Origin of the sequence: Tunturiibacter lichenicola (assembly GCF_051013355.1) — a bacterium.
In the GTDB taxonomy this organism is placed as follows: Bacteria; Acidobacteriota; Terriglobia; order Terriglobales; family Acidobacteriaceae; genus Edaphobacter; species Edaphobacter lichenicola_F.
Genome location: NZ_CP132944.1, coordinates 3743860 through 3800567 on the forward strand (window position 1 = coordinate 3743860; position 56708 = coordinate 3800567).

The 56708-nt window shown below is 56.7% G+C and carries 54 protein-coding genes (2 of these 54 only partly in view); 40 read left to right on the top strand and 14 right to left on the bottom strand.

What is annotated here, in order from left to right; all coding sequences use genetic code 11:
* The 3 genes from RBB82_RS15745 to RBB82_RS15755 all read left to right on the top strand — a co-directional run.
* Positions 1-2845: the 3' portion of a translocation/assembly module TamB domain-containing protein gene (locus RBB82_RS15745; protein ID WP_433971701.1), read on the top strand. Its footprint begins 1553 nt before the window's first position; only the last 2845 of its 4398 coding nucleotides appear in the window; its start codon lies off the left edge, out of view; it ends in the stop codon at positions 2843-2845.
* A gap of 97 nt (positions 2846-2942) precedes the next feature.
* Positions 2943-3749 carry a BON domain-containing protein gene (locus RBB82_RS15750; RefSeq protein ID WP_433971702.1) on the top strand — a complete coding sequence of 269 codons (807 nt, stop codon included), beginning with the start codon at positions 2943-2945 and terminating at the stop codon, positions 3747-3749.
* A 66-nt stretch (positions 3750-3815) separates the two neighbouring features.
* Positions 3816-4682 (top strand): UbiA-like polyprenyltransferase, encoded by an 867-nt coding sequence (locus RBB82_RS15755; RefSeq protein WP_433971703.1) that lies wholly within the window; start codon positions 3816-3818, stop codon positions 4680-4682.
* 41 nt (positions 4683-4723) lie between these two features.
* Here the strand turns inward: RBB82_RS15755 and RBB82_RS15760 are convergent, their stop codons facing one another.
* Both RBB82_RS15760 and RBB82_RS15765 read right to left on the bottom strand, forming a co-directional pair.
* The gene (locus RBB82_RS15760; protein WP_433971704.1) at positions 4724-5059 is read right to left on the bottom strand and encodes a CsbD family protein; all 336 of its coding nucleotides are present in this window, start codon (positions 5057-5059) and stop codon (positions 4724-4726) included.
* 55 nt (positions 5060-5114) lie between these two features.
* On the bottom strand, positions 5115-5264 hold the full coding sequence (locus tag RBB82_RS15765; RefSeq protein WP_183978096.1) for a lmo0937 family membrane protein: 150 nt from the start codon (positions 5262-5264) through the stop codon (positions 5115-5117).
* 160 nt (positions 5265-5424) lie between these two features.
* On the opposite strand from RBB82_RS15765, the gene pheA reads away from it, so the two are divergent.
* The 5 genes from pheA (at position 5425) to RBB82_RS15790 (ending at position 12726) form a co-directional block, all read left to right on the top strand.
* Positions 5425-6255 carry a prephenate dehydratase gene (gene pheA / locus RBB82_RS15770; RefSeq protein WP_433971705.1) on the top strand — a complete coding sequence of 277 codons (831 nt, stop codon included), beginning with the start codon at positions 5425-5427 and terminating at the stop codon, positions 6253-6255.
* Positions 6256-6579: 324 nt separating this feature from the next.
* A complete protein-coding gene (lon, locus tag RBB82_RS15775) occupies positions 6580-9030 on the top strand; it encodes an endopeptidase La (RefSeq protein WP_433971706.1) in 2451 nt (816 codons plus the stop codon).
* 257 nt (positions 9031-9287) lie between these two features.
* The gene (locus RBB82_RS15780; protein WP_433971707.1) at positions 9288-9839 is read left to right on the top strand and encodes a DUF488 domain-containing protein; all 552 of its coding nucleotides are present in this window, start codon (positions 9288-9290) and stop codon (positions 9837-9839) included.
* Between the two features lie 98 nt (positions 9840-9937).
* Positions 9938-10345, top strand: a complete 408-nt coding sequence (locus tag RBB82_RS15785) for a hypothetical protein (RefSeq protein WP_433971708.1) — start codon at positions 9938-9940, stop codon at positions 10343-10345.
* A gap of 101 nt (positions 10346-10446) precedes the next feature.
* The gene (locus RBB82_RS15790) at positions 10447-12726 is read left to right on the top strand and encodes a TonB-dependent receptor (RefSeq protein WP_433971709.1); all 2280 of its coding nucleotides are present in this window, start codon (positions 10447-10449) and stop codon (positions 12724-12726) included.
* A 39-nt stretch (positions 12727-12765) separates the two neighbouring features.
* On the opposite strand, the gene RBB82_RS15795 is transcribed toward RBB82_RS15790, so the two are convergent.
* Positions 12766-13746: a hypothetical protein gene (locus RBB82_RS15795; protein ID WP_433971710.1), complete on the bottom strand. Its 981-nt coding sequence runs from the start codon at positions 13744-13746 to the stop codon at positions 12766-12768.
* Positions 13747-13857: 111 nt separating this feature from the next.
* On the opposite strand from RBB82_RS15795, the gene moaD reads away from it, so the two are divergent.
* From moaD to RBB82_RS15815, 4 genes are all read left to right on the top strand, one after another.
* The gene (gene moaD / locus RBB82_RS15800) at positions 13858-14106 is read left to right on the top strand and encodes a molybdopterin converting factor subunit 1 (RefSeq protein WP_433971711.1); all 249 of its coding nucleotides are present in this window, start codon (positions 13858-13860) and stop codon (positions 14104-14106) included.
* Between the two features lie 5 nt (positions 14107-14111).
* The gene (locus RBB82_RS15805) at positions 14112-14744 is read left to right on the top strand and encodes a molybdenum cofactor biosynthesis protein MoaE (protein ID WP_433971712.1); all 633 of its coding nucleotides are present in this window, start codon (positions 14112-14114) and stop codon (positions 14742-14744) included.
* A complete protein-coding gene (locus tag RBB82_RS15810) occupies positions 14741-15721 on the top strand; it encodes a VWA domain-containing protein (RefSeq protein ID WP_433971713.1) in 981 nt (326 codons plus the stop codon). The genes RBB82_RS15805 and RBB82_RS15810 overlap by 4 nt, the downstream gene beginning before the upstream one ends.
* Before the next feature lie 73 nt (positions 15722-15794).
* A complete protein-coding gene (locus RBB82_RS15815; RefSeq protein ID WP_433971714.1) occupies positions 15795-16682 on the top strand; it encodes a hypothetical protein in 888 nt (295 codons plus the stop codon).
* A gap of 2 nt (positions 16683-16684) precedes the next feature.
* On the opposite strand, the gene RBB82_RS15820 is transcribed toward RBB82_RS15815, so the two are convergent.
* Positions 16685-16960 (bottom strand): DUF4242 domain-containing protein, encoded by a 276-nt coding sequence (locus RBB82_RS15820; protein WP_433971715.1) that lies wholly within the window; start codon positions 16958-16960, stop codon positions 16685-16687.
* Between the two features lie 112 nt (positions 16961-17072).
* On the opposite strand from RBB82_RS15820, the gene RBB82_RS15825 reads away from it, so the two are divergent.
* The 3 genes from RBB82_RS15825 to RBB82_RS15835 all read left to right on the top strand — a co-directional run bounded on the left by RBB82_RS15825 (position 17073) and on the right by RBB82_RS15835 (position 18791).
* Positions 17073-17954, top strand: coding sequence for an inositol monophosphatase family protein (locus RBB82_RS15825; RefSeq protein ID WP_433971716.1), 882 nt, complete (start codon positions 17073-17075; stop codon positions 17952-17954).
* Position 17955: 1 nt separating this feature from the next.
* Positions 17956-18393 carry an NUDIX domain-containing protein gene (locus RBB82_RS15830; RefSeq protein ID WP_433971717.1) on the top strand — a complete coding sequence of 146 codons (438 nt, stop codon included), beginning with the start codon at positions 17956-17958 and terminating at the stop codon, positions 18391-18393.
* Between the two features lie 137 nt (positions 18394-18530).
* Positions 18531-18791, top strand: coding sequence for a 4Fe-4S dicluster domain-containing protein (locus tag RBB82_RS15835; protein ID WP_158943206.1), 261 nt, complete (start codon positions 18531-18533; stop codon positions 18789-18791).
* Positions 18792-18868: 77 nt separating this feature from the next.
* Here RBB82_RS15835 and RBB82_RS15840 read toward each other — a convergent pair whose 3' ends face one another.
* Positions 18869-19228, bottom strand: a complete 360-nt coding sequence (locus RBB82_RS15840; protein ID WP_433971718.1) for a hypothetical protein — start codon at positions 19226-19228, stop codon at positions 18869-18871.
* A 171-nt stretch (positions 19229-19399) separates the two neighbouring features.
* Between RBB82_RS15840 and recO the strand changes: the two genes are divergently transcribed.
* Positions 19400-20137 carry a DNA repair protein RecO gene (gene recO, locus RBB82_RS15845; RefSeq protein ID WP_433971719.1) on the top strand — a complete coding sequence of 246 codons (738 nt, stop codon included), beginning with the start codon at positions 19400-19402 and terminating at the stop codon, positions 20135-20137.
* A 257-nt stretch (positions 20138-20394) separates the two neighbouring features.
* Complete coding sequence (locus tag RBB82_RS15850; protein ID WP_433971720.1) at positions 20395-21468, top strand: hypothetical protein; 1074 nt, start codon at positions 20395-20397, stop codon at positions 21466-21468.
* Positions 21469-21559: 91 nt separating this feature from the next.
* Here RBB82_RS15850 and RBB82_RS15855 read toward each other — a convergent pair whose 3' ends face one another.
* Positions 21560-21916 carry a hypothetical protein gene (locus RBB82_RS15855; RefSeq protein WP_433971721.1) on the bottom strand — a complete coding sequence of 119 codons (357 nt, stop codon included), beginning with the start codon at positions 21914-21916 and terminating at the stop codon, positions 21560-21562.
* A gap of 55 nt (positions 21917-21971) precedes the next feature.
* Entirely contained in the window at positions 21972-22745 is a 774-nt protein-coding gene (locus RBB82_RS15860; protein WP_433971722.1) for an SDR family oxidoreductase, read from the bottom strand.
* A 99-nt stretch (positions 22746-22844) separates the two neighbouring features.
* Here RBB82_RS15860 and RBB82_RS15865 point away from each other — a divergent pair, with 99 nt between their 5' ends.
* The 4 genes from RBB82_RS15865 to glyS all read left to right on the top strand — a co-directional run bounded on the left by RBB82_RS15865 (position 22845) and on the right by glyS (position 27812).
* Positions 22845-23285, top strand: coding sequence for a winged helix-turn-helix transcriptional regulator (locus tag RBB82_RS15865; protein WP_433971723.1), 441 nt, complete (start codon positions 22845-22847; stop codon positions 23283-23285).
* A 220-nt stretch (positions 23286-23505) separates the two neighbouring features.
* Positions 23506-24519, top strand: a complete 1014-nt coding sequence (locus tag RBB82_RS15870) for a hypothetical protein (protein WP_433971724.1) — start codon at positions 23506-23508, stop codon at positions 24517-24519.
* A gap of 112 nt (positions 24520-24631) precedes the next feature.
* Positions 24632-25612, top strand: a complete 981-nt coding sequence (locus RBB82_RS15875; protein WP_433971725.1) for a glycine--tRNA ligase subunit alpha — start codon at positions 24632-24634, stop codon at positions 25610-25612.
* Positions 25613-25697: 85 nt separating this feature from the next.
* Entirely contained in the window at positions 25698-27812 is a 2115-nt protein-coding gene (gene glyS / locus RBB82_RS15880) for a glycine--tRNA ligase subunit beta (protein ID WP_433971726.1), read from the top strand.
* A gap of 326 nt (positions 27813-28138) precedes the next feature.
* Here glyS and RBB82_RS15885 read toward each other — a convergent pair whose 3' ends face one another.
* The 3 genes from RBB82_RS15885 to RBB82_RS15895 form a co-directional block, all read right to left on the bottom strand.
* Positions 28139-28375, bottom strand: a complete 237-nt coding sequence (locus tag RBB82_RS15885; protein ID WP_433971727.1) for a hypothetical protein — start codon at positions 28373-28375, stop codon at positions 28139-28141.
* A gap of 164 nt (positions 28376-28539) precedes the next feature.
* Positions 28540-29232, bottom strand: a complete 693-nt coding sequence (locus RBB82_RS15890) for a GNAT family N-acetyltransferase (protein WP_433971728.1) — start codon at positions 29230-29232, stop codon at positions 28540-28542.
* Positions 29233-29320: 88 nt separating this feature from the next.
* Positions 29321-29545 carry a hypothetical protein gene (locus RBB82_RS15895; RefSeq protein WP_433971729.1) on the bottom strand — a complete coding sequence of 75 codons (225 nt, stop codon included), beginning with the start codon at positions 29543-29545 and terminating at the stop codon, positions 29321-29323.
* A 418-nt stretch (positions 29546-29963) separates the two neighbouring features.
* On the opposite strand from RBB82_RS15895, the gene opgC reads away from it, so the two are divergent.
* On the top strand, positions 29964-31145 hold the full coding sequence (gene opgC / locus RBB82_RS15900; RefSeq protein WP_433971730.1) for an OpgC domain-containing protein: 1182 nt from the start codon (positions 29964-29966) through the stop codon (positions 31143-31145).
* Here the strand turns inward: opgC and RBB82_RS15905 are convergent.
* Positions 31138-31842: a hypothetical protein gene (locus RBB82_RS15905; protein ID WP_433971731.1), complete on the bottom strand. Its 705-nt coding sequence runs from the start codon at positions 31840-31842 to the stop codon at positions 31138-31140. The genes opgC and RBB82_RS15905 overlap by 8 nt on opposite strands.
* Positions 31843-31960: 118 nt before the next feature.
* Between RBB82_RS15905 and RBB82_RS15910 the strand changes: the two genes are divergently transcribed.
* The 10 genes from RBB82_RS15910 to RBB82_RS15955 all read left to right on the top strand — a co-directional run bounded on the left by RBB82_RS15910 (position 31961) and on the right by RBB82_RS15955 (position 43645).
* A complete protein-coding gene (locus tag RBB82_RS15910) occupies positions 31961-34540 on the top strand; it encodes an LptA/OstA family protein (protein WP_433971732.1) in 2580 nt (859 codons plus the stop codon).
* A complete protein-coding gene (gene lptB / locus RBB82_RS15915; RefSeq protein ID WP_433971733.1) occupies positions 34537-35265 on the top strand; it encodes an LPS export ABC transporter ATP-binding protein in 729 nt (242 codons plus the stop codon). Before RBB82_RS15910 ends, lptB begins: the two co-directional genes overlap by 4 nt.
* Positions 35266-35496: 231 nt before the next feature.
* A complete protein-coding gene (locus RBB82_RS15920) occupies positions 35497-37236 on the top strand; it encodes an RNA polymerase factor sigma-54 (RefSeq protein ID WP_433971734.1) in 1740 nt (579 codons plus the stop codon).
* A gap of 46 nt (positions 37237-37282) precedes the next feature.
* Positions 37283-37906 carry a ribosome hibernation-promoting factor, HPF/YfiA family gene (gene hpf / locus RBB82_RS15925; RefSeq protein WP_433971735.1) on the top strand — a complete coding sequence of 208 codons (624 nt, stop codon included), beginning with the start codon at positions 37283-37285 and terminating at the stop codon, positions 37904-37906.
* A gap of 23 nt (positions 37907-37929) precedes the next feature.
* Entirely contained in the window at positions 37930-38874 is a 945-nt protein-coding gene (gene rapZ, locus RBB82_RS15930) for an RNase adapter RapZ (RefSeq protein ID WP_433971736.1), read from the top strand.
* An 82-nt stretch (positions 38875-38956) separates the two neighbouring features.
* Complete coding sequence (locus RBB82_RS15935) at positions 38957-40831, top strand: ABC transporter ATP-binding protein (protein ID WP_433971737.1); 1875 nt, start codon at positions 38957-38959, stop codon at positions 40829-40831.
* The gene (locus RBB82_RS15940) at positions 40828-41730 is read left to right on the top strand and encodes a YicC/YloC family endoribonuclease (protein ID WP_433971738.1); all 903 of its coding nucleotides are present in this window, start codon (positions 40828-40830) and stop codon (positions 41728-41730) included. The genes RBB82_RS15935 and RBB82_RS15940 overlap by 4 nt, the downstream gene beginning before the upstream one ends.
* Before the next feature lie 58 nt (positions 41731-41788).
* Positions 41789-42448: a guanylate kinase gene (gmk, locus tag RBB82_RS15945; protein WP_433971739.1), complete on the top strand. Its 660-nt coding sequence runs from the start codon at positions 41789-41791 to the stop codon at positions 42446-42448.
* A 78-nt stretch (positions 42449-42526) separates the two neighbouring features.
* Complete coding sequence (rpoZ, locus tag RBB82_RS15950) at positions 42527-42739, top strand: DNA-directed RNA polymerase subunit omega (protein WP_433971740.1); 213 nt, start codon at positions 42527-42529, stop codon at positions 42737-42739.
* 18 nt (positions 42740-42757) lie between these two features.
* Positions 42758-43645, top strand: a complete 888-nt coding sequence (locus RBB82_RS15955) for a uracil-DNA glycosylase (protein WP_433971741.1) — start codon at positions 42758-42760, stop codon at positions 43643-43645.
* Positions 43646-44159: 514 nt separating this feature from the next.
* On the opposite strand, the gene RBB82_RS15960 is transcribed toward RBB82_RS15955, so the two are convergent.
* The gene (locus tag RBB82_RS15960; RefSeq protein ID WP_433971742.1) at positions 44160-44831 is read right to left on the bottom strand and encodes a ribonuclease T2 family protein; all 672 of its coding nucleotides are present in this window, start codon (positions 44829-44831) and stop codon (positions 44160-44162) included.
* A 433-nt stretch (positions 44832-45264) separates the two neighbouring features.
* On the opposite strand from RBB82_RS15960, the gene RBB82_RS15965 reads away from it, so the two are divergent.
* Positions 45265-46341 carry a cobalamin-independent methionine synthase II family protein gene (locus RBB82_RS15965; RefSeq protein WP_433971743.1) on the top strand — a complete coding sequence of 359 codons (1077 nt, stop codon included), beginning with the start codon at positions 45265-45267 and terminating at the stop codon, positions 46339-46341.
* 9 nt (positions 46342-46350) lie between these two features.
* Here RBB82_RS15965 and RBB82_RS15970 read toward each other — a convergent pair whose 3' ends face one another.
* Positions 46351-47994 carry a phospholipase C gene (locus RBB82_RS15970; protein WP_433971744.1) on the bottom strand — a complete coding sequence of 548 codons (1644 nt, stop codon included), beginning with the start codon at positions 47992-47994 and terminating at the stop codon, positions 46351-46353.
* 194 nt (positions 47995-48188) lie between these two features.
* Here RBB82_RS15970 and RBB82_RS15975 point away from each other — a divergent pair, with 194 nt between their 5' ends.
* The 3 genes from RBB82_RS15975 to priA are packed head-to-tail and all read left to right on the top strand — an operon-like array spanning position 48189 to position 52816.
* Positions 48189-49250: an NAD(P)-dependent alcohol dehydrogenase gene (locus RBB82_RS15975; protein WP_433971745.1), complete on the top strand. Its 1062-nt coding sequence runs from the start codon at positions 48189-48191 to the stop codon at positions 49248-49250.
* Positions 49251-49257: 7 nt separating this feature from the next.
* Positions 49258-50265, top strand: coding sequence for an AraC family transcriptional regulator (locus tag RBB82_RS15980; RefSeq protein ID WP_433971746.1), 1008 nt, complete (start codon positions 49258-49260; stop codon positions 50263-50265).
* Between the two features lie 58 nt (positions 50266-50323).
* On the top strand, positions 50324-52816 hold the full coding sequence (gene priA / locus RBB82_RS15985; RefSeq protein ID WP_433971747.1) for a replication restart helicase PriA: 2493 nt from the start codon (positions 50324-50326) through the stop codon (positions 52814-52816).
* A gap of 84 nt (positions 52817-52900) precedes the next feature.
* Here the strand turns inward: priA and RBB82_RS15990 are convergent, their stop codons facing one another.
* On the bottom strand, positions 52901-53170 hold the full coding sequence (locus RBB82_RS15990) for an HU family DNA-binding protein (protein ID WP_158943184.1): 270 nt from the start codon (positions 53168-53170) through the stop codon (positions 52901-52903).
* 248 nt (positions 53171-53418) lie between these two features.
* On the opposite strand from RBB82_RS15990, the gene dcd reads away from it, so the two are divergent.
* The 4 genes from dcd to RBB82_RS16010 all read left to right on the top strand — a co-directional run.
* On the top strand, positions 53419-53973 hold the full coding sequence (gene dcd / locus RBB82_RS15995) for a dCTP deaminase (RefSeq protein ID WP_433971748.1): 555 nt from the start codon (positions 53419-53421) through the stop codon (positions 53971-53973).
* Between the two features lie 76 nt (positions 53974-54049).
* Positions 54050-54721 carry a LuxR C-terminal-related transcriptional regulator gene (locus RBB82_RS16000; RefSeq protein WP_433971749.1) on the top strand — a complete coding sequence of 224 codons (672 nt, stop codon included), beginning with the start codon at positions 54050-54052 and terminating at the stop codon, positions 54719-54721.
* A 384-nt stretch (positions 54722-55105) separates the two neighbouring features.
* Positions 55106-55804, top strand: a complete 699-nt coding sequence (locus RBB82_RS16005; RefSeq protein WP_433975394.1) for a lipid-binding SYLF domain-containing protein — start codon at positions 55106-55108, stop codon at positions 55802-55804.
* A gap of 93 nt (positions 55805-55897) precedes the next feature.
* On the top strand, positions 55898-56708 hold the 5' portion of the coding sequence (locus RBB82_RS16010; RefSeq protein WP_433971750.1) for a lysophospholipid acyltransferase family protein. The gene runs 134 nt beyond the window's last position; only the first 811 of its 945 coding nucleotides appear in the window; it begins with the start codon at positions 55898-55900; its stop codon lies beyond the right edge, outside the window.

Consider the following 56708-nt stretch of genomic DNA (forward strand, 5'->3'; position numbering starts at 1 on the left):
GGGCGGCCCGGCGAAGTATGTCGCGGATACCGTGGAGGTGGATGGGAACCTGACGTTTGCACCGACGGGCGTGAAGCGACGCGGCGCGTTGAATGATGTGCCGGTGACCGGGCAGACGCAGGCGCACTACTCGGGGCGTAATGAGACGGTGCGAATACAGCGGGTTTCGCTGCAGATGCCGGAGACGAACTTTGAGGCGTCGGGGATATTGGGCGTGAACGAGGGTGATCCGCTGACGGATCTGAAGGTCGATATGACGGTACGTGATCTCTCGGAGTACAACCAGCTGCTGACGACACTCGATCTTGAGGGCAATGGGAAGAGAGGTACGGCAGCGATACCCGTCGTTTTGCATGGTGCGATGCAGTTCAACGGGACAGCGAAGGGGCAGATCGCCGATCTCGATGTGAAAGGACATCTGCAGGCGACGAATGCGGAGTTCAAGCTGGGGACGACGGATGTTCTGATGGATTCGGTCGTGACTGATGCGGAGTATTCGCCGAATAGTGGAGTGGTTGTGGCGAGTTCGACGATCAAACGTGGAACTGCGGTCCTGAATTTGGTTGGCAAGATTGCGCCACGGAAGGTGGTGTCGCGGCGCGGCGTTACGACGTACTTGTGGGATGACGGGATGGCTCTGGATGCCACGGCGCAGGTGTCCGACGCACAGATCGTTGACGTGATGCAGATCGCAGGACAGCAGGGGAAGGTTCCACTGACGGGAATGATTGCACTGAATGGCCACGCGGTTGGAACGTTACGGAGTTTGAGTGGTGGTGGCCATCTTTCGTTGATGAATGGTGTTGCTTACGGCGAACCATATGAGTCTGCCGTGGCGGACGTGACAGTGCAAGGGAAGGATTTGGAAGCGAACAACGTTGTGCTCAAGATGCATGGAATGCAGGTTGCCGGTAACGGTGGGTACGACATGGGAACGGACCGTCTGCATGCTCATATTGCTGGACATGACATTTTGCTGTCGAAGTTTTCGACGGTGCAGAAGGCGAAGTCTGAGGTGGATGGTACGTTGAGCTTCGTTGCAGACGCGAGTGGAACGATGACGCAGCCAGGGCTGAAGGCAGATTTGAAGCTTGCAGGCGTGACGTATCGCGGGCAGGGAATTGGCGAGGCTGCTGTCGAGGCGCATAGTCAGGGTGATGTGGTGTACTTCTCTGCGAACTCGACGCTGGTCGGGGCGAAGCTGGATGCCTCGGGACAGACGCGGCTGACCGGGGGCTACGATACGCAAGCGAAGCTTACGGTGGCGGGGCTGAATATTGGCAAGCCGCTGGCAATGTTTGGTCCGGCAAGTATGAAGGCGGAGTCGATGATCAACGGGACGGCTACGGTGAGCGGCCCGCTGAAGACGCCAAAGGCTCTGAGTGGAGAGGCTGAGTTCAGCCAGGTGGATGTGAAGCTGCAAGGGGTTGAGTTGAAGGCAGCTGAGCCGCTGCGGGTGGGGCTGCGCGATGGTTTAGCAACGCTCGAACAGGTTCACATTACCGGGCAAGATACCGACATGAGAGCGAGCGGTACGGGGGAGCTGTTTGGGGGCACCGATCCGAAGGGTGGCAAGTTGGATGTGAAGGCGGTCGGAAGTGTCAGCATGGCGTTGCTTCACACGTTCGACGACGACATTATCTCCACGGGGAAGGTTGAATTTACGGTTGCCGCGGGTGGGCATGTGATGAATCCCGAACTGACGGGGAAGGTTCAGTTCGACAATGTGAATATTGCGATCGATGGTGTGCCGAACGGGTTGAGCAATATGAATGGGACGCTGGTGTTCAACGACGATCGACTACAGGTTCAGAGTCTAACCGCAACTACGGGCGGAGGGACGTTGAAGATCGGTGGGTCAATTCGCTATCGGAATGGGGTGTACGCCGATCTGACTGCGACAGGCGACGTGGTGCGTGTGCGGCTGTATGGATTAAGCGCGACGGCGAATGCAAATCTGAAGTTGCAGGGGGGGACGGAGAGCGCGTTGTTGAGCGGCACAATTTTGATAACTCGGTTTGGGATCGGCGCCGACGTAGACTTCGCGGCGTTTGGCTCGGCGGGTGGGGTGAGTGCGCCACCTGATCCGAATTCGCCCGCGAACAAGATTCGGCTGGATGTGCATGTGACAAGCGCTCCGCAGCTCGATTTTCAGAACTCGTATGCAAAGCTGGCGGGTACGGTCAATCTGCAGATTCGTGGGACGGCCGCTGTGCCTTCTGTGCTTGGGCGGATCGAGATTAACGAAGGTAGTGCAACCTTTGCAGGCACCAAGTACCAGCTGCAGCGGGGGGACATTTACTTTACCAACCCGGTGCGAATCGACCCGATCATCGATCTGGATGCGACGGCGCAGGTGGAGAACTATGACATTACGATTGGGCTGCATGGGACGGCGACAAATCTGAAGCCGACGTATCGATCGGAGCCTCCGCTGAGTGAATCTGATGTGTTTGCGCTGCTCGCTCTGGGTAGGACGCAGGAGGAGGCGCAACTCTATCAAGAACGACAGGCGCAACAAGGGACCGACCCAACGACGAGTGCGTTGCTGGGCGGCGCTTTGAACGCCACTGTGAGCAATCGTGTTGAGAAATTGTTTGGGGTTGGCAGTGTGAAGATCGATCCGGCGTTCGTAGGAACGCTGGGTGGTTCGTCGGCCAGGATTACTGTGCAGCAGCAGCTGTCACGGCAGATTACAGCTACGTTTGCGACAAACGTGAACACGTCGGCGCAGCAGTTGATTCAGGTGCAGTATGACTTGAACCACGATAATTCGATTGTGGTCGGGCGCGATGAATCGGGTGTTTTCAGTATTGTTTATAAGCTTCGAAAACGATATCGCTAGGCGGGCGGGGCGAAAATTGCATCGTACGGAGTGCGACCTGCAGCGGCGATTCCACAAGTGTGTGGATCTGGCTGCCGGAACTTCTGGAGGAAAGACAATGAGTTGGACGAAGTATGTTGGACGTAAGGTTTTGATGGGGTTTGCCGGCGTGTTGATGATGGGTGGAGTCGCGAGTGGAGTCGCCCAGACCGCTGCCGCGAACGTTGCCAATGGGCCAAACGATGCGCAGATTCAGGCGGAGGTAATGAAGGCGCTGGATAACAAGAGATTCAAAGATGTTAAAAGTTCGGTGCAGAGCGGCGTTGTGACGTTGTCGGGAACGGTTGACCTGTATAGCGCAAAGGTGGATGCAGATGACCGGACGCATCATCGCAAGAATGTGAAGGGCGTTGAGAATCTGATTGAGGTCGCGGGGCCGACGGTCGACGATACAACGCTGCGTGACAAGCTAGCGGAGAAGCTGGCATACGATCGCGTGGGCTATGGGACGACGGCTTTTAATGCGTTTACGATTGGCGTGGAAAACGGTGTTGTGACGTTAGGTGGGACGGCGTACGGGCCGACGGATAAGGACTCTGCGATCAGTCTGGTCGAGAACTATATGGGAGTGAAGGATGTGATCGACAACATCGAGGTCGCGCCGGCGTCTCCGATGGACGAACGGATTCGGTTGGCAGAGGCGCGAGCGATCTACGGTGCGACTCAGCTAAACAGATACGCCATTGATCCCGCGAAGCCTATTCGAATCACGGTGGTGAATGGGAATGTGACACTGTCGGGCGTCGTGGATTCGCAGGCCGACAAAGATGTAGCGAATATAAAGGCCAATACAGTTTCGGGAGTATTCAAGGTAGTGAATAACCTGGAAGTGGCTGGCGGTTCGCCAGAGAAATCAGACAAATAGGTCGGTTTCGGCAGTTTGAGCCGCGTCGGCACTGTCGGCGCGGCTCAATTCTTTTACGATAGAGAGATGGCATCACTTTGGAAGAGTACGGTTGTAACGCTGGAGATGATCAAGTGGGAGCACTCGGTGTTTGCGTTGCCGTTTGCGTTGACGGGAGCGGTACTGGCTGCGGGCGGGTGGCCGACGCTGCGGGTACTCGGTTGGATCATCGTATGTATGGTCGCGGCTCGGTCTGCGGCGATGGCGTTCAATCGGTTGGCTGACGCGCAGTTGGATGCGGCAAATCCAAGGACGGCGATGCGGGCTCTCCCTGCCGGTAGTTTGAGTATGGGGTTTGTCGGCGGATTTGTTGTCGTGTCCATTGCTCTTTTTGTAGTGGGTGCGGCGATGTTGAACCGGCTGACTCTGGAGTTGGCGCCTGTAGCGTTGCTGGTGGTTCTGGCGTACAGCTACATGAAACGGGTGACGCGGTGGTCGCACATTGTGCTGGGACTGGCGTTGGGAATTGCGCCTTCGGCTGCGTGGATCGCGGTGAGGGGATCACTCGACGCGAGAATCGTAGTTCTGACGGCTGCGGTGATGCTGTGGGTCGGTGGATTTGATGTGTTGTATGCGTGCCAGGACTTCGAGCATGATCGCCAGGCGGGACTAAACAGCGTGCCCCAGGCTTTTGGGCTGAAAGCAGCGTTCTGGATTGCGCGTGGCATGCACCTGGGTATGTTGCTGCTGCTTTGCTGGTTGATGAAATTGTTTGGTCTGGGCGCGGTTGCTATGGTGGGCTTGGGTCTTGTCGCGAGTCTGCTGCTCTATGAGCACTCGATCATTTCGCCGAAGGATTTGAGGCGAATGAATGCGGCATTCTTCACGTTGAACGGAGTGATTTCAGTCGTGTTCTTCGGATTTGTCGCTGCGGATGTTTTGATGAGGAGATAGAAAGGCCCGCGTTTGCGGGCCTTTAGTGAGGCATCGTGCGATTAGCTGCGATGTTCACGCTTCAGGTTGTCTAACTTCTCATTGACTGAGTTCTTGACGTTTTGAGCTGCATCAGCGATCTTTTCGCGCATGTTGTGAGCTGAATTTTCTGCGCGATGTTTAAGGTCGTCACCTTCAACAACAGCTCGACTGTGACTGTCGTCGTTGACAACGGCTGCGGTGTCTTTCGCATTACCCCAGGTTTCTTTAGCGGCACCTTTGACTTGATCGGCTACGCCAGAGTTAGCAAGTTTTTGGTTGCCAACTGCTTCGCCTACGCTCTGTTTAATCTTTCCGGCTACCTGGTCGAATTTTCCTTCAATCTTTTCGCTGTTCATGATTTGCTCCTTACTTCGATGAATTGGGAGGGCTGCTTATGAGGTACAGGGTCTGCTAAAGCGCTCGTCTACCAGACATCAGGTTGAAGATGAGCACGATGATGGCAAGGACAAGAAGGATGTGAATCCATCCGCCGAGGGTGTAACTGCTGACGAGTCCTACGACCCAGAGGATGAAAAGAATAATGGTGATTGTCCAAAGCATTTCGTTCTCCTAGACGATTGCCGGTTTTAGCATCTCCGGTTCGCAGTAATGGTATTCAGAAGCTCAGGCCCTTCATGTGGTAAGTTGCGGGGCGTCGCAGGCGGGTTGCCGCGGCGAAGAATAAAATGTGAATTCATAAAGAAATCGACGGGGTATCGGATTGAAGATAGCAATTCAAGGTGAGCTTGGCTCAAACAGCCATATGGCGACTGTCGAGATGCTGGGCAACCATGAGGATGTGGAGATCATCGCTTGTGCGTTATCCGGGCAGGTGCTGGCGAAGGTCGTGTCAGGTGAAGTCGATGGAGCGGTTCTTCCGATCGAGAACAGCCTGCATGGATCGGTGGCGGAACACTATGATCTGCTGCTTGAGATGCCGGTCCGGATCGAGCGAGAGAGCCTGATGCGGATTCGACATAACCTGATTGCGATGCCGGGAGTGAAGCTGGAGCACGTGCGGCGAGTGATGTCGCATCCGGTGGCTTTGTCGCAGTGTCGTCGATTTTTGGCGGCGCATCCTGAGCTTGAGGTTGTGTCGTTTTACGATACGGCTGGAAGTGTGAAGCACCTGATGCAGGAGAGTTTACGAGATGCTGCCGGAGTCGCTCCGGAACTGGCGGCCAGAGAATATGGCGCGGAGATCCTTGTCCGTGGGGTGGAGGATCATGCGGAAAACTTCACCCGATTTCATCTGGTGCGAAGAGAGGGTAACGCCCTCGATGAGCCGCTTGCAGCGGAGGCAAACAAGATGACCTTGGCGTTTGCTATCGAGCACCGGCCGGGAACCTTGGCGGGAGCGCTGCAAAGACTGGCGGAGGTTGGAGTCGATTTGACCAAGATTGAGTCGCGGCCGGTTCCTGGTAGTCCGTGGGAGTATGTGTTTTATGTCGATGTGCGGTTTGATTCCGCCGCGAAGGCTGCCGCTACTCTTGCTGCTTTGCATGAGCATTGTCGGATGGTGAAGGTGTTGGGGCGTTATAAGGCTGCGTAGAACTGGATTATGTTGGAGCTGGTAGGTAGCATTCGGGCAAATAGAGGCGTAGGATGCCGAATACTGTTGGCGTTCGCCCCGCCTGAAAGAGACCTTTTCTGCCGGGTCCGGGGGCTTCTTTGGATTGGGCCCTGCTTAGGCTTACTGCGTTTTCGGCTTAGCGAGGTTGCTTTTAGGCTGCAATTCGATATTCCACTGATGAATATGGGCTTATGGCCGATGACGGGGAAGATGAAACACGTTTTCGACTAAGAGGAGCCGGATTTGCGACCAGATGAAGACTTGCTGCATCGAATAGTGGATAATCTGATAGAGGTACACTCAATGCCAAGCGACTTTGTAAGTGTAATTCAGCCGACAGCAGCAAAAACCAGCGAGGGGTCCAGCGATGAAGTGACCGGGAAACGTCCTGTTCCCGTGTTGCCGGTGCGGGATACTGTTTTATTTCCTCATGCAGTACTGCCCCTGACCGTGGGGCGCGAGAGCTCGATCCAGTTGATTCAGTCGCTGGGCGAGGAGAAGACCATTTTGGTGGTGGCGCAGCGGGATGCACGGCAGGATTCGCCCGTGGCGGCTGATCTGTTTGCCACCGGCACGCGAGCGACGGTGCATAAGGTCGTCAAGATGCCGAACCAAAGCCTTTTTGTCTTTACAGAGGGCAATGAGCGGGTGCATCTGGGTGAGTTTGCGCAGCTGACGCCGTTTATGACGGCAGAGTATGAGGCAATTCCGGATGTCGAGCCACAGCAGACGCCGGAGGCTGAGGCGCTGCAGCGCAACGTCGTGAGCCAGTTTCAGCAGATCGTGACGTCGTCTCCTACTCTGAGCGATGATCTGCAGACGATTGCGATCAACATTGATGAGCCCGGGCGGCTGGCGGACTTTATTGCGTCGTCGCTGCCATTTCTGACGACGACCGACAAGCAGGAGCTGTTGGAGACGCCGGATGTTTCGGCTCGGCTGGAGCGCATCAACAAGCATCTTGCGAAGGAGCTTGAGGTGCAGCAGTTGCGCAACAAGATCCAGACTGAGGTGCAGGATTCGGTGCAGTCGTCGCAACGGGACTACTACCTTCGTGAGCAGTTGAAGGCAATTCAGAAGGAGCTGGGCGATCAGGACGACACCCAGAAGGACATCGCTGAGCTGAAGGAGAAGATTGAAAACGCAGGGATGCCGGAGGAGACGAAGAAGGACGCGCTGAAGGAGCTCGGGCGTTTGAGCCGGATGAATCCTGCGGCTGCGGACTACTCGTTGACCAGAAACTACGTGGAGTGGCTGGCGGTGTTGCCGTGGTCGAAGACCTCTTCGGGAGAGGTAGACATTCTGAAGGCTAAGGGAATCCTCGATGAGGATCATTACGGGCTGAAGAAGGTGAAAGACCGCATTCTGGATTACCTTTCGGTACGGCGTTTGAAGCCGGATATGAAGGGGCCGATCCTTTGCTTCGTTGGGCCTCCGGGCGTGGGTAAGACTTCGCTGGGGCGTTCGATTGCAAAGGCGCTGGATCGTAAGTTCTCGAGGATCTCGCTGGGCGGTATGCATGATGAGGCGGAGATTCGTGGACATCGGCGGACTTATATTGGCGCGCTGCCGGGTCAGATTATTCAGCACCTGAAGCGGGTCGAAGTGAAGGACCCTGTGTTCATGCTCGATGAGATCGATAAGCTGGGACGCGACTTTAGAGGAGATCCTGCGAGCGCGTTGCTTGAGACGCTGGATCCGGAGCAGAACAATACGTTCCGCGACAACTATCTCGATCAGCCGTTTGATTTGAGCAAAGTGCTGTTTATCTGCACGGCGAACCAGTTGGACACGATTCCCGGGCCACTGCTCGATCGTATGGAGATCATTGAACTGACTGGTTACACGGAAGAGGAGAAGGTGAACATCGCCATCAAATACCTTATTCCGCGGCAGATCAAAGAGAACGGGATAACGGAAGCGAACATCGAGTTTCCGAAGGAGAGCGTGCATCTGATTGCGCGACACTACACGCGGGAGGCGGGTGTTCGTAAGCTCGAGCAGCAGATTGGAACGGTGTGCCGCAAGGTTGCGCGCAAGATTGCGGAGGGCGCAACGGAGAAGGTTGTGATTACTCCGGAGATCGTCCATGAGTTCCTTGGTGGCATCAAGGTGCGCGTGGATACAGAGATTGCTGAGCGAACCAAGCGAGCCGGCGTTGCTGTCGGACTTGCGTGGACACCGGCGGGCGGCGATGTGTTGTTCATCGAAGCGAACCGGATGAAGGGTAAGGGCGGCTTCACGATCACTGGTCAGATCGGTGATGTGATGAAGGAGAGCATGCAGGCGGCGTTGACCTGGGTGCGCTCGAATGCCGCGTCGTTAGGGCTCGATGAGGACTTTACCAAGGATACGGACCTGCATATTCATGTGCCTGCAGGTGCGATTCCGAAGGATGGTCCATCGGCTGGTGTGACGATGGCGACTGCGTTGGTGAGTCTGTTGACGGACACTCCTGTGCATCCGCTGACGGCGATGACGGGTGAGATAACGTTGAGCGGCAATGTGTTGCCGGTTGGCGGAATCAAGGAGAAGTTCCTTGCGGCGAAGCGGGCCGGCGTGCGGGATGTGATTCTGCCGACGGACTGCAAACAGCAGGTGGATGAGGACTTAACGCCGGATCAGACGGCGGGCGTGACGATTCATTACGCTACCCGGATTGAGGATGTGCTGTCGGTTGCTCTTCCGAAGACGCAGCGGGAGAAGGCGCAGGATGAAGTGGTTCGTGAAGAGGTACTTCACGCGACTGTGTAAGACCTGCTGTCGGCGAGATAAAAATAGGGCGGTTCGGCGGTTGCCGGGCCGCCTTTTTTCTTTCTTTTTTCGTTTTTTTCTGGCGTGGTGGAGTGGCGATTTTACTGGGGGTTTTGCAGAAAAGCGGTGTTTTTGTGTGGTGTTTTGGTGGCGAAAACGTGGTGAATTGCATGGTAGATCTGGTGCATTGCAGACCACTTTTTGAGCGTCTAAAAAAGTGACACGTTTTTGAACTTTATTTTTGGCTGGTGACGGCGATGATGACGATTGGGCACTCGACTCTGGAGATTGAGGCGTTTGTGCGGGCGCTTCGGGAGAACGAGTGCTCGACTTTGGTCGATGTGAGGCGATATCCGGGATCGAAGAGGTATCCGCAGTTTGGGCAGGAGCGGTTGTTTGCTTCGGTGGTGAGTGCGGGGATACGTCCGGTGTGGCGGGTGGGGTTGGGCGGGCGCAGGGCAGCTCGGAAGGACAGCGTGAATACCGGATGGAGGAATGAGAGCTTTCGAGGGTATGCGGATTACATGCAGACGCCGGAGTTTAGTGCAGAGGTCGACTGGTTGATGGGGTTGCCGGAGCTGGATGCGACGGTGGTGATGTGTGCGGAGGCGGTGCCGTGGCGGTGTCACCGGTCGCTGATTGGTGATGCGGCGCTGGCGAGGGGTGAGGTGGTGGAAGATATCTTTGTGACGGCGGGTGGTGGGAGTTCGCGACGGGTGCATGAGATGACGGAGTTTGCGCGGGTGGACGGCGAGAGGGTTTGGTACCCCAGGGAATCGCATCCTGAAGCGACGTTGTTTGCAGAGTGAGTTGGGCAGATGCGCTGAACGTTCTGCGGTTTTACGGCAGTTCAATTTGCTGAGGTTTAGCTGCGCGTATCTTGTTGCACGATCGCTGTGACAAATTTGTGACAAAGCTTCGCTACAATAGCGGGGTGCGACGTCTTCTCAGCATCGTGTTGCTTTTCATCTTCAGCTTCCCGCTGATTTCGCCCGTCCTGGCCCTTACGGGTGGATCCGATGCGAATCTGCCGGCCTGCTGCAGACGCGGCGGCGCACATCACTGCATGCTGAAGATGCGGACTGCAGAGTCCACTGGATCGGAAGTGAGCCTCTCGGCTATTCCACCGCGGTGCCCGGCGTTTCCGGCGGCGGTTGCGCCGATCAAACATGGTGACCTGTCGTTCCATGCGGCATCGCTCATCTTCGCAGAGATCGTAAACCACCCCTCCGCTCGAACACAGACCGAGGCCCGCGCCCGCGTGGCTCTCGATCGTTCCCGTCAAAAGCGTGGTCCTCCCGTAGATCTTCTCTAGCCGAACGGCATTCGACTCTTCTCCGACTTCTGAAGCGAGATGGGTCGTACGCCTTCCTTCTATTGAAGTTCCAGCCCTGTCAGCTCTCTGACGAGGAAACCATGCGCAAGCTTGTACTACTTTGTCTCTGGTCCCTTCTTCTGGGTACCACTGCGGCCTATGCCACTATCTTCGGCCAGCTTCACGGAGTCGTTCACGACCCGCAACATCGTCCTATCGCCGGCGCTCGCGTCGTGCTGCAGGCTTCTACCTCTGCCTACACGCAAAGTACCGTCACCAATCAGGACGGATCTTTCACGCTTTCCTCGATCCCGCTGGGGGATTACGTTATTACCGTCTCGCAGTCTGGCTTCGCGAGCAGGAAAGAGACTCTTACGCTGGCTTCGGACACAGCGCCTGCGTTGCACTTTGAGCTGCAGGTTGGCACGGTGCAACAGTCTGTCTCGGTGGAGAATCCCGCTTATACGGCCAACGTCAATACTGTCACTCCTACTACGCTGGTCGATCGCGAGACGATTGCCCTGACGCCTGGTTCAGACCGCACCAACTCGCTTTCGATGATTACCGACTACACTCCCGGCGCCTATATCACCCACGACATGCTGCATATGCGCGGGGGACACCAGGTGAGTTGGCTGATTGATGGCGTGGAAGTGCCCAATACAAATATCGCGAGCAATCTGGCTGCACAGATCAGCCCAAAGGATATCGACTACATCGAGATTCAGCGTGGCAGCTATACGTCTGATATCGGCGACCGTACGTATGGGGTGTTCAATGTTGTGCCTCGTACTGGGTTCGAGCGGAATCGCCAGGCTGAGCTTATCGTCACGGCTGGTAATTTTTTCCAGACTGACGATCAGCTTAACTTTGGGGACCATACGGAGAAGTTCGCCTACTACGCCAGCCTGAATGGGAATCGCAGCGACTATGGACTTGCACCGCCGGTCGGTGAGGTTCTTCATGACGCTACGAACGGCTATGGTGGGTTTGCGTCCTTGATCTACAACGGAAGCGCGAAGGATCAGTTTCGGCTGATGACTCAACTGCGCAACGATTATTTTCAGATTCCGTATGATCCGGATCCGAACAGCTTCGGGAATCAGCAGTTCGATTCGAGTGGGTTACGTGATGGCCAGCATGAGAGCGATGCGATTGTGGCCTTCACGTGGCTCCGTACTTTCAATCCATCTACTGTGCTACAGGTGTCGCCATTCTACCACTACAACAAGGCCAACTATGAGTCGAACCCTAACGACACACCTGTAGCTACTACTGCGGATCGCTCTTCGACCTATGGTGGCGCGCAAGCTTCCATCACGACTGCGATTGCGCGTAATACGATTCAGGCTGGTCTGTACTCCTTCGGCCAACACGATAACTATCTCTTTGGCGCGATCTTCAACGACGACAGTGGCAATGCGAACTTCACTAAGCCCGACTCGGCGAGCGGTGGTGTGATCGAGGAGTACATCTCCGACAACTTCAAAGCCACTTCGTGGCTTACACTTATCGCGGGTTTGCGCGAGACGCGCTTCCAGGGCGAGTTTAGTGAGAATGCAACTGACCCACGGTTCGGCGTCGCGGTCCGCGTTCCGAAGTTGAACTGGGTGTTTCGTGCGTTTTATGGGCGTTATTATCAGCCTCCTCCGCTGCTGACTGCGGCGGGGCCGATTGTGCAGTTTGCAAATGACAACAACACCGACTTTGCTCCGCTTCACGGAGAGCGTGATGAAGAGCACCAGTTCGGAGTTCAGATTCCGCTTCGCGGCTGGGTGCTCGACGTCGATACGTTCAAGACTCGGGTTAATAACTTTCTTGACCACTCGAACGTCGGCAACTCCAGCATCTATTTTCCGGTGACGGTCGATGGTGCGCTGATTCGTGCGTGGGAGCTTAGTCTTCGCTCGCCGCGTCTGTGGCACTTTGGGCAGGCGCATCTTGCTTACTCGAACCAAATCGCGGAGCAGAGGGGAGCGATTACTGGTGGCCTGATCTGCGTGCCGATTACTTCGCCTGAGTGTGATGTTGACCCCGGCTACACGCCTGTCGACCACGATCAGCGCAATACTTTGAATGTGGGTTTCAATGCGACACTACCGTGGCAAGTGACTGCATCCACCAATGTCTACTACGGTTCTGGGTTTACGAATGGTAATCCTGATCCCGCGACGCCTTACCCGAATGCCTATCTGCCGCAGCATACGAGCGTCGATCTTTCGGTTGGCAAGAGCTTTGGTGAAAAGCTGACGGCCTCTGTGACCGCGACTAACTTGGCGAACTATCGCGTGCTGCTCGATAACAGCCTTACGTTTGGCGGGTTCCACTTCAATGATCCGCGCCAGATTTATGGCGAAGTGAAGTATCGATTCAAGTATTAGATTGCGACAAAAAGGGGGAAGGTGCTGGCGCCGATTGAGTTAATCGAGTTGCAGATCTTCGCCGGGAGCAGAGTTCAAATATTTGATTACTGCGCTTAGCAGGTTGGTTCGACGGAGTGCGGCTTGTGTGATCCATTCGATGTGCTGCCGGTTGGTTTCGGCGACGATTGTGGAGCCGATCAGTAAGTCTTCACTCTGATTTGCTCCGAGGGTTCGCGCAAGGTGGATGTATTGTGCGCGGGCCTCTTTGTCTTCGATGGTTAGAAAGCCGCGATGAATGCCCTCTGCTACGCATCGGTTTAACATCTGCTCGGCGGCTTGTTGCGCGGGGCGTAGATCCCACGGCTGCATGCAGGCTTTGCCTTCGACCTGCTCCGGTCTGCTGGTGATTTCGAGCGCGGCGCTGAGGTCGGGTTTGAGGAACTCGAAGGGTGTGAGGATGGGATCGATCTTGAGGATCCAACGAAGGACTCTGACGTCTTCGATGCGGATGATTCTTGGCCAGACGGCGTCCCACTTCCAAGTGCCTTCGGGTGACATGAGGAGGTCGCGCTCTTCGGTGGAGAGTGTCTGCCAGAGCTCGGGGCGGCGGGCGAGATCGAGGGTGCGGCGGCGACAGTCGCCTTGACGGCGCGGATCGATTTTGCCCATGCGGTGCAGATTTTCGTTGTCGGCGCGGGCGACCACGACGGCTTTGCAGAGGAGGATGTTTGCGAGGCGGATGCGATGCTCGCGGAGGTCGTTGATCTCGAGCGCTGATGGGGAGGAGAGGGAGAGGATGCTCTCTTTGTCGCGCGCGTTTTTTTTGTTGATGAGGATGGCGAGACCGATTGCCGCTGCGACGACTGCCATCAGGCAGATTGTGCCCCAGAGGCCGAGGTAGGTGAAGGTCCAGAGCAGATAGGCGATGTAGGACAGGAGAGCGAAGGCACCGAGCAGATTGCTCAAAGCACGTTTGTCTCGCGTGGCACGGCGAACTGCCAGCGATAGATTTCGCCAGAAGAGTTCGGAGTGGTTCATTGGATGGGCAATTTTAGCCTATTTTTTTGTGGCTGTCGAACGAATAAAGCTGTGATTGCTGCGAAATCTGGTGCGATGGCTGTTGGGACGGTCGTCAGATATGCTCTTTGAATGCGTGTTCGTGTGCTGTACTTTGGTGTGCTGCGGGAGAGGCTGGGGGGCGACCAGGAGTTTCTTGAACTAATAGATTCGGCTACCGTTGCGGGCGTTTTGAACGTCTACAAGGAGCGCGTGCCGGGGTTTGCCTGGGATTCGATCGCTGTAGCGGTGAACCAGGAGTATGCGCGGGCGGAGGTTGCGTTGCGCGATGGCGATGAAGTGGCGCTGCTGCCGCCGGTGAGTGGCGGGATTGAGGGCTAGGAACGATGCGGATTGAGATTACAGATGATGTGATTCCGGCGGAGGAGATTGTGCTGGAGAGCAAGGCGGGCGCCGATGGAGCGGTGTGCGTCTTCGACGGGATTGTTCGGGATAATACGCGGGGGCGGAAGACGCTTTACCTCGACTATGAGGCTTATCGGGAGATGGCGCTCGGGAAGATGCGGGCGCTTGCGGAGGAGTCGCTGGAGAAGTTCGGAGTCCGGGATGTGGCGTTGGTGCATCGGCTGGGACGGCTGCATGTGGGGGAGACGAGTGTGCTGATTGTGGTGGCTTCGGCGCATCGCGGGGCGGCGTTCGATGCTTGTCGATGGCTGATTGATACGTTGAAGACGACGGTGCCGATATGGAAGAAAGAGCAGTTTGAGGATGGGGCAATTTGGGCGGATGGAGAGCCGTTCCCGAGCGAGATTGGTCTGGCGAAAGATGCTGAGGCTAAGGCGCAATCGGCGGACGGGGAGCCATTTTCTCAAGCCGCCGGTTTAGTGGGTGGGCGCGGGGAGGAGAGTGGTCGTCCTTCGGACGAGGCTCACATTTCGGAATCGAGATATGGGGCACCCGGTGATGAGCCGGCGGGGCAGCAGGTCAGCGGAGTTGTGCGTGATGGGGGAGTGCGGTGAAGTTGCTTGTTGGGGCTCTGGCTGGATTGTTGATGGTGCATGGGGAGTTGCTTTCGCAGGCGCCGATAGTGAGGAGGCCACCACCGCAGGCTGGGGCACAGGCTCCGCAGAGCAACGAAGATCAGGTGCCGACGATCAAGGTTGAGACGCGGCTGGTGAATGTGGCGTTGAACGTGGTCGATGCGAAGGGTTCGCCGGTGGGTGGGTTGGGGCGGGATGACTTTGAGATTCTGGAGGATGGGAAGCCGCAGAAGATTGCTGTGTTTGAGAAGGAGTCGTCGACGCCGCTGTCGATTGTGTTGGCGATCGATGCCAGCGAGAGCGTGATGACGAGTGAACGGCTGGAGAAGGAGGCGGCGAAGCACTTCGTGAATGCGCTGCTGAGGGAGCAGGACGAGCTTGATTTGATGGAGTTCTCTGAGGTGGTGCGTGAGGTTGTGCCGTTTACAAATCAGAAGAAGCGGATTGAGAGCGGGTTGAGTGAGATTCATACGGGAGCGGCGACGGCGTTGTATGACGCGATCTATCTGGCGTCGCAGAAGCTGGATGGGACGTCGTTGGCGAATGGGCGACGGCGGGTGGTGGTGCTGATTACCGACGGTGGAGATACGGTGAAGGGGGCGCGGTATACGCAGGCGCTCGAACAGGCGCAGAGGGCGGGTGCGATGGTGTACTCGATCATCATTGTGCCGATCTATGCCGATGCGGGGCGGAATACCGGTGGGGAGCATGCTCTGATTCAGTTGGCCAACGATACCGGGGGGAAGTACTACTACGTTGTGGATCCTAAGGATCTGGAGCCGGCGTTTGCGCATGTGTCGGACGATCTGAGGACGCAGTATTTGTTGGGGTACTATGCGCCGAACCGAGGGGCGGATACTTCATTTCGGTCGATTAAAGTGCGGATGTTGGATACCGAGCTGCAAGGCAAGTATCAACTGCAGTATCGGAAGGGGTATTACGCGGATGCGCATTAGGAACAGTGTGCTTGTACGTGTGGTTGGGTGTTTGATTGCACTATTGACGGTGCCAGTTGCTCATGCGGCTGAGATGAGAGATTTTGCCGGGACTTGGGCGAGGCGGTTAGGAGCGCGCAACATATTCGTGCTGCGTTTGGTGCAGGATGGCGAGAGTATGAGCGGAAGTTGGGAGCGTCCGGCAAAGTTTTCAAATAACGGTTATGGGTTTGCAAATATCCGCGGGGGCGTGCGGAAGGACAAGGTGTCTCACCTTCGGATGGTTGATGGGGCTTTGCACTTTACCGTTCAGAACGCCAACGACCCGAAGGACGTGGACGCATATGTGATGCGGGTGGATGGGGCTCGGGCAATGGTGATGTTTGACGATCTTCCTGCGGACGATGCAGAGGAGCCTGATGTGTTTGAACGAGTCAAAGTTGGAGCGACGGTGGCGCTGGATTGGGAGCCCAACCGGCTTTATACCGCACACGACTCCGATGTCTCGAACGCGGAGATGGAGGCGATCTATAAAGAGGATCAACGCGTTCGGTCGGTAGAGAATATCGATTGGGCGATGGTGAACAAGACTGATGCAGAGCGCCAAGAGCAGACACGCAGGCTGCTGGCCATCGGTTCGCTGCACACTGGTAAAGACTTCGAAGAGGCTGCGTTTGTGTTCCAGCACGCAGATACTGCTAACGATTATCTGCTGGCTCATACCCTGGCGATTGTGGCTGTGTCGAAGGGAGATGCGACCGCCGTCTTCATCGCTGCGGCTACCCTGGATCGGTATCTCTGGAAGGTGGGTCAAAAGCAAGTGTTTGGGACGCAGTACTCTGGCGATGCGAAACATGAATTCACGCAGGAGCCCTACGATCGTGAGTTAGTGTCGGATGCGCTGCGTGAGCAACTAGGAGTAGCTTCGCAGGCCTCGCAACTGATGCAACTGAAAGCATATCAATCACAATCGCAAAAATGAGATCAGGCGTCGGCGTAGTTGCGATCGACGACGGAGTGGATTTGGGTGATTACGTTGGCGGGGAAGCCGCCCTCGAAGGCGTGGCGGCGGATGACCTCTTCGTCGGGCGCGATGTAGATGCAGTAGATCTTGTCGGAGGTGACGAAGGAGGTGAGCCACTGAACTTCGGTGTCGATGCCTCGGAGGGTGCGGCATGAGCTTTCGGAGATGGCGGTGAGTTGCTCGGGTGTGAAGTTGCCAGCGCCGGGGATATCGCGTTCGATCAGAAATTTAGGCATTGACTGACCTCAAAGGATGAGTTTGACGAGCGGAGTTTCGAGCGGGCTTGGTGGTCGCAGGATACTCTGAAGGAACGATAGCATTGGACGAGTGTTGAAGGGGAGGTTTGGGATGGGGATGGTGAAGAAGTTCGACTTTGCGCATGTGGCCGAAGGGATTGCACGGCAGGCTGGGGCGTTGCTGCGTGAGTTCTATGCGAAGGGTGTGGCGACTGAGTATAAGGGTGACGTCGATCTGGTGACGGAAGCCGATCGCGCGAGTGAGAAGTTGATTGTGGAGAAGCTGAAGGCTGCGTTTCCGTCGCATGGGGTGTATGGCGAAGAGGGGACGCGGAGTGGGTTGGAGAGCGAGTATCGGTGGTATGTCGATCCGCTAGATGGAACGACGAACTTTGCACATGGATTTCCGGCGTTTTGCGTGGTGTTGGGATTGGAGAAGCGCGCGCCTGGGTTGGCTGCGGATCAGGACGGAGAGATGGTCGCCGGGGTGATCTACGATCCGCTGCGGGATGAGATGTTTTCGGTGGAGCGAGGGAAGGGTGCGTGGCTGAATCAGACGAAGATCGCGGTGTCGAAGATTGCTACGGTGCAGGAGTCGCTGACGGCGACGGGGTTTCCGAGCAGGAAGCGGCATGAGAACCCGAATGTGCATTTTTATAACGAAATTACACTGCGGTCGCATGGGGTGAGGCGGGCGGGGAGTGCGGCGTTGGATATGGCTTATGTGGCTTGTGGGAGGTTGGATGGGTTCTGGGAGTTCAATCTGAATCCGTGGGATACTTCGGCGGGATATTTGTTGGTCGAAGAGGCTGGCGGGACGGTGACTCACTTTGACGGCGGGAAGTTTACGCTGGATAGCCGTGAGACTTTGGCTACAAATGGATTGATTGAGAAGGAGATTGTGCACCTGTTTACGGAGATGTTTGCTGGGCGGGGGCTGGGGGAGATTCCTACGCCGGCGGAGTTTGCGGCGAAACGGTTGGCGGCGAAGTAGAGTGCGGAAGAGGCGGACGGCGCGGGTGATGCTGTTCGATGAGACGGGCGCGATTTTGCTGATTCGTTTTGTGGTGCCGCGAGACGATGGTGAGTTTGTTTTTTGGGCTTTGCCGGGTGGGGAGATCGAAGTTGACGAGACAGAGGTTGAGGCTGCCGCGCGTGAGGTGAAGGAGGAGCTTGGGCTGGAGTTGATGGTGACCGGGCCGGTCTATTGCGACAGCAACCAGTTTTTGCATCAGGGCGAGATGCAGGACAATGTTGATTTTCTCTTCAAGGCGAAGTGTGCGCGTGATGCTCCTCAACTGATGGGAGTTACGGCCGATGAAAAGGAGATCATGAAAGAGATTCGGTGGTGGAGCGAGAGGGAGATCGAGCAGTCGCAGGAGAGGATCTTTCCCGTGAACCTGGCGGAGCGCATAAGAGAGCAGATTGGCTGAAATGCGTGGAATAAGGCCTGAATGGGTCGTATTTGCAGTGGGTGAGGAGTTGCGGTTGAGAGCGGTTGTGCTGCTAGAATCGAAGTACGTGCTCAATTTTGCGCAGCGACTTTAGATGTATAAGGGAGATTTTTGAGATGGCTTATGTGATTGCGGAACCGTGCATCGGGACGAAGGATTCGGCTTGCGTAGATGCCTGCCCGGTGGATTGTATCCATCCGAAGAAGGATGAGAACGGGTATAGCGATGCCGTGCAGTTGTTTATCGATCCGGTCGAGTGCATCGACTGCGGCGCGTGTGTGCCGGTTTGTCCGGTTTCGGCGATCTATGCCGGTGACGACCTGCCGGAGAAGTGGGCGGAGTATCAGACGAAGAATGCGGCTCACTTCGGGCGGTAGGTTTTTTGATCTTCAATAAAATGCGCAGCCTGTGGGCTGCGCATTTTTATTTTTCGTGTGGCTTCGCCGCTGTGTTTTTATTTTGTGATGGTGTCGATGACAAGGCCGTGCGAGCCATTTCTTACGTAGTCCTTGCCTGTGACCGTGACGTGTTCGCCTGCGAAGGGAAGTAGCTTCGGATTTTGAGAGGCCGAGGGCGTGTTGCTGTCGATCGGCATGAAGATGGTTCCGTCATCCTGCAAGATGACGAGAGGCGAGCCGTTCTTGGCACAGCCTTTTGCGCAGGCTACTCCGATGGGCTTGTCGAGATTTTTGGTGTAGGCGCATGCCGAGTCGATGACCCAGCCTTTTACCGTCACTGTCGCGCCACGGTCTTCGGCCGTAGCCAGCAATGATGCCGTCAATATGGCTCCAGCTAAGAGTGCATGTATCTTCATCACGTTCCTCCAGAGTTAGGTAGTTCGTTGAGAGCTGTCGGCTTGCCGGGGCAATCTTACATGTTTTCTTATTGGAGCGCACTGCGAAAGAGCCGGATGATTCTGCGTCTTCAACGCTGGGTGGGAAGATGTGCCTGCATCGACTGGAGCAGAAGGGATAGTCTGAGAGGGATGATTGAGCGTCAGGGTGAGGCGATTGTTTTGCGCGTGTGGCCGTTCCAGGAGGCGGACCTGCTGGTGAGCCTGTTTACGCGGGAGCAGGGACGCATCAAGGGAGTGGCTCGTCATGCGATGCGGTCGCGGCGCAGGTTTGGCGGGGCGCTGGAGCCGATGACCTATGTGAAGGCGAGTTATGCCGAGAGGCCGAAGCAGGAGTTGATGCGGCTGGATGCGTTTGAGATTTTGAGTTCGCCGCTGTCGCGGCCGATTGACTATGCGCGGACGGCGGCGCTGCAGTTGGTGGCGGAGGTGGTGGAGGAGGCGCTGCCGGAGCTGGCCCCCGAGGATGCTGTTTTTCGGCTGGTGTTGGCGGTGCTGGAGGAGATACAGGTGGGACGGGTGTGGTTGCCGGTGACGTACTTTGCGCTTTGGATGAATCGGCTGATGGGGTGGATGCCGGAGCTGGGGCACTGCGTGGTGTGTGGGCTCGATCTGCGCGGAGGGACGGTGTGGTATTCGGCGACGAGCGATGGCGTGACGTGTTGGGATGACCGGAGGCCGGGGAGTGTGGCGCTGTCGGCTGCGTCGGTGGGGGAGGCGGTAAGGATCTTTCGCGGGAGTGTTGGGGAGTTGGCGAAGGAGGAATGGCCGAAGACGCGTGCGGCGGATCTGCGGAGGTTTGCAGTGGAGATGCTGGAGCGGCATCTGGAGCGGCGATTGGCGAGTGCTCGGGCTTTGGGGAGAGTCTGAAACGCATCTTTTCGGGAGATTCCGATAAAGAGTATGAGACCGATCGGGGACGATGCCTTAGGTGGGTTGTTCGAAATTTCAGGTACAACCGGAGGTTCGCGCTGGGCGCGAATGCCCAGATCTCAGAATCGAGATATGGGCACCCAACTTGCATCTCAAGATTTGGGTATGGGCACCCCGCACCACTTTGATGAAGGTTAGTCAACCTTTTGGTGGATGTTTTTGTGCGCTGTGAGTGGGGTAGACTTGGGCTCCTCATGGGCACAACCAAACTTACTGTCTCGAATACGTCTCGGCGTTCGCTTGAGGTGTCGCTCGCTGCTCTGATTGCTGTTAGCGCGTTGCTGATCTTCTGGAGTCAGCAACGGTATCCGGCGCTGCTGAAGAAGCTGCATGCGGGAACGGCGATTAAGGTGGCGGGGCCGATCTCGTTTGACGCGCTGCTGAAGGTGACGCCGGCGATGCCGGTGTCGACGAGGGTGGCGCGCACGGGCATGAACTGGTTGTATACGAACCGCTTTGGAATGTACTTTGCGCTGCCGTTTGGCGCGGCGATGATGACGTTGCTGGCGGGTGTTGGTGCTCCGAAGCGGTTTTCTTCGGCGGCGGGGAATGTGCTCTGCGGTGCGGTGGCGGGTGCGCCGATGGGAGTGTGTACGAACTGCGCTACGCCGGTGGCTCAGAGTCTGCTGGTGGCGGGAGCGAGTACGCGGCTTACGGTTGCAGCGATGATTAGTTCGCCGAGCTTCAATCCCGTGGTGGTGGCGATGGCGTTTGTGCTGTTTCCGCTGCCATTGGCAGCAATGCGCGTTGCGGTTCCGGCGCTGCTGCTGATTGCTCTTCCGTTTCTGGTGCCAGAGAACCAGCGAGTTGTGAAGGCCATTGGTGTTCCGGTGGCGACTGAGGCTTTGGGGGCGCGGCTGGTTGCGTTTTGCAAGACTTATCTGCGGAATTTGCTGCGACTCACGTTGCTTACGCTGCCTTGGATGTTGTTGGCGGCTGTGCTTGGGGCACTTGCGGCGGAGACGATTCCGGCTTATGGGACGCATGTGCCGGTTTCTGTCATTGGGATTGTGCTGGTTGCGATTCTTGGGACGCTGCTGCCTGTGCCGATGGCGCTCGATGTGGCGCTGGCCTATGTGCTCTATCACGCGGGTGTGCCGGTCGCATATGTTGCGGTGTTGTTGTGTACGCTGGGGCCGGTGAGTGTTTATTCGCTGAGTGCGTTGGGGAAAGAGTTGGGATGGCGGACGAGTTTGCGGCTTGGTGGAGCCGTTGCGTTGTTGGGGTGTGTGGTTGGGTTTGTGATGATGCGGCTCCCGACCCTCTAACCGCTGAGCAGGAGAGTGCGGTTCGCTTCGCGAATAACCCACCCTTTGCGATGAGACTGCAAAGGATGGGCCACCCGGCGGGGTACTTGTCTCAGGCGTTCTCGCAGATGGATCGGATCGCATCGGCGTGTTCCAAGGGGTTGGAAGCGAGCTCGAAACAGACCGATACGTGTCCGTCGGAGAGATTCATTATCAGTTGGTGGAAGTTTCCGTAACCTACCAGCACGAATCGTGAGCCTCCGCAGTCCAGGTTGCCGCGCTGGCGAGCCAGGGTGAGCAGCGTTGGGTTTACGAACAACTCTTCGTAGCGATCCGACTCCGAGGCGGAGGCTGCTCCAGCTACTGCACGTTGGTGAGAGGTCAGTTCACCACCTCGGTAGAGTGCTACGTATCGCACGGATGGTGACAGAGCGAAGATCCGATTCGTTACGTCGTGATGAGAGTTCATTCGCCAATCTTATCGATCTTTCCCTTTTTTCAACTGCGTTCTCGTCGGCGCTGGTTTAGTGGTTGGCGGACATGGCGTCGTTGAACTGGTTGAAGAACGCGGTGTGTTTCTCCAGGCCGTTTTGTTCGGAGAAGCGGAGAGGCTTTACTCGTTCGACGAGGATCTCGGTGGCGTCGGGTTGAGTTTTGAGGAGGTTGATGGTTTCGTTGAGATAGTCGGCGAGGGGCATGGCGCGGGGATCTGAGGCTTGCTGGCTGCCCATGAGTTCGGTCTGGACGTAGGGTGGGACCAGCTCGATGACTTGTACTTTGGTGCTCTTAAGTTGATAGCGGAGCGCCTGGGTGTAGGAGTGGATGGCGGCCTTTGTGGCGTTGTATGTGGGCGTCATCGCGAGGGGGACAAAAGCGAGGCCTGAGGTGACGTTGAGGATGGCTGCGTGGGGCTGCTTTTCAAGGTGCGGAAGTAGAGCGGCAGTGAGGCGGATGGGGCCGAGCAGGTTGGTGGTGATGATGGCTTCGGCGTCGGCGAGGCCTTCGGGCTGCGCGAGGAGGTTTTCGGGGCGCATGATGCCGGCGTTGTGGATGACGGCGTTGAGGGCAGGGAAGTCGGCGATGAGTTTGGTGGCGAAGGCGCGGATACTGGCGGCGTTTTCTATGTCGAGGACGGCGGAGGACATGCCGGGATTGGCTGCGACGGTCTTGTCAAGGACCTGCTTGCGGCGGCCGGCGATGATGACGTGATTGCCTAATTTGTGGAAGGCTTCTGCTAGGCCGCGGCCGATGCCGGAACCGCCGCCGGTGATGAGGATTGTGTTTCCAGTGGTGTTCATGGTGGTTGTTTCTCCTGAATTAATAGTAGGATCGTTTGTATCTATTGGGAAGTAGGCACCTAAAATATTTATACTTACCTAAAAGAGAGTGATTAATTTATGGGAAAAGCTAAGGTTTCGATTCAATCTGCAGTGAAAAAGACTGCAGCGATAGGAAATCCAGCGTATCCGGCAGAGAATGATCCAAAGGTGGAAGCGCTGGTGCGAGAGATCATCGCACGCGTTGCGGATAAATGGACGATGCTCGTGTTGGAGGTGCTGGAGGAGCATGGTGTGGTGCGGTTTACGCGGCTTGGGGAACTGGTGGGAGGGGTGAGCCAGAAGATGCTGACCAAGACAGTGCGGCAGATGGAGAGGGATGGGTTGGTGACGCGGACGGTGCATCCGGTGATTCCGCCTAGAGTGGAGTATCAGTTGACGGAGCTGGGTTCGAGCCTGGGGGAGGCGTTTTGTGGGGTCTGGGTTTGGGCAGAGACGCATGGCGAGGAGATCGAACGGGCCAGGGTGGCTTTTGAGAAGAATGGGAATCCGGTTATATGAATCCGTTTTGAAGAGCGTGTTCAGGATTGGATACGGCAATGGCCGATGCGGCGGACAGAGTGAAGAATGTTTGTCGTGCATTTTGAGAGGCCAGAAGCTGGCCGGCGGGTAGTTGTGCGAGCTTCGTTTCTGGCATACTTTCGGGATGGCGGCCTTTCGGGGTTCCGGACTGGGTCTTCGCGCAAGTTGGATTGCGAATCTACTTCTTTGCTTGCTCGGGTTGTCACTGGGAATCGATGAGGTAGCGCTCGCCAGGCAGGAGGAGCAGTCTGTAAAGACGCTGCATGTTTATACAGATACGATCCAGATTCCGGTGCTTGTGTTGAGCCCCCAACACGAGACGGTTCTGCCAATTGCTCCGGACAGGTTCAATATCTCGATCGACGGCGGCCCGAAGTTTCGGGCAAAACATGTTCGCCTTGAGGGAGACGATCCGGTTTCGCTCTCGATATTGTTCGATGTGAGTGGGGATGAGTCAGCACTGATGTCCAAGGTGAGCGGCGCGATTGCAGGGCTTGCTCCACTTTCGTTGCGACCGCAGGATCGGGTGTCGATTTATGCATTGGACTGCGCCCTTGTTCGATCTTTGAACGACGTTCCCGCTGAACCGACACGGTTGCAGGTGGGGGTGAACGCGGCGTTGGAGACTTGGATCAACCGAGTTAAGGCAGGGCGCAAGTCGACATGCAAGCAGAAGATACACCTGTGGGATGCGTTGGCGGTTGTTATCAGGCACATGTCGCAGTCGCGCGGTCGACGAGTGATTCTGGCAATGACGAGCGGGGTCGACCAAGGAAGCGTGAATAACTGGAACAGAGTTCGCTTGTTTGCCGAGGAGTCGGGAGTAGCGATCTTCGGTTTGCGAGCTGGATACGATGTCTTTGTGCCGAACGCCTTTCAGCGTCTCGACGTTGAGAATGCGCTCAGCTCTTTGTGCGAACTGACGGGCGGCCTTATATTTTCGGCTACCCCAAAGACTGTGACGAAGGAGCTGGAGTGGTTCACTGAGATTGTTCGTGGGCGCTATATCGTGGAGTTTCCACGCCCGCTTCACGGAGCGATTGGACCACACGATCTGCTGGTGTCAGTTGACAAGAGCAATGCGTTTGTTCGATCGGCAGGTGTTTCGGTGCCGATCGTTGATCCGGCCACGCTGGCGGATCCGACGACCGTTCTGCCGGACCCGTCGCTGACGCCTGAGGTTGGGAAACATCGTGTTATAACGCCGCATTGATGCCGGTCAAAGAATGTGGCGGCGGTGGGAGAAGCCTCTGCTGCGCGCGGATCAGCCATGCGGTGGCTGAACAGTTAGAATCAGAAGATTGCCTCGTGTTGAAGAGAGAGATATGACTGGATCGGTTTCTGGGGTTTTGGAGAAGAAGAAAGCGCTGACTTTTCAGGAGCTATTGTTTACGCTGCAGCGTTTTTGGGCGGACCGTGGGTGCGTGTTGCAGCAGCCTTACGACGTTGAGGTTGGGGCGGGGACGATGTCTCCGGATACGTTTTTGCGGGTGTTGGGGCCGAAGCCGGTGAGGATCGCTTATGCGCAGCCTTCGCGGAGGCCAGCGGATGGGCGGTATGGAGAGAATCCGAATCGGCTGTTTCGGCATACGCAGCTGCAAGTGATTTTGAAGCCGCCACCGGTGAGGATTCAGGAGATGTACCTTGAGTCGCTTGCGGCGATCGGGATCGATCTTCGCGAGCACGATATCAAGTTCGAAGAGGACAACTGGGAGTGGCCGGTGGGTGGCGCTTGGGGCGTCGGCTGGCAGGTGATGCTGGATGGGCTGGAGATTACTCAGTTCACTTACTTTCAGCAGTGCGGGGGAATGGATCTCGACCCGATCTGCGGAGAGATTACCTATGGACTGGAACGGATCGCTGGATTTTTGCAGGATGTGGATTCGATCTATGACATTGTGTGGGCGGTGGAACCCGATACCGGCCGCAAGGTGACGTATGGCGAGATGCGGTTGGCGGAAGAGGAGCAGTTTTCGGCTTACAGCTTCGACTATGCGGATGTGTCGAAGCTCTGGGAGCATTTGAATTTGTATGAGGCGGAGTGCCTGGGGCTGCTGTCGCAGGTGAAGGATTTTGGCGAGATGGACGGGCTGAAGTTGAAGCGCTTTCCGGTTTTGGGGGCGTATGAACTGGCGCTGAAGTGCTCGCATCTATTCAATTTGCTGGATGCTCGTGGAGCGATCTCGGTGACGGAGCGGGTTGGCGTGATGGCGCGGATTCGGACGCTGGTCGTGGGAGTGGCAAAGGCGTATGCGGCGCAGGGTGAGGCGTTGTTGGGCGCGGAGACTTGTGCTGTGGCGGGTTGACGAATTTCATCCCACCCATCGCAGAAGCGCGATGGATGGGGCACCCGGGCTTTTTGTGTATGAACTAGAGACGAGTTGAGGAACGATGGCGGATTTTCTGTTTGAGGTTGGGTTAGAAGAGGTTCCGGCGCGGATGATCGCGGGCGCGCAGGCGGAGCTGGAGCAGCGTGTTGTGAAGATGTTGGAGCGCGAGCGGCTGGTGCGGTCCGGTGCCGTGACGAAGAGTTTTGCGACGCCGCGGCGGCTGGCGGTTTGTGTGGCGGGAGTGGCGGAGCGGCAGGAGGATGTGGCCGAGGAGTTGACGGGGCCGTCGGTGAAGGTGGCTTACAAGGATGGTGTGGCGACGCCCGCTGCAGTGGCGTTTGCGAAGAAGGCCGGAGTGGATGTTGCTGACTTGAAGACCGTGACGAACGCGAAGGGTGAGTATCTGGCGGCGACTTCGGTGAAGGTGGGACGCCCTGCAGCGGAGGTGATTGCTGCGGAGATGCCGAAGGAGTTGGCAGGGATCTATTGGGCTAAGAATATGTACTGGCGTGCGGGGCGGCCGGAGCGGTTTGTGAGGCCGGTGCGTTGGCTGGTGGCGCTGCTGGGGGACGATGTTGTGCCGGTTGAGTTTGGTGGATATGTAGCGGGTAAGGTTACGTATGGGCATCGGGTGCTCTTTGGCGATGCGGGGATTGAGCTGAAGGCTCCAGGGGAGTATGAAGACGCGCTGCGGAAGGGATTTGTGGTCGCGGAGGTCGAGGTGCGGCGCCAGAGGATTCGGAAGGCGTTGGATCATGTGACGAGGACCGTGCCGGGACTGCGTTGGCGTGAGGACCATGCTCTGGTGGATAAGCTGACGCAGTTGACGGAGTGGCCTTCGATGCTGCTGGGTGGATTTGAGAAGGAGTATCTCGCGCTGCCGGAAGAGGTGCTGGTGACGGTGATGCGGGATCACCAAAACTACTTTGCGGTTGAGGATAAGGACGGGAAGTTGGCTCCGCATTTTCTGGCGGTGTTGAATACCGAGGCTGATGAGGCCGGGATGGCGGTGATTCGGCATGGCAATGAACGAGTGCTGCGAGCGCGGTTCAATGATGCGAGGTTCTTCTGGGAGTTCGACCAGAGAGCTCGGTTGATGGATCGTGTGGCGCTGCTGGAGAATGTGACGTTTCAGAAAGATTTGGGGAGCTACTTCGCGAAGACAGAGCGGGTGCGGAAGGTGGCCTCTGGTCTTGCTGGGCTGGTTGCTGCGCGTGGAGTTGTGGTGGATGCTGTGGCTTTGGACGACGCAGCCTTGCTGGCGAAGACGGACCTTACTGCCGAGCTGGTGAAGGAGTTTACTGAATTGCAAGGTGTTGTGGGTGGGCTTTATGCGCGGGCGCAGGGCTTTCCGGCTAAGGTCGGCGATGCGATTTACGACCAGTACAAACCATCGTCGATGGAAGATGGGGTGCCTCGAACGGTGGAGGGGGCGTTGCTGGCGATTGCGGATAAGGCCGACACGATTGCGGGGATGTTTGGCCTGGGGTTGGAGCCTACTGGGTCCAAGGATCCTTTTGCGCTGCGCAGAGCAGCGAATGGGATTGTGAAGATTCTGGCCGAGACGGAGACGGCGCTGCCGCTTTCGTTCGATGAAGTGGCGTCGATGGGGACTCAGAACCCTGCTGTGGCTGGCAAGGTACGTGCTTTCTTTGCGGAGCGGCTGGAGTTTTACCTACGTGAGGTGCGGGCGCAGGCTTACGACGTGGTGAAGGCTGTGTTGGCGGCGGGTTCGAGCGATGTGCGCGACGCGGTTGGGCGTGCCGATGCGCTTACGGCGGTTCGTGGTGCTTCCGTTGGAGATGCTGGGGATTTTGTTGCTGTGTCGTCGGCGTTCAAGCGGATGAAGAATATTCTTGCGCAGGCGAAGGAGAAGGGGATTGCTGCGGCTACTCATGTTGATGGTGGGTTGCTGACGGAGCCTACGGAGAAGGCTTTGGCGGAGCGGTCGGCGGAGTTGGCGGGGCGGGTTTCGACGCTGAGGGCAGAGAAGAACTATAAGGCGGCGTTGGAGCAGATTGCTACGCTGCGGCCGCAGGTGGATGCGTTCTTCGAGGCGGTGATGGTGATGGCGCCTGATGAAGCGGAGCGGGCGAATCGGCTGGCGCTGCTCGAGAAGGTGCTGGGAGATTTTTCTGGTATAGCTGACTTTTCGGAGATCGTGGTCGCCGGGTAGGAAGACATACCCCAGGGACTAAAGCCCCATTCTTGCTTGAGGAGAGTGCCAAGGCTAAAGCCTTGGCTTACCTAGAGGCGAAGGCTTGATTCATAGGAGAGTACCAAAAACTAAGCCTTGGCTAATCTAGAGCAGGTTGCCTTATGGTGTACAGACTGCAACGCAGATTTCTCTTCGGGAGTGACAGCAAAAAAGCGAAGGCCACTCCAGACCAACTGCGGAATTGCTTTAGAAGCAGATGACGATTCGCCGGAGGAAGGAAGTCGATGCGCATGAGTCGACGCATCGATTCGTTGAAGCACAGGTGCCGATTCGCGGAAGCTGCTCTAGGTGGTGATGAGCATGACGCCGAGCATGAAGAGGAAGACGGCGAAGAGTGAACCAAGAGGGATGAGGACACCTTCGCAGAGAGTGCTCCATTGGCTGCGCTGCGATAGACCGTCTTCGGCGCGAATGTTGGATTGGTAGGTCGGGGTGATGTCTTGTTGTTCTGTGTATTCCATCTTCATTTCCTGTGCGATGTGTCGCTGGGTTCGCAGGATGTTGATGCGAACCGATTTCATTTGCTTCCAAGCTTGCTTGCTCCAAGATGCGGAAAGCTGCGCTGAGGTTGCCAGCATTCTTCCCGCATTTGTTGCGTCGGTGGTCCATCATGCTTGACCAACGCGATTGGCTGCAAGGGTAACGTGTTGAGACGGTACCTTGGATGCTACTTACTGGGGAGGACTCAGAGCTGAAGTTGTACAAGGTCTGAGTGGTACTGGGTTTGGAAGAGGTTTTTCGGCAGATCGCGGGGCTCGGGAAGTTCGCCGATGGCCATGGCGATCTCGTCACAGGCGTTGCGACGGGCGCAGTGAGTGCAGTCTTTGAGCACCTTGTCGCGGAAGGTTAGTCGCTCGGCGACGTGGAAGTGGAAGTGTTCAAAGAAGGTCGGGATGCGCGTGAAGAGGCAGACACATTGGATGCCTTCGGCTTCGGCCCGGCTGAGGATGGCCTGGACGAGGAGACCTCCGGCGCCGTGGCCTTTGGTCTCCGGGCGGACGGCGATGGAGCGGATCTCGGCGAGATGCTGACCGTAGACGTGCAGGGCCGCGCAGCCGAGAAACTGATGAGTTTCGGTCTCGACGACGGTAAAGGTGCGGATGTTCGCGCAGATCTCGGCGTAGGAGCGTGCAAGGAGGGTGCCGTCGTGGCAAAAACTCTTGATTAGCTGATGGATGGCGTGGGCATCTTGCAGCTCTGCTCTACGAGTGCACATGGCATTTGTTTTGAACTCGGAGCGGGGAGGGGTGGAGCGAGGTTGCGGCGGAGTGACAGGCGGGGTGCTGACTAGATGAGGAGAGAAGGATGGCGTCGCTTTGTGGTTGAAGTTGGACGAGAAGGATTGGGAGGGAGGTTCTATTACGAGGGACAATGCCATATGCCGCTGCGCTTTTCTCTTTTGGTCGCGAGGACCGGAGCCGGTTGGTTGAAGGTTGAGGTTTAGGTTTCAGACTGTGATGTCTGGCTTAGCTGCCGTAGTGGCGGCCTTCGCTCGAGGGTTCCCATGGAATCGGGGCGAAGGTGCGTTGAAAGAATGTGTTGTCGACGATGTATCGTTCGCGGTTTTCGCCCTCGACGATCCAGTCGCCGGGATAGGCTTTACGCTGGCCGGCGTCGGTGAGGACGACCGTAGGGTGGAGGCACTGGGTGGCGTTTACGAGAAGCGGTCTGCGGGTGCGGAACGTGTTCATGTAACTCTCTCCTGACGGCTCTGCTCTGCCGACAAGATTTATTTCAGCACTTGATTCATAAGAATGGCGTAATGGTTTTCGATGAAGTTCATAAAGGTCAATAACGTACCGGAGTCCTGGCTTCAGGTGGGGCAAAACGGAGGCTGCGGCGGGTGGTTGCCGGGTTTTCGCAGGGAATGAGGCGAATGACTGGGCGAAAATGTCTCACGTGGGTGGATTCGGGGACGTCGACGGATGTAGAGTACTAGGCCTTGCGAGGTCTTTTGAGGTCTCGGATTGGCAGGAGATGGCCTGGCGTGGGGTAGTGGGGATTTGGTTCGGTGAATAGGAAGCGACCTGCGGTTGTGCCGGGGGTGACGGTCTCTCTATATGCTGTGATAGCACTTGTCTCTCTCTTGCCTGGTGGGGGTCCGGTCCGGTGAAGCTGACTTATCCAACGTTGCGGAGGCGGCCGGAGCTGGATGCGCTGCGAGGGTTATTCCTCGTGTGGATGACGTTTGCGCATATGCCGACGCACTTCAGCGATCTGGTCAATCAACCGTTTGGGTTTGTGTCTTCGGCGGAAGGATTTGTGTTTCTGTCGGCGATGCTGGTGAGCCAGGTCTATCTGCGAGATGCGATGGATAACGTGTCTGGCGTGATTGTGAAGTTGTGGCGACGGACGCTGAAGATCTACGGCTACCACCTACTGATGCTGGCGTTTGCTTTTACGATTGCGGCGGTGTTTGCGACAGAGACGCATCGGCCAGCGATCTATAACCTGATCAACTTTTATCTGGCGCATCCGAAGACGGCGATTCTTGGTGGGGTGTTGCTGATTTATTGTCCGCCGTTGCTGGATATTCTGCCGATGTATGTGTTGTTTCTGTTTCTGACGCCGATTGCGCTGGCCGTGGGCGTGCGATATGGCTGGCGGTGGGTTTTGGGTGGGAGTGCGGCGCTGTGGATTGCGGCGCAGTTCGGGCTGAGAGAGCTGGTGCATGCATGGGTCGTGCGGGTGACGCATCTGGCGATTCCATTGCAGGAGACGGGGGCGTTCAATCTGTTTGCATGGCAGGCGGTTTGGATCGCGGGGCTGTGGCTGGGTGCGAAGAATGCTCAGGATGAGATGCCGTTGAAGCGGGTTCCGGGATATGTCGTGGCTGGGTGCGGCGCGGTTTGTGTGTTCTTCCTGGGAGTACGGCATCACTGGCTGGGGAGTGTGCTGACGCAGGAGTCGTTGGGGATCAGTCTCGATAAGTGGCAGATCGGGCCGATGCGGGTTGTGAATCTGGCGGCGGTTCTGATCGTCTGTTACTGGATGCGACGATATCTGGTTCGGTTGATCTCGATTGAGCCGTTTTTGACGCTAGGGAAGGCTTCTTTACAGGTTTTTTGCGCGCATGTGTTCTTTGTTTTTGTGGGGCTGACGCTGCTGTATGAGGATGCGCCGCAGCTGCATGGCGCACGGGCTTATGGGATTCTCTCGCTTACGTTTGCGGGGCTGATGCTGGTGGCGATGCGGGAGGCTAGGGTTCGCAGGGAGGCAAAGGCCGCTGCGGCGGCTGCGAAGGGTGCTGCGGCGCAGAGCGAGACGGCGGTGGCAGAGAGCGCTAGTTGACGCGTTGCAGGCGGTCGATGAGCTTCTGGGCGAGGGGTTCGCCAGATTCGGTCCAGAGCAGGCGACTGCTGATGCCGCAGTTTTTCTCGACTGACAGGGTGAAGGCCAGGAGCATTTCGACATTTTGCTGGATGTGTTTGGTTGCAGCTTCGTCGAGCTGCTCGTCTTCGAGAGTTTCGGCGAGCCAAGGTGTGTCGAGGCCGAAGTCGATGCGGATGTGGCCGTTCTGGTCGAAGCTGGCGTCGTCGAACTGAGGGCCAAAGCCGAGGATACGCACGGTGGCGGGCTGGAGCTTCCAGAGGGGATCGAGAGCGGTGGATTCGTACTCGGGATCGGCGTCGGCTTCGTAACCGGGGGATGGATTGGGGGTGCTGTAGGCGACTTCGGGAGCCCAGAGATTCCAACGCATCTCGAACTCGTAGGCCATGTCGTCGTGTAGCTGCTCGGTGGCTTCGGCGACAGCGTTTTCGATGATGGAGCCAGAGGTGTCCTGATTTTCTTCGGCGCGGTCGTCGTTGACGTAGATGCGCTGGTAGGTGGGGGCTTCGGTGAAGCTGATGGGATAGACGCTGGCTGCCACTACACGCTTTTCTCCACTGATGAGGGCGAACTGGCGCATGACCGAGACCATGGCCGCAGGGAGGGTTTCGAAGCGGAAGTTCGGGAACCAGAGGCTAAGGTAGAGCTGATCGGCCATACTTCTAGTTTAGACCTCGAAGGCGAGTTATGACCGCGGTTGGCGCAAGGAAGGATGTGTGGCGTTGTGGGGCTGGGATGGCTTTTAAGGCCATTATGGGTGAGAAGATAGAAGGTGGATGAGCGTTTCGGTAGAACGACTGCGAGTTTGGTTGCTGGCGGGTGCGGGCCTGCTGCTGATGGTGATCGCTGCCTTTGTGGGTTATGCGCATTATCGGACGCACCGATTTTTGAGGGACTTGCCGAAGAAGCTTGGGGTCGATGTCCGGCGGGAGACGAACGGATTTACCTATTCGCAGTCGTTGCAGGGCAAGACGGTATATACGATTCATGCCGCGAAGGCTGTGGAACGTTCCGATGGCAAAGTTGCGCTGCATGATGTGGGGATCGTGTTGTACGGGCGGAAGCAGGATCGAGCCGACAGGATCTATGGGAACGAGTTTGAGTACGACCAGGCGGCAGGGGTCATCCGTGCGGTGGGAGAGGTGCATATCGATCTGGAGGCTCCAGAAGCCGCAGATGCGAATGCAAAGATGGACTATGCAGCCGGGAAGGATCTGCATAAGCCTGGGGCAGAGCATAAGAACAAGGATGAACGACTGATCCATGTAACGACCAGCGGACTGGTGTTTCTGCAGAAGCTGGGTGTGGCGGCGACGGATAACGATATTGAGTTTGAGTCGGGTGGGCTGACCGGACATGCGATTGGCGCGGACTATAACTCGGACTCGGGTGTGGTGGTGCTGCATTCGGCGGTGAGGGTGAATGGGCTCGAGCACGACAAACCCGTGGTACTGACGGCGTCGCGGGCGGAGCTTGACCGACCGAATGAGAGAGTGCTGCTGACTCAGGCGAAGTATGTGGCGGTGGGTGCCGCGGGCGGGGGACAGGGTCAGACAGCGCAGGCGCAGCATGTGGTGATGCATTTGAGGCCGGACGGATCGGCGGAGCGAGTGGAGGCTGAGGGCGATGTCACGCTGGTAAATGGAGCGGGTGGGATAGTGACAGGGCCGCGTGGCGAGATGACGTTGAATGCGCAGAACCAGGTTCAGTCGGGGGTGATGTCGGGAGGGCTGAAGTATCTCTTAGACGACGCGTTGCGTAAGGCGCAGGGTGAGGCTGCTGAAGGAAGGGTCGTGTTCGATAAGGCGGGGCATCCGGAGCATGTTGTGATGACCGGGGCGGTGCATCTGCATGAGAAGGTGCGGGCGTCGGATGCGGCGACGGACCCATGGAGTGAGAGAGAGCTGAACGCTGGCGTAGTTGAGTTGGCGCTGGATACGGATAAGACGGGAACTACCCTGATTCGGGATGCGAAAGCCACTGGCGACGCCCGGTTGAAGGTGCTGAATCCGGATGCAAAGGGTAGCGGAATGGTCAGCAGTGCGCTCGCTGGGCAGGTTTTGACGGCGCATTTTGTGAGAGTGGGCAATGCGGATCATATTGCTGAGGTGAATGGCGATGGGCATACGACGATTCGAAGGGTGAGTACGACTGGGGTGGTCAACACAAGCTCGGGGGATTCGTTAGTCGCGCACTTTCACCCTGTGGTGGCTGGTGTTGGTGGCGGCGCGAATCTGACGGGCAGAGTGTCGCAGCATGGGAACGATGGTGGTGATGCGATATCGAATGCGACCGAGCAGGGGCATGTAGTGATGACGCAGGTGCCGGTGAAGAAGCCTGGCGATGCAGCTGCGCCTGTAGAGGAACGAGTGACGGCGGAGCGGGCTATCTACGATGGTGCGCTTGAGAGGACGACTCTGACCGGAGATGTGCAGGTGAGCGATGGGACGAGCGTTCTTTGGGCCGACCGTGTGGTGACGGAGCAGCAGAGTGGAGATGCGACGGCAGATGGTTCGGTGAAGGCCAGTTATGGGCAGCCAGGGAGCACGGACGAGCCGGTGCATGTGCTGGCAGCGCGGGCTGAGTTGAAACATGATTCGCAGGTTGCGAAGTTTTATGGCGTGCCGGGAAGGGCGGCGAGGCTGTGGCAAGGGGCGTCGCAGGTGGATGCGCCGGTGCTTGAGTTTGAGCAGAAGCAGAGGCGACTGTTGGCTCATGGGGAGGGGCAGGGTGCTCCGATGGCGGTCCATACAGTGCTGGTGGGTGGTGGTGCTTCGGCGAAGGCCAGTGGTTCCAAAGCGGGGAAACCAAGCGGTGCGAGCGGGAAGACGGACGTCGTGCGTGTGGTGAGTCGGGAGTTGGTTTACTCGGATGAGGCGAGGAGAGCAGATTTTACGGGTGGGGTTCAGGTGGAGAGCGCGGATGGCAGTTTGCGGAGCCAGCAGGTTGTGGTGTATCTGCAGGCTGCGGCTGTGAAGGCATCGCAGACAGGCGGTGGTCGAGTGGGAGCCAGCGGCGCTGCAGTGGGGGGGACGAACGCGAGTGGTGGCGCGGTTGGCGGCGGGTTCATGGCTGGTAACGTGGAACGCATTGTGGCAAGTGGGCATGTTGAGATGCAGCAGCCTGGGAGGCGCGCGAGTGGGGAGCAGCTGGTGTATACGGCGAGCGACGGAATGTCTGTTTTGACCGGAACGGCTGCGGTATTGCCGAAGGTTGTGGATGATCTGCAGGGGACCGTGGTGGGTACATCTTTGCGATTCCATGCCGGGGATGAGAACGTCGTGGTTTCTAATGGAGGAGAGAGTGGCGCCGGACAAAGAGTGCGCACGGAGACGCGGGTGAAGAACAAGCAATGAAGACGTTATCGACGGAGGAGATTGGCAAGTCCTATGGTGGACGCCAGGTTGTAAAGGGGGTCAGCCTGGAGATCGAACAGGGTGAGGTGGTGGGGCTGCTGGGGCCGAATGGCGCGGGTAAGACGACGAGTTTTTACATGATTGTGGGGTTGGTGCGGCCAGACTCCGGGCGGGTGCTGGCGAATGGGCATGACATTAGCCGTCTGCCGATGTACCTGCGTGCGAGGAACTATGGCATCAGCTATCTGCCGCAGGAGCCGTCGGTGTTTCGTAAATTGACGGTGCAGGACAATATTCTGGCGGTGCTGGAGGCGCAGCAGTTGAGCTGGGAGAGCCGGCGGACGCGCACGGAGAAGTTGATTGAACAGTTGAATTTAGGGCACGTGCGTAAAACTCGCGGCTATGCACTGAGCGGCGGGGAGCGCAGGCGGGTGGAGATCGCACGATGCCTGGCGATCGAGCCCGCATTCATTCTGCTCGATGAGCCGTTTTCCGGGATCGACCCGATCGCTGTATTGGATTTGCAGGAGATTATCTTTGGGTTGAAGAAGAGTGGGATTGGCATATTAATTACGGATCACAATGTGCGTGAGACATTGTCGGTGACGGATCGGGCCTACATTATTACCGAAGGAAAGATATTCAGGACGGGAACGCCGGGGGAATTGGGGCGCGATCCGGAGGTGCGCCGGATTTACCTGGGTGAGAATTTCTCGATGGGATGAGGGGTTAGAGCCGAATCTTACAACTTCTGTTGTAAGCCCAGGTTGCTATCGGTGGAGTTTGCGCAGCCTTTGGCAGAGTTAGACTTACAGCGAGATGGGGCCATGGAGTGTAGACTGTTGGCGAAGCGAGAAGATTGGCATTTCATGTGCAATGTGTCGTAGTGTAAGCACGACGAGTGCCAAATGGCATGACGACAGAAGAGTAACCGGTCGAGTTGATGAGGGGTTAACGTGCTGCTGCAACCGAAGCTGAACTTGAAGGTCTCCCAACGACAGGTACTGACGCCTGGACTGGTGCAGATGGTCAGCGTATTGGCGCTGAACAAGCTTGAGCTGAGAGAGATGATCAACACCGAGATGGTGGAGAATCCGGTGCTGGAGGAGTTGGAGGAGTCGGTCGCGACACTGGACGAGCGAGCGGGGATCGAAGGGGACCGGGAGCGTTCGGCGGAGGAGGTAGCGGCCGAGAGCGAGAGGGTGGAGAAGGACCCGTTCGATGAGATCGACTTCGGGAGCTACTTTCAGGACTATCTCGATCCGGGTTTTCGTACGGCGTCGAATTTTGAGGAGTACGACAAGCCTTCGTTTGAGAATTTTCTCTCGCAGCCGAGCACGCTGAGCGATCATCTGACGTGGCAGTTGGGGTCGTTGACGTTGAGCCCGGAGGTTCGAGCGGCGGCAGAGTTGGTGGTCGGAAATCTGAATGAAAACGGATATCTGACTGCAAGCGACGAGGAGCTTGTTGAAGCACTGATGATGTTTCGAGAGCCGGCGCGGTCGGAGCCGATTCCATTCGAGCGTGGAACCAAAGCTAAGCTTGCTCATCTGTGGGAGGTGCCTGAGAACAGCGAAAATGGGCATGGTGCAGAGCAAGAAGAGGCCCTGGACATTGCGGCGTCTGCGGAGGATGAGACGGTTGCATCCCTTCTGGCTGCTGTGCGTGAGGCGCGAACGGTGGTCAATTATCTCGATCCAGTTGGCGTGGGATCGCGTGACTTGCGTGAGTGCCTGTTGATACAGATTAACGCGCAGAGAGGCGAAGCTGCGATCGTGCTTCGGCGGAGGCAAGCCGCCGCTGCAAACAGTGCGAATAAGAACGGATCGGACGGCGACGAGGACTACGGTGCTGTCGAGCCAGATCTTCTAGCAGAGACTCCAGCGCGTGAAGATATCTTCAGTATTGCGATCCATGTTGTGACGAACTGCCTGCCGCTGCTGCAGAAGAAAGACATGCGTGAACTGACGCGCAGTTGTGCACGTACGGCGGATGAGGTGAATGCAGCGGTCGAGTTTATCCGGACGCTGGACCCTCGACCCGGCCAGCGGTACAACCAGAGCGAGACACGGTTGATTGAGCCGGATGTCGCGTTTGTAAAGCGCGACGACGTATACGTCGTTCTGATGAATGAAGAGGATATGCCGACCCTACGTCTGAACCAGGGCTATCGCAAGATGCTGCAGCAGAAGCAGACGGAGAAAGAAGTAAAAGAGTATGTGAAAGAGCGGTACAAATCGGCCATCCAACTGCTTCGGAACATCGAACAGAGGAAGAACACCATTGTGAGGACGTGCGAGGTGATCGTACGGCGGCAGACGGAGTTTCTGGAACATGGCGTCAATGCGCTGAAGCCGATGATGATCAAAGAGGTCGCAGAAGAGATCGGGGTGCATCCCTCCACGGTGAGCCGCGCTGTTGCGAATAAGTACGTGCATACCTCGCAAGGCGTGTTTGAGCTGCGCTTTTTCTTCTCCGAGGGCGTGAATGGGCCGGAGGGTGGCGATCTGCCGCTGGTGTTGCTGAAGCGCAAGGTGAAGAAGCTGATTGAGGACGAGGATGAGCGGAAGCCTTTGACGGACGATCAGCTAGCTGCCGAACTGCAGCGGCAGGGGATTCAGGTGACCCGAAGGACGGTCGCGAAGTACCGCGAAGATATGCAGATTCCAAGCACGCACCAACGTCGTGTACGCTGATCGTCTGCGCTAGGATCACATTAGATTGCAGCGACGAGGTGAGCTTATGGACGTGGAGTACACCGGCAGACAGACAACCATCACGAAAAAACTGAAGCTGCAGACGGAAGAAGGGGTTACTGCGATCACGAAGATCGTGGGCACCTCTGGCAGCGTACATGTGATTTTATCCAAAGATAAGTACCGGCTGATCGCTGAGGTTACAGTGCAGACAAAGCATCACAAACTGGTGGCGCGGTGCGAGGCTACGGAGATGGAGGTCGCGCTGCACGACGCACTGGCGAAGATTGAGCAGCAGGCGATTCGGCATAAGAAGAAGTTCGGGACCATCAAGAGGCATCCGAAGTCTGACGTGAAGGGTGGGACGGCTGAGGTGGTGGCACCAGCAGCGCGGAAGACGACTGCGTTGAAGGTGGCGACCAAGACCAGTGTTGGGCGCAAGGCCGTGCCGATGCTCGTGCATTCTTTTCCGTCGCATTCACCGCTATCTGAACCTCACGTTGTTCGTTCGACGGATGGGGTCGCGCTGCGGCCGATGTCGCTGGAGGAGGCGGTGAAGGAAGCGGCTTTTCGTGATCGCGATGTTTTTGTATTTCGCAATCATGGCGGCCAGGCGATGGTCCTCTATCGCAAGCGGGACGGAAAGATGGAGCTGATCGAGGTTCCGTAGGCGGGGATGCTAGGATTTCAAGCATGACCAGCAAGAAGCTTTCGAAGCGGTTGATAACGACAGGCGCGAAGAAAGGTACGAAGAAGAGGGCAAAACCTGCTAGTGGTCTTGAAAACAGAGGCGAACTGGTAATTCTGACCGGACTGTCGGGCTCTGGCAAGTTATCTGCGTTGAAGGCTTTCGAGGACCTGGGTTTCTATTCGGTCGATAATCTACCTCTTGAATTGGTGCAGCGTTTTGCCGATCTGGTGCGGCAGTCGTCGGAGATTGAACGTGCGGCGTTGGTGGTTGATGTTCGCGAAGGGATGCGATTGGATGAGTTCCCGGCGATTCTGAATAAGGTTCGCAAGGTGTTGCCGACGCGTGTGGTGTTTTTAGAGGCGAGTGAAGAGGCGCTGATTCGGCGCTTTTCGGAGACGCGGCGACCGCATCCTCTGGGGCGGAGTGAAACGGTAGTGAAGTCGATCCGAGCAGAGCGGAAAAGGCTTGACCCGGTTCGGAATGTCGCCGACATCGTGCTCGATACGACGAAGTTCAATGTGCATGATCTACGAGCCCACATCACCTCACAGTTTGAACGCGAGGTGAGCGGTCGTGGACTGATGATCTCTTCGAACAGCTTTGGATTTAAGAATGGGGTGCCGACGGAGGCAGATCTGGTCTTCGATGTGCGTTTTTTGCCGAATCCGCATTTCGTTCCGGAGTTTCGCAAGCTGACCGGTAAGGATCCAAAGGTGGCGAAGTATGTACTTCAGTTTCCGCAGACGAAGGAGTTTCTGGATAAGACTACGGATATGCTCAAGTTCCTTCTTCCTCACTACATCAAGGAAGGAAAGAGCTATCTAACGGTGGCGTTTGGGTGCACTGGAGGGCAGCATCGCTCTGTATTTATTGCGGAAGAGATGAAGAAGCGTCTCGCGAAGGAAGGATATTCTGTGAAGACGGCTCATCGGGATATGCCGAGGTAGCTGGGTGAGTTGGGCGAAGCGTCGGAGCGCAATAGAATGATGAGATGCGCAGAGCGATGAGGACGACCGGGAGAGTGATGGCTTGAAGCGCATCTGGCGATTGCTTCTGTATGTCCGGCCATATGCGCTTTATTCGCTGGCGTCTGTTGTGCTGATGGCGGTTGTTGGGGCGATGGCAGCGTTCCGCGTGCTGCTCGTGAAACCGATCTTCGATAATGTGCTGAGCCCAGATGCGTACACGCATGACGTGCTGGTGTTTCGTGTGCCTCTTTTTGCAAAGCCATTGAATCTACATTTTCTTGTGCCGAGTTCGCTGCACAACGCATGGACGGTGGTGGCGTATGCGCTGGTGGCGTCCGCGCTCTTGAAATCGGTATGCGACTATGCGGGCACGTATCTGGTGAACTACGCGGGCTTCGGAATGATCACCGATCTGCGAAACGACCTCTACAACGCAGTGCTGCGTCGATCGGTTGGATTCTTTCAGAAGCACACGACCGGGACTTTGCTGTCGACGTTAATCAATGACATCGAGCGGGTACAGACAGCGATGTCGAGTGTGCTTGGGGAGTTTCTGCAGCAGATCTTTACCCTGATTTTTATGGCGGGGGTCGCAATTTTTTACGGCGGAAAACTCGCGTGGGTGTTGCTGCTATTCGTTCCGGTGGTGATATCGTCAGCGCGGCGCATCGGGAGGCGTGTTCGACAGACGACGCGTAAAGGACAGGACAAGCTGGCTGAAATTCAGAATATCCTTCACGAGACGATTACTGGCAATCGAATCGTGAAGGCGTTCGGGATGGAATTATGGGAGATGAAGCGCTTCCATCGGGCGGCACGGAGGCTGTTTCGTGCGAATCTGCGGTCGGTAAGTGTACAGGCGATTAGTTCGCCGTTAATGGATGGACTTGGTTCCGTTGCGATTGCGTTGCTTCTGCTGTTGGGACGTGATCGCATCAAGGGCGGATCGATGACGATCGGTTCGTTTATCTCGTTTCTGATTGCGGTGTTTACGTTATATGACCCGGTGCGGAAGTTTGCGCTGTTCTACAACAGCTTTCAGCAGGCACTGGGGGCGAGTGAAGAGATCTTCAAATTTATGGACGCGCAAGACGATGTGCAGGAGAAGAAACGCGCTTATGTCTTGAAGGGGTTCACTGAGGGAATCCGTTTCGAGAATGTAGGTTTCGCCTATGAGAGTGATGGTGAAGTAAAGCAGGTGTTGCATGAAATCAATCTCTCTGTTCAGCCGAGTGAGGTGATCGCATTTGTCGGGCCGAGTGGAGCTGGCAAGTCTTCGTTGGTGAATCTGATCCCGCGATTCTTCGATGTAAATGAGGGAAGAATTCTGTTGGATGGGCACGATCTGCGCGATGTAACCATTGCCTCGTTGCGAGAGCAAATCGGCAACGTGACTCAGGAGACGGTTCTGTTTAACGACACGGTGCGGAACAATATCGCATACGGTCAGCCGGATGTTCCGATGAGCCAGGTGGAGGAGGCAGCTCGTATGGCGCGAGCGCATGATTTCATTCTCAATATGCCGGATGGATACAACACTGTGGTTGGGGAGAAGGGTGCCCGGTTGAGTGGGGGAGAGCGGCAGCGTCTGGCGATTGCGCGGGCAATTTTGAAGAATGCTCCGATTTTGATTTTGGATGAGGCGACGTCGTCTTTGGATATGGAGAGCGAACAGCTGGTGCAGGCGGCGTTGGCAAACCTGATGCAAGATAGAACCGTGTTTGTGATTGCGCATCGTCTGTCGACCGTTCGACGGGCTTCTCGCATCGCCGTGATTGAAGGTGGACGTATCACGGAGATTGGCACACATGAGGAGCTGATGCAGTACTCAGGAACGTATCAGCGGCTTTACAACATGCAGTTCAATGATGACGATGTGGTGTTGGCCAGTACCGGCGAAGGTGGTTTGCAGGTGGGGCTGGAGGGGATTGCGTGACTGCTATTTATTCCATGACTGGATACGCCAGTCTGCGTGGATCGGTAAGGGACAGCGTCGCTTTTACACTGACGATGAAGAGCGTTAACCACCGCTTTCTTGATCTGCACCTGCGATTGCCTTCGTCATGCGATGCGCTAGAGGTGCAGTTGCGTCGGATGCTGAAGGAGAATTTGCGGCGAGGTCATATTGAAGTGACGTTGCAGTTAGAGCGCAGGGCTGTCACTGAACTCCAACTAAATGCTGGATTGCTGGAGGCTTATGTGCAGGCCTTCCGTACGGCAGCGGAGCTGCATGGTGTGACGAACGAGCCTGATCTGAATGCGATGCTACGAATTCCTGGGATGATGACCGCGGAGGGTGCAGGAGCGAGCGAGATCGAGGGGCTTGATGCGGCGGTGCTCTCTCAGATCGTGCCGTTGGTGGAGAAGTTGAATGAAGGGCGAGCGCAAGAGGGCGCTTCATTGGCCGCGGAGCTGCGGGCATCGATGTTGCGCTTGCAGGCGTTCTCCGACGAGATGGCTGGACTGCGGAATGGTGTGCGAGAGGCGCAGTTTGAGCGTTTGCGTAGTCGATTGATGGAGTTGACGCAAGGTGTCGCGGTGACAGAAGAGCGGTTGTTGGCTGAGGCCGCTGTGCTTGCGGAGAAGAGTGATATCGAGGAGGAGATAGTTCGGCTGCGGACGCATGTGGATCGCTTCGTAGCGATGCTTGATGAGGGGGGAGAGCTCGGCAAACGGCTCGACTTTCTACTGCAGGAGCTGAATCGTGAGGCAAACACGATGCTGTCGAAGACCAGCGGAGCAGCAGGCGAGAATAGTCTGCGAATTACTGAGCTTGGGCTCGAGATCAAGGCTGAGATCGAGAAGGCGCGGGAGCAGGTTCAGAACCTGGAGTAGTTCGAGCGGGTTCGCTTGTTAGACTTACAGATATAAATTGAACAGGTGATTGAGGCGCATGGCAGGAATTCTTTTCATTATTTCAGCGCCGTCGGGTTCGGGGAAGTCGACGCTGGTGAGTCAGCTGCGGACGTTGGTGGAGGGGTTGGATTTTTCGATTTCTTATACGACGCGGGCGCTCCGGGGGTCGGAGACGGATGGGCGTGAGTATCACTTCACGACACGGGCAGAGTTTGAGCGGATGATTGAGGCGGGGGACTTCCTGGAGTGGGCGGAGGTCTTTGGGAACTACTACGGTACGGCGATGTCGGCGTTAGGGCACGCGAAGGATGATGGGAAGGATTTGCTGCTTGACATCGATGTACAGGGCGCGATGCAGGTGATGAAGAAGATGCCGGAGGCGGTGTCGATCTTCATCCTGCCACCGAGTCCTGAGGTGTTGGAGAGGCGGCTGCGTAACCGCAGTGCGGCAGAGCATGTTACTTCTGAGATGGTGATTCAGAGCCGTTTGGCTGAGGCTCGGAATGAGTTAAAGCAGATGTGGGACTACAAGTATGCGCTTATAAACGATGTTCTGGATGAGGCTGTTGCAGAGTTGCGAGCGATTGTGTTGTGCGAGCGAGGCGACAGCGACGGAGTGCAGGCGCTGGCTGTGAGCTGCAGAACCGATGCTGCCTCGCCGAGGTTAAGGGCGGCGTTGAGTACGTTTGATGACTAAAGGACAAGTTATCCACTACGAATTGTGTATGGCTTTTGGCTGGTCTGAGATATAACTTCAGACATCGGGGTGAAACGCATGACGATTGAAAATGCATTCCACAATAAATACAGCCTAGTTAAAGGTGCGGCGCGACGTGCGCGGCAGCTCCAGTCGGGCGCCTCTCCTCTGATCGTGGCCAAATCGATGAAGGCATGTCGAGTGGCGCAGGATGAGATCAAGCAGGGCCATGTGAAGTTCGTTCTGCCGGAGCGCGTTGTGGATCCGGTGCTCGATACTCCTGTGCACTAAGCGCGATACCATAGAGCCATGGCAGGTGAGGTAGAGCAGCAGCTGCGGGCTTACGTTGAGTACCTTCGCGACATTGGCGTCCATGACTTTTATCGTCAGGGAGAGCCGGTGTATGCCGACGTTGCTCCTGCTTCCGCCCCTATTGCTGCAGAGATGGCTGTGGCCGATGCTGCGGTTGAGGCGCGTCCACTGCCTGCGAAGGTTGCTGTGGCGGAAGAGCGGCGACCTGTTGTAGTTGCGAGTCGACCTGAATTTCTGGAGCCTCCGATTCCGAAGCTTGTGAGTTTCGATGATCTTGTTCCCCTGCCTGAGAGCCGGGTAGATGCGGCGCACAAGGTCGAGGCGTTGGCTGCAATTCAAACTGAGATTGGTGATTGCACGCGGTGTCCGCTGGCGTATGCGGGTCGGCGTACGATCGTGTTCGGAGATGGTGATGCGAATGCGCGGTTGATGTTTGTCGGCGAAGGGCCGGGGGCGGATGAAGATACCTCTGGCATTCCGTTCGTCGGTAAGGCTGGGCAGCTGCTGAACAACATGATTCAAGCGATGGGCCTCAAGCGTGAGGAGGTTTATATCGCCAATATCGTGAAGTGCAGGCCTCCGGCGAACCGGGTTCCGGAGCCGGTAGAGGCTAATACCTGCGACCAGTTTTTGCTGCAGCAGATCGATGTGGTGCAGCCCCAGGTCGTGGTGGCGCTGGGGTCTACAGCAGCGATGTATCTGCTGGGGGTGAAGCAGTCCCTAAGTTCGCTGCGAGGCAGGTGGCATAGCTGCCGCGGAGCTAAGCTGGCGGTGACCTACCATCCGGCGTTTCTGCTGCGTGATCCGCGGATGAAGGGTGATGCGTGGAAGGATCTGCAGATGGTGATGGCGGAGTTGGGGCTGAAGGCTCCGGCTAAGGGGTAAACGAGTTTTTTTCGGCTGTGCCGCCTAGGTACCCCCCCCTATATACCGCGCGTAAGTGGCGTATTTTCATTGGTTTACGAGTAACAAGCCCCTGTAAAATATTCATAATAACAGGGTTGTGCGCAAATTCGCCTATATCAACAAGTTAGCTCTAGGCATTCTCTGGGGCTTTGTTCGTTTTTCTCTTCCTTTGATTATAGGGAGTTGATGACAACTCATACGCCACGCGGATGTTGTTGCGTGGTACGGGTTTAGGTGAGTAAGGGGCTTGACATGCGTTTTATGGGCTTGTTTCGAGGGCTTTATTTCTGTTTTTGGTCGGCCGGATTGAAGCACATTCGCTTAGGAGCGTGAATATAGGGATTGGCAGGCCCATTCGTAGAGAAGCAGATCCCTACGGGATGACAACCAAAAAGCAACGACAACGACAGAAGCAACGACAACGACAAAAGCAACGACACTGACAAAAGCAGCGACACCGACAAAAGCAACCACGCCAGGAGCCGCAAGACAGCTATGGGGGTGGGATACGGACGGTGTTGGCTCTGCAGGAGCGGATGTTGGTGCAGTTTATGGGACTGAGGGTTTTGTTCATGCAGATTTCGATGGCGGTGAGGTAGTTGTTGCCGCAGCTTAGAGCGAGACTGTCGGGAGGGAAGGATGGGTTGCTCTTGGCAAAGAGGTCGAGGATCTGACCGGGGGGCATAGAGATCTGGTGGTCAAGGGAGGTAAGTTCGGTTGGTATGACGACGGCGTGAACGGCCTTTCGGGCGAGGTCGAAGAAGGCGTCGGGGGCGAGGCCTGAGCATGTGCCGTGGGTGCGCCACTCGTGTCGGAGGAGTCCGGCGTCGGGATAGATGTCGGAGTAGGAGGACGGGTCGCGTGGACCGGGATCGGTGGAGCAGTTTTGTAGATAGGCGCCGTTGGTGTTCTGGGGCCAGAGGCCGTGGAGGACGAAGGTGGCGCGCTGGGCGCACTCGGTTGCGTTTGGGTGGGAGTGGCAGAACTCGGGAGACCAGCTGAGGTTGAGGAGGTAGTAGTCGAAGGGTTGAGTTGCTGAGGGTTCGATTGCCAGCGCTGCCGCGGCAGCTGGACGAGGACTTGGCTCGGGCGCAGGCCGCGGGGGTGGATTGCAGGCGGTGAGGAGTAGAAGCACGAGAAGTGCGGGAGCGGCTCTCTTCATCATGGTTGGAGAAGGATAGCGTGTGCGTGCAAGGTGCGCCAGCGTGTTGCATTTGGCAGATTTAATTTAAATTTAGTTTGTTGCAAAGGTGTCAATCCGTCTTTGCGGTTTCTTGTGTGCCTTCAAAGACAGAGTGTTCCATTTTGCTTGATCGGGGACAGGCAACAGCAAAAGCAACTGCAGATCTCTATGGGAACAACAAAAAGACAAGCAACGCGACAACAACTGCAACTGCAAAATGCGGGGGTCTCTCCACTGCGCGACTCACGATGAGACTGTAAGTCGCTTCGGTCGAGATGACGAATCAGCAGATCCCTACGGGATGAGAACAAGAGGACAGGCGATGGCAGAAGCAACGGCAAAAGCTTATCGACGCAAAGAAGACACGATTCTTAAATCAATCTTTTGATGGATAGACTTGAGATTTTGCGTAGGTATGCTTCCCATCATGGCAATTTTGACCGAACCGATTGGCAGTATTCCTCGCCCTGCTGTTTTGCTTCAGACAGTATCGGCTTTTCAGGCTGGAAAGATCGGTCGCGATGTTCTCGAACGTGCGTATGCAGACGCACTTCGAGATACGATTCAACGATTTGAAGAGACTGGCTCGCCGATCATCACGGACGGAGAGCAGACCAAGTCCAGCTTCGCGACCTATCCTCTTAGCGGACTCGACAATCTTGCTTCCGATGGAGTGACGATTCCTTTTGCGGATGGGCATACGCGGCAGTTGCCTCGGTTGACTGCTGGGCCTTTCCGCTATGGTGAGCATGTTGCGAGCTACACGAAAACTGCGCGCGCTTACAGCAAGCTACCGATCAAGCAGGCGGTTATCTCTGCGTCGGCCATGAGTCTTCTCTATCCTTCGACGGAGATCCCAGGCTATTCGCGTGAAGCATTCCTCGCGGATCTGATCGCTGAAGCAGAGGCGGATATTCGAGGTGCGCTCGATGCGGGTGCGGCCTCTGTTCAGATTGATTTTACGGAGGCGCGGCTGTCGCTGAAGCTTGATCCGTCGGGGAATTTGTTGCGCAGCTTTGTTGCTCTGAATAACAACGTACTGGACCGCTTTACTCCAGAGGAGCGCCTGCGGATTGGGGTCCACGTTTGTCTTGGAGGCGATCGGGATTCGACACATAGTGCGGATGTCGATTACGCAGGGCTGCTGCCCGATCTGTTTCAGATGAACGTTGGGCGTTTCTATCTGCAGATGGCGAGTGAGCAGGACAGAAAGCGTAGCTTGCGTACCGTCGGAGAGCTTCTTCAACATCACCATACTGTTTTTGTCGGGGTGATCGATCCGATTAATCCAGCGATTGAGACTGCTGTTGAGGTACGCGATCGAGTTCTCGAAGCAGCTTCTTTTCTTCCAATCGCTCAACTCGGAACTACGGATGATTGTGGCTTTGCGCCCTTTGCTGACGACACTTCCACGGCTCGTGACGTAGCGTTTAGCAAGATTCGAGCGCGAGTCGAGGGGACGGCGTTGGCCGCACGAGAGCTTGGGATCTGATCGGAATGGCTATTGAGCATTCGTGATTTGGCCAGTAGTTTCGTCCAGCAAAAGCACTTGTCCGTTCTGCGGTGTGGTCTGGCTGAAATCAAGCATGTCGGTGATTGAACCGGCGATCGAGTCATACGAGCCCTGTCCGATTCGCTGCTGGTTCAGGAAGACGTCTTCGATGAAACGCAAGATAGAGGTTTGATCGGTGATGGTGTGGGAGACATAGTTTGGCTTGGCCCACGGTGAGATCACAAGAAGGGGTAGTCGTGGGCCATATCCGCATCTTCCCTGCGCGTGCAAAGTCGCGGGATTTACGCCGGGAAGAGCCGTCGCGCTATTCCCGCAGATGCCAAGTGAAGTGTAAGCATCCTGTTCGGTCGCGCTGCCGTTGATCACGTTGTTGACGTGATCGTACCAACCGTCGGAGTCGTCATAGGCGACGATGATGATCGTGCTGCTCCACTCCGGTATCTGCTCGATGATGTTGATGGTGTTAGCCAGGAATGCCTGCTCATCGAGTGGGTCGGAGAAGCCGGCATGACCATCGTGATAGGTCGCGGGCTTGAGAAAGCTGACTGCAGGGAAGTTTCCTGCAGCAACGGCGTTGAAGAAGTCTTGAAGGTCGTACTGGTGGTTGGTGCTGCCATCGTTCGCGAGGCCGATCATTTGCACAGAGGTGGGCCGGGCGTGAGTCGGGTTGGCGGTCGAGGCGTAGTACTGGAACGGATCGATGTACGGTATGTAGTCCAGTGGAGTTTGCTTGGTGATGGCTGATGTGTGGCTTCTGTGGCAGCCTGTGGTGCCGTTGCTGTTGGTTGCTGTGAGGTCGAATCCCTCTGCGAACCATCCCCAAGTTACGCCCGCTCCGTTTAGCAGGTTGCCCACATTGTTGCCGGTCATATGAAGCGCAGTGCTGTTTGAGGCGGCGCAGATTTCATTGACTGGGTCCGCATTGTCGAAGAGCGTGAAGCCGCCATGTCCATCTGAGATCATGGAACCTTCGGCGTTGAAGTCGTTTACGGCACCGTTGGTCTGTCCCGAGATAAGGTTGATGGCGCCGATGGTTGACGGTCCAAATGTTGTGCCGAAGAAGCGGTCACTGATCGCATAGTGCTGGGCGTAGTTCCAGATCGCCGTGACGGTGTTGCCGTCGTAGTAGCCCATCGTGAGGCCGGTGGTGGCGAGGATACCGCTTCCCATGTCGGCCTCGTCCTTCGCGCCTACAGAGAGCGGGAACAGATCCATTGCGCCGGCGTCGAATGCGAACTGCTCTGGGCCATATTGATGGTCCTGGTCGGCGGTGGCGGCGTCGGCAGGTGAGAGTCGGAAGGGGTTGGTAGCTCCAGCACCGTTTCTGATGTTGCTGGCGTTCGGGTTGTTCGTCAGAAGGGTTTGTGAGAGGCCGTCGACGGCGGGAGTTCCCGGAAGTGCTGTAAAAGGTGATTCGCTGGGTAGGTTTAATGCTGTCGGATAGGTGCCAAAGTAGTGGTCAAAGGAGACGTTCTCCTGAAAGATCACGACTACGTGTTTGATAGTTCCGGGAGGCACCGCGTTCGTTGTTGAGCTAACTGGCGTCGATACGGTAGCACCGCAGCCTAACAGGAGCGCGCTAAGCGAATAAGCCAGGAGTGCACCGCATGTGCGTGGGGATCGGCCTGTCATGACTGCGTTCCAAGTATAGAGACTTAGAGCGTGTCGGAGCCTTTGTGTTTGCGTGTTCCATGGTTTTCGCAGGGGTGTTAGTGCATGTCACGTTGTAACTCAATATTTTTGAATCGAAAAGGCGGGCGTCTTCTGCATGCAGAATGGCGTGTTTTGCATATCTGCGACACACGTCTACGGTCTACATTTGAACCATGTACAACGCAAAAGCATTTTCTGCTGCCAGTGCGTCATCGCCGCTTGCATCCACTACGATCGCGCGGCGCGATCCAACCGAAACAGATGTGCAGATCGAGATTCTCTTCTGCGGAATCTGTCACTCTGATCTGCACCAGGCCCGTAATGAGTGGAGCGGTGCGCTCCCCACTGTTTACCCCTGCGTTCCCGGTCACGAGATTGTGGGCCGTGTGACTAAGGTCGGCTCGGCTGTAACGAAGTTCAAGACTAGTGATATTGCTGCTGTGGGTTGCATGGTTGACTCGGACGGCACTTGTGAGGAGTGTAAGGCGGGGTTTGAACAGTTCTGCCCGAATATGACGCTTACCTACAACTTTCCTGACAAGCATACCGGCGGTGTCACGTACGGCGGCTACTCGGACAGTGTTGTGGTGGATCAGAGATTTGTTCTTAGAGTGCCGGACAATCTTGATCCTGCGGGTGCTGCGCCTCTGCTCTGCGCGGGGATTACGACCTACTCGCCGATGCATCACTGGGGCGTAACGAAGGGCAAGAAAGTTGGCGTTGTGGGTCTTGGCGGGCTTGGCCACATGGGCGTGAAGTTCGCTCATGCGCTGGGTGCGCACGTCGTGCTGTTTACGACTTCGCCGAACAAAAAGGATGATGCTCTGCGCCTGGGTGCGGACGAGGTTGTGATCTCGCGCAACGCCGATGAGATGGCGAAGCATGCTGGCAGCTTCGACTTTATCCTCGATGCGGTCTCGGCCGATCACGATATCAACGCCTATCTGAACCTACTGCGCCGCGACGGGAATATCTGCCTGGTCGGTGCGCCGGAGAAGCCGTTGTCGGTGTCTGCGTTCAACTTGCTGTTCGGTCGGCGCAGCCTTTCGGGTTCGCCGATTGGCGGCATTGCGGAGACTCAGGAGATGCTGGACTTCTGTGGCAAGAACAACATCACCGCTGACGTCGAGATCATTCCGATTCAGAAGGTCAACGATGCTTACGAGAGGTTGCTGAAGCAGGACGTGAAGTATCGGTTCGTTATCGACATGGCTTCTTTGAAAGGTGCGGCATAGTTTCACGATGAGTAAGCACTTTCGAGTATCGGGCCGTCTGCCGGTGAAGTTGAAGGAGTTGGGAGTCCGTGTGTCTTCGGTTTTGGAGCATGCGGGACTGCCTTCGGGACTGTTCGATCAATCTCGAATTTCCTTATCGACAGAGGAGTTCTTTGCGTTGTGGCGGGGGATCGGGCAGGTAAGCCCGGACCCCGCCATAGGGCTTGCGCTCGGCACCGAGACGAAGGCGGAGCACTTCGATCCTGTGGTGCTTGCGGCACTTTCGACGGGGAATTTTGGGGAGGCGATGCGGCAGATTGCTCGCTATAAACAGCTCTCGTGTCCGGAGGAGCTTGTGCTTGAAGCAGGTGATGCGGAGTGGAGTATTCATTTTCGCTGGCTGCTGGCCAAGGAGATGGAGCCTGCGGTGTTGACTGATCTCTGCTTTGCGTGGGTGCTTGGGATTGCGCGGCATGGGACAGGGACGCGGATCTCACCGGTGCGTCTTGAACTGCAACGAGCGCGGGCACATGCGAAGCCTCTTGAACGGCACTTTGGCTGCCCGGTTGTGTTTGGAGCGGCGCGAAATGCGATTGTGTTTCGTGCGTCGGATACTGCGTTGCACTTTGTGACTCGTAATGCGGAGTTGTTGGCGATGCTTGCGCCGCAATTGGATGAGGAGCTGAAGCGGCATAAAGGCGAGGAGAGTTTTCCTGAGCGTGTGCGAGCGACGATCCAGAAGAAGCTTACGGGGAGTCGTCCGAAGATGCAGGAGATTGCTCGCGAACTTCACATCAGCTCTCGGACGTTGCAGCGCAGGTTGCAGGATGCGGGGTATAGCTTTCAACGGGCTTTGGAAGAGGCGCGGCACCAACTGGCGCGGCATTATCTTACGAACTCGCTCCTTGAGTTGAGCGAGACAGCTCATCTGCTTGGGTATGAGGATTCGAACTCGTTCGTGCGGGCCTTTCGGGTGTGGGAGGGGGTTCCGCCGGCGCATTGGCGTGGAGCGCGGCGAGAGAAAGCTGCTTTGTAGATTCTTCGCGGGTGAGGCGAAAAGACGGGCTGCGGGGCTGGTCGGTTAGGCTGGTGGGATGGGTTTGTTTTGTGATGTTGCTCTGCCGGTGCCGCTGGACCAGGTGTTTACCTATGCGGTAAACGGCGTGGTGCCGGTTGTGGGGGCGCGGGTGTTGGTGCCGTTCAGTGGGCAGAGGCTGATGGGCGTGGTGGTGCGGGTGCATGAGGATGCTCCTGCTGATGACTTTGAGATAAAGCCGGTGCAGCAGGTTTTGGATGACGCTGCATTGTTGCCGGATGAGTTGATGAAGCTGGCAGAGTGGATCGCTGCGTACTATGTGGCTCCGCTGGGCGAGGTGCTGCGTGGGATGATGCCGTTGGCGGCGGAGGTGAAGCGGCATTTTTCTTATCGGATCGCAGAGGCCGGGCGGAGGGTGTTGTATGAGGGCGCGGCGAAGGGGTCTTCGAGACGATCGAAGCTGACGGTGGAGGAGCAGAATCGCGAGTACGCGGTGCTGAACTACCTGGAGGGTGGAGAGCAGGCGAAGATGTCGGCGCTGCGGTCGGCTACGGGCGCGAATAAAGGCTTGTTGGAGGGGATGGTTCGTAAGAAATGGCTGGTGCGGGAGGCAGTGGCCGAAGAGAGGGACGCTCGGCGGCTGGAGAAGATTGCTGTTCTAGTGGCGGAGGCTCGGCTGCCGAAGCTGAATGAGAATCAGACGGCGGTTCTCGCAGAGATTGCAGCGGTGGGTGGACGGATGAGGGTCAGGGATCTGCGGTTGAGTTTGTCGCGGACGGGCGTGCCGGAGTCCACGCTCGGAACGCTGGTGAAGCGCGGGCTAGTGACGATTGAAGAGGTGGCGGAGGAGTTTCATCTGGGCGGTGTTGGTGCGTTTGGGAAGAAGCATGCGCATGAGCACGCTCTGAATGAGGCGCAGATGGAGGCGCTGGGGACGATTGCAGCCGCTATGGAGAAGGGTGTGTTTCGACCGCATCTGCTGTATGGCGTTACGGGGAGTGGGAAGACTTCGGTTTATTTTGCTGCGATGCAGAGAGCGTTGGATGCTGGGAAGTCGGCGCTGCTGCTGGTCCCAGAGATTGGGTTGACGCCGGCGATGGCGGGGCAGATGGTGGCGGCGTTTGGGGGTGAGGTGGCGTTGCTTCATTCGCAGCTTACTCCGGATGAGAGGGCAGAGCAGTGGCACAGGATTCGGCGGGGTGAGGCGAGGATTGTGGTGGGGACGCGGTCGGCAGTGTTTGCGCCGATGGTGGAACTGGGACTGATCATCGTGGATGAGGAGCACGATTCGAGCTACAAGCAGGAGGAGACGCCGCGGTATCACGGAAGAGATGTGGCGGTGATGCGGGCGAAGTTGAATGATGCGGTGGTGGTGCTGGGGTCGGCGACGCCTTCGCTGGAGAGCTGGGCGAATGCGGAGAAGGGAAGATATACGCGACTGGAGATGCGGCAACGCGTGATGGATCGTCCGCTGCCGTTGGTGGAACTCGTGGATATGCGCGAGGAGTTTCGCGAGACGGGACAGGAGCAGATCTTTTCGCGGAAGCTGATTGAAGAGACGCAGGCTACGCTGGATCGCGGAGAGCAGGTGATTCTGCTGCTGAATCGGCGCGGGTACTCGTCGACAGTGATGTGCAGGAGCTGTGGGGAGAAGATCGAGTGTGAGAACTGCTCGATCTCGATGACGTATCACAAACCGGTGAGTGGCAACGATGCGGTTGCACAACCGGGGCAGCGGTTGGAGTGTCATTACTGCGGGTCGCGGCGGTCGGTGCCAAAGGCTTGTCCGAAGTGTGAGAGTGAACATCTTTATTTTCTGGGGGCGGGATCGCAGCAGGGCGAGGAACGGTTGCAGGAGCTCTTTCCGACGGCGCGAATTGGGCGGATGGATCGCGATACAGTGCGTGGACGAAGCGATATGGAGCGATTGTTAGCGCGGCTGCATGGTGGAGAGATCAATCTGCTGGTGGGGACGCAGATGATCGCGAAGGGGCATGACATTCATGGGGTTACGCTGGTGGGTGTGATTGGGGCTGACTTTGCGTTGGGGCTGCCGGACTTTCGTGCCGCGGAGCGTGTGTTTCAGTTGCTGACGCAGGTGTCGGGGCGCGCGGGCAGAGGCGATCTGATCGGGAAGGTGTTGGTGCAGACGTATCACCCGGATCATTATGCGATTCAGTTTGCTGCGAAGCATGACTATCCGGGATTTGTTGCGAAGGAGATGCAGTATCGGCGATGGATGCACTACCCGCCGTTTGCTGTGCTGGCGAATGTGGTGGTTCAGAGCGAGAAGCTAGAGGAGGCGACGGCCTGGGCAGGCACGCTGGGGCGATGGTTTCAGAAGGCTCGGTTGGATAAGGTGAGGGTGCTGGGACCGGCGGCTGCTCCGATTGTGCGGTTGAAGCGGATCTATCGGTATCACTTTGTGTTGAAAGCAGAAAAGAGGCAGGCGTTGGGGCAGACGCTGCGGATGATGCTGGCGTTTGCGGAGACGCAAGGGATCGCACGGCGAAACCTGGTGGTCGACGTGGATGCGGTGCATCTGATGTGACGCACCGCGAATGAATTTTCGGGGAGGCGTTCGAGAACCAATCCTGACACGCAAGTGAAGCGGGTCTGGGATTTAGCTCAGGTGTTAGTCGAGCAGGTGGAGCTCTTTGCCTGGCTTGAAGCGTACCGCTTTGCCGGGGGCAATGGTGACTTCGGCTCCGGTCCTGGGATTGCGGCCGATGCCGGTTTTGCGCGGTTTGACAGTGAAGACGCCAAAGCCACGGAGTTCAATGCGATCGCCCGCGATGAGAGTCGCCTTCATGCTTTCAAATATGGCATCGACAGCAGACTCTGCTTTGGTTCTCGGAAGGCCTGTTCGCTCTACTACCCTTTGTATAAGATCCTGCTTGATCATCTGGGCCGCCATCCTTGGGCTGTAATTTTGAAAAACTTTGGTGCAGACCGGGTTTAGTACCGTGATGGTAGAAACTCAAACGGAGATTGTCAACGAAAGAACGCTACCGTAAGATGAAGAATCTAATGATGCAAGAGGAACTGGGAGTCTGACGCACCCAATTTACACCCTTCTGCGACAATTAGGAATTATTACCTTCTGCGAGAATGAGAAGATCAGAAGCAGGAAGATGGAAGGGACAGACCAGAGTGGCCATTAAAAGCGACCGTTGGATTCGCCAGCAGGCGATCGACCACGGAATGATAGCTCCGTTTAGCGAAAAACAGGTTCGAGAGGGTGTTATTTCGTACGGTCTCTCCTCGTATGGATACGATCTGCGGGTCTCCGACGAGTTCAAAATTTTCACCAATGTCAACAGCGCGATCATTGATCCTAAAGCGTTCGACGAGCGGTCGTTTGTGACGGTACAAGCGGAGAGCGTGATCGTTCCGCCGAACTCGTTTGCCCTGGCGCGGTCGATTGAATACTTCAAGATTCCTCGCGATGTGCTCACGATCTGCGTTGGTAAATCGACGTACGCGAGATGCGGGATTATCGTCAATGTCACGCCGTTTGAGCCGGAGTGGGAGGGGTTTGTGACGCTGGAGATCTCGAACACAACGCCGCTTCCGGCGCGTATCTATGCGAACGAAGGGTTATGTCAGATCTTGTTTTTTCAGTCGGATGAGGTGTGCGAAGTCAGCTATGCGGACCGCAAAGGAAAGTATCAGAACCAACAGGGGATCGTGCTGCCAAAGCTGTAGGTTTGGCGCTGACGGTCCATCTGACACGCATAAGACGGCCTACTAATAGCACGATGCTGAGTCCAGGGGCTGCCAGGTGACGCAAGACAAGAAGTCCGTGGGAGATCTGCGAGTAGGGCTGGTGGCTGCCGACCCTATGCGGATATTAGGGTTGCAGACGATCTTTTCGCAGTCTGAAGGCGAAGGTGGCCCGGTTGAGATCGTTCCGTTGTCGGTACCTGGGGCACTAGATGCGTCGGGTGTGTCCCTGATCCTGATCGATTCCGGATGCACGGACCACATCTTTGAGCTGCTGGCGACGTTTCAGCGCACGCGGCCTCGCCTGCGGGTGATCGTGATTGGGCTGGAAGAGGACCACGAGCACATTCAGCGCATCATTGGGGCGGGAGCGAAGGGTTATCTTGCGCAGTCGGCAAATGAGCGCGAGGTGAGGCTGGCGATTGAGGTGGTTCAGGATGGTTCTGTGTGGGCGCCCCGCAAGGTGCTGGCGCGTCTGCTGGAGTCTACTTCGGCTGAAGCGTCGCGGGTGAAACCTGCAGGGGAGCTAAAGTTTACGTTACGGGAGCTGGAGGTTTTGCGGCTGCTGGTAGCTGGACATCCGAACCGGGTGATCGGACAGGAGCTCGGAATCGACCTGACCACGGTAAAAAAACATGTGGGGAAGCTGATGCGCAAAGTTGGGGTAGACAACCGCATCGCGCTTTCGGTGGAAGCAGTGAATCACAAGCTGCTTTCTAAACGCACTTAGCAATCAAAATGCCAGGGCTTTGAGCTAAGTATCACAATCAAAGTAACTTGGCGTCATACTGCTTGTTAACTTATTAGTTAACAAAATCCGCTCAAAGGTATACCCACCTTCGTACCGTTGTGAGCAAAGGTAATGTGATGCAAAGTACTTACAAGCAACACAGACCTGGGAGAGGGGTTGTAGAGATAGCGTCGGGTGATTCTACCCGGCTTTATCTCTACAACCCCCATTTTTTGTTTTAGATGCCCTGCTTCGTGTCATGTAAACTCCGTGACTGTACAACTCCACTTCTGTTTCGTTCATCCTACATACTGTTGGAAATAAGCAGTTTGTTGGGGCCGTGCAGGAAAGAGCTACGAAAAGCGAAAGGGATGACGAGAAATGATGAAGAGAATAGCCGTACTTTTATGCGGACTAGCTGTAATTGGTGGGAGTGTGTCTGCGCGTGCGCAGGATGATAAAGCGAAGATAGACGAACGGCTGGTCGCAGCCGGTCAGGTCGTTGATGAGATCATGGCGACACCGGATAAGGGGATTCCCAGTGGCATTCTCGCAGGCGCGTCGTGCGTCGTCGTCATACCGAGCTATAAGAAGGGTGCTTTCGTTGTTGGAGCTCAATACGGGCAGGGTGTTGCAACCTGCCGGACGGCGTCGGGAAAGTGGAGCGCGCCGGTGTGTGTTCAGCTGGCTGGTGGCAGCTTCGGATTCCAGATTGGCGGACAGGCGACAGACCTGGTGCTGGTGGCGATGAACCAGCAGGGGCTGCAGCAAATGTTGAAAAATAAGTTCAAGCTTGGTGCTGATGCAGCGGCTGCTGCTGGCCCGGTTGGGCGTAATGCGCAGGCAGGAACGGACTGGAAGCTGAATGCAGAGTTCCTGAGCTACTCGCGCAGCAAGGGGTTGTTTGCCGGTATCAACCTGGATGGAACAGTGCTGTCTCAGAATCAGGACGATACCCGTGCGCTGTATGGCGCGGATGTTCCGTTCGCTCAGATTCTCAGCGGCAAGCAGGTGACGCCGGATGACGCACGTCCTTTTGTACGGACGGTGGCAAAGTATTTTGTTGTTGCAAAAAATCGCTAGGCCTAGGTGCTCTTTGGTTGCGGTTGGGGCGGCTTAATCAGCCGCCCTTTCTGTTTTTGGGTGGCAGGGGGTTGGAATCGGTAGACTAGAAGCTTGAGCGAAGTTCCACAAAAACAGACGCATGCGACGGAGGTTAGTTTCCGCGAACGAGTGGAGTTCGTTTTGGTATGGCTGTCTGTTCACCTTTTGCGGGTGCTTCCGCGCAAGTTGGCTCGAGCGGTGGGCTCGGGGATTGGGCTGGTTGCTTTTTATAGTTTGGGGCGGCTGCGGAGGGTCGGAGCTCTCAATTTGCGTTTGGCGTTTCCGGAGATGCCGGAGGTGGAGCGTGAGAGGATTCTGAGGTCGGTTTATCGGAATTTAGGTGCTTTGCTGGCGGAGTTCTGCCTGATGCCGGGGTATTCGCCGGACGGGGCGAGCCGGTTCATTCGGTATGAGGGGCTGGAGAACTATCTCGCGGCGCGGGAGCGGGGTAAGGGAGTTCTGGTATTGACCGGACACCTGGGGGCTTGGGAGCTGTCGAGCTTTTACCACTCGCTGATGGGGATGCCGATGGGGATGGTGATACGTCGGTTGGACAATCCGCTGGTGGATGCGTTTGTGAATGAGATTCGCTGCCGGCATGGGAACCGGGTGATTCATAAGGACGACTTTGCGCGAGGGTTGATTGCGTCGATGAGGGCCGGGGAGACGGTGGGGATTCTGATGGACACGAATATGACTCCGCCACAGGGTGTGTTTGTGCCGTTCTTTGGCGTGCAGGCGTGTACCGCCTCTGGAATGGCCCGGATCGCGCTGAAGACCGGTGCGGCGGTGGTGCCGGGGTTCTTGTTGTGGGAGGAGAGCGAGCAGCAGTATGTTTTGCGTTTTGGGCGCGAGCTTGAGGTCGTCCATACTGGGGATTCAG

Excerpts from the sequence above, each read along its gene's own strand:
- RBB82_RS15750 (WP_433971702.1), top strand. The coding sequence starts at position 2,943 with ATGAGTTGGACGAAGTATGTTGGACGTAAGGTTTTGATGGGGTTTGCC.
- RBB82_RS15755 (WP_433971703.1), top strand. The coding sequence starts at position 3,816 with ATGGCATCACTTTGGAAGAGTACGGTTGTAACGCTGGAGATGATCAAG.
- RBB82_RS15760 (WP_433971704.1), bottom strand. The coding sequence starts at position 5,059 with ATGAACAGCGAAAAGATTGAAGGAAAATTCGACCAGGTAGCCGGAAAG.
- RBB82_RS15765 (WP_183978096.1), bottom strand. The coding sequence starts at position 5,264 with ATGCTTTGGACAATCACCATTATTCTTTTCATCCTCTGGGTCGTAGGA.
- lon (WP_433971706.1), top strand. The coding sequence starts at position 6,580 with ATGCCAAGCGACTTTGTAAGTGTAATTCAGCCGACAGCAGCAAAAACC.
- RBB82_RS15780 (WP_433971707.1), top strand. The coding sequence starts at position 9,288 with ATGATGACGATTGGGCACTCGACTCTGGAGATTGAGGCGTTTGTGCGG.
- RBB82_RS15790 (WP_433971709.1), top strand. The coding sequence starts at position 10,447 with ATGCGCAAGCTTGTACTACTTTGTCTCTGGTCCCTTCTTCTGGGTACC.
- RBB82_RS15795 (WP_433971710.1), bottom strand. The coding sequence starts at position 13,746 with ATGAACCACTCCGAACTCTTCTGGCGAAATCTATCGCTGGCAGTTCGC.
- moaD (WP_433971711.1), top strand. The coding sequence starts at position 13,858 with ATGCGTGTTCGTGTGCTGTACTTTGGTGTGCTGCGGGAGAGGCTGGGG.
- RBB82_RS15805 (WP_433971712.1), top strand. The coding sequence starts at position 14,112 with ATGCGGATTGAGATTACAGATGATGTGATTCCGGCGGAGGAGATTGTG.
- RBB82_RS15815 (WP_433971714.1), top strand. The coding sequence starts at position 15,795 with ATGAGAGATTTTGCCGGGACTTGGGCGAGGCGGTTAGGAGCGCGCAAC.
- RBB82_RS15820 (WP_433971715.1), bottom strand. The coding sequence starts at position 16,960 with ATGCCTAAATTTCTGATCGAACGCGATATCCCCGGCGCTGGCAACTTC.
- RBB82_RS15825 (WP_433971716.1), top strand. The coding sequence starts at position 17,073 with ATGGGGATGGTGAAGAAGTTCGACTTTGCGCATGTGGCCGAAGGGATT.
- RBB82_RS15835 (WP_158943206.1), top strand. The coding sequence starts at position 18,531 with ATGGCTTATGTGATTGCGGAACCGTGCATCGGGACGAAGGATTCGGCT.
- RBB82_RS15840 (WP_433971718.1), bottom strand. The coding sequence starts at position 19,228 with ATGAAGATACATGCACTCTTAGCTGGAGCCATATTGACGGCATCATTG.
- recO (WP_433971719.1), top strand. The coding sequence starts at position 19,400 with ATGATTGAGCGTCAGGGTGAGGCGATTGTTTTGCGCGTGTGGCCGTTC.
- RBB82_RS15850 (WP_433971720.1), top strand. The coding sequence starts at position 20,395 with ATGGGCACAACCAAACTTACTGTCTCGAATACGTCTCGGCGTTCGCTT.
- RBB82_RS15855 (WP_433971721.1), bottom strand. The coding sequence starts at position 21,916 with ATGAACTCTCATCACGACGTAACGAATCGGATCTTCGCTCTGTCACCA.
- RBB82_RS15860 (WP_433971722.1), bottom strand. The coding sequence starts at position 22,745 with ATGAACACCACTGGAAACACAATCCTCATCACCGGCGGCGGTTCCGGC.
- RBB82_RS15865 (WP_433971723.1), top strand. The coding sequence starts at position 22,845 with ATGGGAAAAGCTAAGGTTTCGATTCAATCTGCAGTGAAAAAGACTGCA.
- RBB82_RS15875 (WP_433971725.1), top strand. The coding sequence starts at position 24,632 with ATGACTGGATCGGTTTCTGGGGTTTTGGAGAAGAAGAAAGCGCTGACT.
- glyS (WP_433971726.1), top strand. The coding sequence starts at position 25,698 with ATGGCGGATTTTCTGTTTGAGGTTGGGTTAGAAGAGGTTCCGGCGCGG.
- RBB82_RS15885 (WP_433971727.1), bottom strand. The coding sequence starts at position 28,375 with ATGAAATCGGTTCGCATCAACATCCTGCGAACCCAGCGACACATCGCA.
- RBB82_RS15890 (WP_433971728.1), bottom strand. The coding sequence starts at position 29,232 with ATGGCATTGTCCCTCGTAATAGAACCTCCCTCCCAATCCTTCTCGTCC.
- RBB82_RS15895 (WP_433971729.1), bottom strand. The coding sequence starts at position 29,545 with ATGAACACGTTCCGCACCCGCAGACCGCTTCTCGTAAACGCCACCCAG.
- RBB82_RS15905 (WP_433971731.1), bottom strand. The coding sequence starts at position 31,842 with ATGGCCGATCAGCTCTACCTTAGCCTCTGGTTCCCGAACTTCCGCTTC.
- RBB82_RS15910 (WP_433971732.1), top strand. The coding sequence starts at position 31,961 with ATGAGCGTTTCGGTAGAACGACTGCGAGTTTGGTTGCTGGCGGGTGCG.
- lptB (WP_433971733.1), top strand. The coding sequence starts at position 34,537 with ATGAAGACGTTATCGACGGAGGAGATTGGCAAGTCCTATGGTGGACGC.
- hpf (WP_433971735.1), top strand. The coding sequence starts at position 37,283 with ATGGACGTGGAGTACACCGGCAGACAGACAACCATCACGAAAAAACTG.
- rapZ (WP_433971736.1), top strand. The coding sequence starts at position 37,930 with ATGACCAGCAAGAAGCTTTCGAAGCGGTTGATAACGACAGGCGCGAAG.
- gmk (WP_433971739.1), top strand. The coding sequence starts at position 41,789 with ATGGCAGGAATTCTTTTCATTATTTCAGCGCCGTCGGGTTCGGGGAAG.
- rpoZ (WP_433971740.1), top strand. The coding sequence starts at position 42,527 with ATGACGATTGAAAATGCATTCCACAATAAATACAGCCTAGTTAAAGGT.
- RBB82_RS15955 (WP_433971741.1), top strand. The coding sequence starts at position 42,758 with ATGGCAGGTGAGGTAGAGCAGCAGCTGCGGGCTTACGTTGAGTACCTT.
- RBB82_RS15960 (WP_433971742.1), bottom strand. The coding sequence starts at position 44,831 with ATGATGAAGAGAGCCGCTCCCGCACTTCTCGTGCTTCTACTCCTCACC.
- RBB82_RS15965 (WP_433971743.1), top strand. The coding sequence starts at position 45,265 with ATGCTTCCCATCATGGCAATTTTGACCGAACCGATTGGCAGTATTCCT.
- RBB82_RS15970 (WP_433971744.1), bottom strand. The coding sequence starts at position 47,994 with ATGACAGGCCGATCCCCACGCACATGCGGTGCACTCCTGGCTTATTCG.
- RBB82_RS15975 (WP_433971745.1), top strand. The coding sequence starts at position 48,189 with ATGTACAACGCAAAAGCATTTTCTGCTGCCAGTGCGTCATCGCCGCTT.
- RBB82_RS15980 (WP_433971746.1), top strand. The coding sequence starts at position 49,258 with ATGAGTAAGCACTTTCGAGTATCGGGCCGTCTGCCGGTGAAGTTGAAG.
- priA (WP_433971747.1), top strand. The coding sequence starts at position 50,324 with ATGGGTTTGTTTTGTGATGTTGCTCTGCCGGTGCCGCTGGACCAGGTG.
- RBB82_RS15990 (WP_158943184.1), bottom strand. The coding sequence starts at position 53,170 with ATGATCAAGCAGGATCTTATACAAAGGGTAGTAGAGCGAACAGGCCTT.
- RBB82_RS16005 (WP_433975394.1), top strand. The coding sequence starts at position 55,106 with ATGAAGAGAATAGCCGTACTTTTATGCGGACTAGCTGTAATTGGTGGG.